Source organism: Nonlabens ulvanivorans (assembly GCF_000732625.1).
In the GTDB taxonomy this organism is placed as follows: Bacteria; Bacteroidota; Bacteroidia; order Flavobacteriales; family Flavobacteriaceae; genus Nonlabens; species Nonlabens ulvanivorans.
On sequence record NZ_JPJI01000004.1, the window covers coordinates 1 to 57671 of the forward strand.

55 protein-coding genes (1 of these 55 running past the window's edge) are annotated in these 57671 nt (G+C 34.7%); 30 read left to right on the forward strand and 25 right to left on the reverse strand.

The annotated features are described in order from the left end of the window. Positions 1-489: 489 nt before the first annotated feature. The 4 genes from IL45_RS00330 to lysA all read right to left on the reverse strand — a co-directional run bounded on the left by IL45_RS00330 (position 490) and on the right by lysA (position 5784). Positions 490-1980 carry an SIR2 family protein gene (locus IL45_RS00330; RefSeq protein ID WP_036578979.1) on the reverse strand — a complete coding sequence of 497 codons (1491 nt, stop codon included), beginning with the start codon at positions 1978-1980 and terminating at the stop codon, positions 490-492. Between the two features lie 192 nt (positions 1981-2172). Beyond that, the gene (locus IL45_RS00335; RefSeq protein WP_152550760.1) at positions 2173-3090 is read right to left on the reverse strand and encodes a hypothetical protein; all 918 of its coding nucleotides are present in this window, start codon (positions 3088-3090) and stop codon (positions 2173-2175) included. Between the two features lie 226 nt (positions 3091-3316). Beyond that, positions 3317-4150, reverse strand: coding sequence for a Shedu anti-phage system protein SduA domain-containing protein (locus tag IL45_RS00340; RefSeq protein WP_051788589.1), 834 nt, complete (start codon positions 4148-4150; stop codon positions 3317-3319). Positions 4151-4560: 410 nt separating this feature from the next. After that, complete coding sequence (lysA, locus tag IL45_RS00345) at positions 4561-5784, reverse strand: diaminopimelate decarboxylase (protein WP_036578985.1); 1224 nt, start codon at positions 5782-5784, stop codon at positions 4561-4563. A 402-nt stretch (positions 5785-6186) separates the two neighbouring features. Between lysA and sucC the strand changes: the two genes are divergently transcribed. Beyond that, positions 6187-7380 (forward strand): ADP-forming succinate--CoA ligase subunit beta, encoded by a 1194-nt coding sequence (sucC, locus tag IL45_RS00350; RefSeq protein WP_036578987.1) that lies wholly within the window; start codon positions 6187-6189, stop codon positions 7378-7380. Positions 7381-7510: 130 nt separating this feature from the next. Continuing rightward, positions 7511-8287, forward strand: a complete 777-nt coding sequence (locus IL45_RS00355) for a T9SS type A sorting domain-containing protein (protein ID WP_036578992.1) — start codon at positions 7511-7513, stop codon at positions 8285-8287. 65 nt (positions 8288-8352) lie between these two features. Here IL45_RS00355 and IL45_RS00360 read toward each other — a convergent pair whose 3' ends face one another. Beyond that, a complete protein-coding gene (locus tag IL45_RS00360) occupies positions 8353-8670 on the reverse strand; it encodes a hypothetical protein (protein WP_036578993.1) in 318 nt (105 codons plus the stop codon). Positions 8671-8741: 71 nt separating this feature from the next. Beyond that, entirely contained in the window at positions 8742-9809 is a 1068-nt protein-coding gene (gene aroB, locus IL45_RS00365; protein ID WP_036578994.1) for a 3-dehydroquinate synthase, read from the reverse strand. A gap of 86 nt (positions 9810-9895) precedes the next feature. On the opposite strand from aroB, the gene IL45_RS00370 reads away from it, so the two are divergent. Next, positions 9896-11062, forward strand: coding sequence for a proline dehydrogenase family protein (locus tag IL45_RS00370; RefSeq protein WP_036579125.1), 1167 nt, complete (start codon positions 9896-9898; stop codon positions 11060-11062). On the opposite strand, the gene IL45_RS00375 is transcribed toward IL45_RS00370, so the two are convergent. The 6 genes from IL45_RS00375 to porX all read right to left on the reverse strand — a co-directional run bounded on the left by IL45_RS00375 (position 11059) and on the right by porX (position 15526). Further along, positions 11059-11439 (reverse strand): hypothetical protein, encoded by a 381-nt coding sequence (locus IL45_RS00375; protein WP_036578995.1) that lies wholly within the window; start codon positions 11437-11439, stop codon positions 11059-11061. The two genes, IL45_RS00370 and IL45_RS00375, sit on opposite strands and share 4 nt — an antisense overlap. Positions 11440-11448: 9 nt before the next feature. Then, a complete protein-coding gene (locus tag IL45_RS00380) occupies positions 11449-12648 on the reverse strand; it encodes an alanine dehydrogenase (protein WP_036578996.1) in 1200 nt (399 codons plus the stop codon). Between the two features lie 32 nt (positions 12649-12680). Continuing rightward, positions 12681-13157, reverse strand: a complete 477-nt coding sequence (locus tag IL45_RS00385) for a hypothetical protein (protein WP_036578997.1) — start codon at positions 13155-13157, stop codon at positions 12681-12683. Between the two features lie 77 nt (positions 13158-13234). Continuing rightward, positions 13235-13402, reverse strand: a complete 168-nt coding sequence (locus IL45_RS15045; protein WP_160165375.1) for a hypothetical protein — start codon at positions 13400-13402, stop codon at positions 13235-13237. A 171-nt stretch (positions 13403-13573) separates the two neighbouring features. Beyond that, positions 13574-13975 (reverse strand): tRNA (adenosine(37)-N6)-threonylcarbamoyltransferase complex ATPase subunit type 1 TsaE, encoded by a 402-nt coding sequence (tsaE, locus tag IL45_RS00390; RefSeq protein ID WP_036578998.1) that lies wholly within the window; start codon positions 13973-13975, stop codon positions 13574-13576. After that, positions 13976-15526 carry a T9SS response regulator signal transducer PorX gene (porX, locus tag IL45_RS00395; protein ID WP_036579126.1) on the reverse strand — a complete coding sequence of 517 codons (1551 nt, stop codon included), beginning with the start codon at positions 15524-15526 and terminating at the stop codon, positions 13976-13978. Positions 15527-15559: 33 nt separating this feature from the next. Between porX and IL45_RS00400 the strand changes: the two genes are divergently transcribed. From IL45_RS00400 to IL45_RS00450, 11 genes are all read left to right on the forward strand, one after another. Next, a complete protein-coding gene (locus tag IL45_RS00400; protein ID WP_036578999.1) occupies positions 15560-16786 on the forward strand; it encodes an HD domain-containing protein in 1227 nt (408 codons plus the stop codon). 23 nt (positions 16787-16809) lie between these two features. Next, a complete protein-coding gene (lpxD, locus tag IL45_RS00405) occupies positions 16810-17829 on the forward strand; it encodes a UDP-3-O-(3-hydroxymyristoyl)glucosamine N-acyltransferase (RefSeq protein ID WP_036579000.1) in 1020 nt (339 codons plus the stop codon). After that, on the forward strand, positions 17830-19230 hold the full coding sequence (locus IL45_RS00410) for a bifunctional UDP-3-O-[3-hydroxymyristoyl] N-acetylglucosamine deacetylase/3-hydroxyacyl-ACP dehydratase (RefSeq protein ID WP_036579001.1): 1401 nt from the start codon (positions 17830-17832) through the stop codon (positions 19228-19230). Further along, a complete protein-coding gene (gene lpxA, locus IL45_RS00415; protein WP_036579003.1) occupies positions 19230-20015 on the forward strand; it encodes an acyl-ACP--UDP-N-acetylglucosamine O-acyltransferase in 786 nt (261 codons plus the stop codon). The genes IL45_RS00410 and lpxA overlap by 1 nt, the downstream gene beginning before the upstream one ends. Positions 20016-20021: 6 nt before the next feature. Then, positions 20022-20585 carry an elongation factor P gene (gene efp / locus IL45_RS00420; RefSeq protein WP_006794937.1) on the forward strand — a complete coding sequence of 188 codons (564 nt, stop codon included), beginning with the start codon at positions 20022-20024 and terminating at the stop codon, positions 20583-20585. A 3-nt stretch (positions 20586-20588) separates the two neighbouring features. Beyond that, positions 20589-21515: a UDP-3-O-(3-hydroxymyristoyl)glucosamine N-acyltransferase gene (locus IL45_RS00425; protein ID WP_036579007.1), complete on the forward strand. Its 927-nt coding sequence runs from the start codon at positions 20589-20591 to the stop codon at positions 21513-21515. Beyond that, a complete protein-coding gene (locus IL45_RS00430) occupies positions 21516-21890 on the forward strand; it encodes a nuclear transport factor 2 family protein (RefSeq protein WP_036579008.1) in 375 nt (124 codons plus the stop codon). Positions 21891-21922: 32 nt separating this feature from the next. Next, the gene (sucD, locus tag IL45_RS00435; protein ID WP_036579009.1) at positions 21923-22795 is read left to right on the forward strand and encodes a succinate--CoA ligase subunit alpha; all 873 of its coding nucleotides are present in this window, start codon (positions 21923-21925) and stop codon (positions 22793-22795) included. Positions 22796-22864: 69 nt separating this feature from the next. Further along, complete coding sequence (gene fabG / locus IL45_RS00440) at positions 22865-23611, forward strand: 3-oxoacyl-[acyl-carrier-protein] reductase (RefSeq protein WP_036579010.1); 747 nt, start codon at positions 22865-22867, stop codon at positions 23609-23611. 16 nt (positions 23612-23627) lie between these two features. Beyond that, positions 23628-25649 (forward strand): vWA domain-containing protein, encoded by a 2022-nt coding sequence (locus IL45_RS00445; RefSeq protein WP_036579011.1) that lies wholly within the window; start codon positions 23628-23630, stop codon positions 25647-25649. A 117-nt stretch (positions 25650-25766) separates the two neighbouring features. Further along, complete coding sequence (locus IL45_RS00450; RefSeq protein WP_036579012.1) at positions 25767-26582, forward strand: prohibitin family protein; 816 nt, start codon at positions 25767-25769, stop codon at positions 26580-26582. A gap of 80 nt (positions 26583-26662) precedes the next feature. Here IL45_RS00450 and IL45_RS14655 read toward each other — a convergent pair whose 3' ends face one another. Genes IL45_RS14655 through IL45_RS00470 form a run of 4 tightly spaced genes read right to left on the reverse strand, consistent with a single transcriptional unit; the run spans position 26663 to position 30979 of the window. Then, the gene (locus IL45_RS14655) at positions 26663-27214 is read right to left on the reverse strand and encodes a hypothetical protein (protein ID WP_146128691.1); all 552 of its coding nucleotides are present in this window, start codon (positions 27212-27214) and stop codon (positions 26663-26665) included. Positions 27215-27218: 4 nt separating this feature from the next. After that, positions 27219-28346: an OmpA family protein gene (locus IL45_RS00460; RefSeq protein WP_036579013.1), complete on the reverse strand. Its 1128-nt coding sequence runs from the start codon at positions 28344-28346 to the stop codon at positions 27219-27221. A 60-nt stretch (positions 28347-28406) separates the two neighbouring features. Further along, positions 28407-28817 (reverse strand): thiol-disulfide oxidoreductase DCC family protein, encoded by a 411-nt coding sequence (locus IL45_RS00465; RefSeq protein ID WP_036579014.1) that lies wholly within the window; start codon positions 28815-28817, stop codon positions 28407-28409. Beyond that, on the reverse strand, positions 28817-30979 hold the full coding sequence (locus IL45_RS00470; RefSeq protein WP_036579015.1) for an endonuclease MutS2: 2163 nt from the start codon (positions 30977-30979) through the stop codon (positions 28817-28819). The genes IL45_RS00465 and IL45_RS00470 overlap by 1 nt, the downstream gene beginning before the upstream one ends. 163 nt (positions 30980-31142) lie before the next feature. On the opposite strand from IL45_RS00470, the gene ung reads away from it, so the two are divergent. Further along, the gene (gene ung, locus IL45_RS00475; protein WP_036579018.1) at positions 31143-31808 is read left to right on the forward strand and encodes a uracil-DNA glycosylase; all 666 of its coding nucleotides are present in this window, start codon (positions 31143-31145) and stop codon (positions 31806-31808) included. A 14-nt stretch (positions 31809-31822) separates the two neighbouring features. On the opposite strand, the gene IL45_RS00480 is transcribed toward ung, so the two are convergent. Next, positions 31823-32695 carry a substrate-binding domain-containing protein gene (locus IL45_RS00480; RefSeq protein ID WP_036579021.1) on the reverse strand — a complete coding sequence of 291 codons (873 nt, stop codon included), beginning with the start codon at positions 32693-32695 and terminating at the stop codon, positions 31823-31825. A 183-nt stretch (positions 32696-32878) separates the two neighbouring features. Between IL45_RS00480 and IL45_RS00485 the strand changes: the two genes are divergently transcribed. Further along, positions 32879-33244, forward strand: coding sequence for a hypothetical protein (locus IL45_RS00485; protein WP_036579023.1), 366 nt, complete (start codon positions 32879-32881; stop codon positions 33242-33244). 21 nt (positions 33245-33265) lie between these two features. On the opposite strand, the gene ppk1 is transcribed toward IL45_RS00485, so the two are convergent. The 4 genes from ppk1 to IL45_RS00505 are packed head-to-tail and all read right to left on the reverse strand — an operon-like array spanning position 33266 to position 39393. Continuing rightward, positions 33266-35317 carry a polyphosphate kinase 1 gene (ppk1, locus tag IL45_RS00490; protein WP_036579024.1) on the reverse strand — a complete coding sequence of 684 codons (2052 nt, stop codon included), beginning with the start codon at positions 35315-35317 and terminating at the stop codon, positions 33266-33268. A gap of 46 nt (positions 35318-35363) precedes the next feature. Then, a complete protein-coding gene (locus IL45_RS00495; protein ID WP_036579025.1) occupies positions 35364-36233 on the reverse strand; it encodes a nucleoside phosphorylase in 870 nt (289 codons plus the stop codon). 2 nt (positions 36234-36235) lie between these two features. Further along, the gene (locus tag IL45_RS00500; RefSeq protein ID WP_036579026.1) at positions 36236-36631 is read right to left on the reverse strand and encodes a Rid family detoxifying hydrolase; all 396 of its coding nucleotides are present in this window, start codon (positions 36629-36631) and stop codon (positions 36236-36238) included. Between the two features lie 38 nt (positions 36632-36669). Then, the gene (locus IL45_RS00505; RefSeq protein WP_235183302.1) at positions 36670-39393 is read right to left on the reverse strand and encodes a putative LPS assembly protein LptD; all 2724 of its coding nucleotides are present in this window, start codon (positions 39391-39393) and stop codon (positions 36670-36672) included. A 152-nt stretch (positions 39394-39545) separates the two neighbouring features. Here IL45_RS00505 and IL45_RS00510 point away from each other — a divergent pair, with 152 nt between their 5' ends. From IL45_RS00510 to IL45_RS00560, 11 genes are all read left to right on the forward strand, one after another. Then, positions 39546-40649: an N-acetylmuramoyl-L-alanine amidase gene (locus IL45_RS00510; protein ID WP_036579029.1), complete on the forward strand. Its 1104-nt coding sequence runs from the start codon at positions 39546-39548 to the stop codon at positions 40647-40649. 74 nt (positions 40650-40723) lie between these two features. Then, complete coding sequence (locus IL45_RS00515; RefSeq protein WP_036579030.1) at positions 40724-41677, forward strand: MlaD family protein; 954 nt, start codon at positions 40724-40726, stop codon at positions 41675-41677. Positions 41678-41686: 9 nt separating this feature from the next. Next, positions 41687-43030, forward strand: coding sequence for a (Fe-S)-binding protein (locus IL45_RS00520; RefSeq protein WP_036579031.1), 1344 nt, complete (start codon positions 41687-41689; stop codon positions 43028-43030). A gap of 1 nt (position 43031) precedes the next feature. Next, positions 43032-43460 (forward strand): LNS2 domain-containing protein, encoded by a 429-nt coding sequence (locus tag IL45_RS00525; protein ID WP_036579032.1) that lies wholly within the window; start codon positions 43032-43034, stop codon positions 43458-43460. 57 nt (positions 43461-43517) lie between these two features. Then, positions 43518-44309: a (Fe-S)-binding protein gene (locus IL45_RS00530; protein ID WP_036579033.1), complete on the forward strand. Its 792-nt coding sequence runs from the start codon at positions 43518-43520 to the stop codon at positions 44307-44309. 1 nt (position 44310) lies between these two features. Continuing rightward, positions 44311-44520 carry a hypothetical protein gene (locus IL45_RS00535; RefSeq protein WP_036579034.1) on the forward strand — a complete coding sequence of 70 codons (210 nt, stop codon included), beginning with the start codon at positions 44311-44313 and terminating at the stop codon, positions 44518-44520. A 6-nt stretch (positions 44521-44526) separates the two neighbouring features. Further along, positions 44527-45153, forward strand: coding sequence for a hypothetical protein (locus tag IL45_RS00540; RefSeq protein WP_146128692.1), 627 nt, complete (start codon positions 44527-44529; stop codon positions 45151-45153). Positions 45154-45155: 2 nt separating this feature from the next. Further along, positions 45156-45638, forward strand: a complete 483-nt coding sequence (locus tag IL45_RS00545; RefSeq protein WP_036579039.1) for a hypothetical protein — start codon at positions 45156-45158, stop codon at positions 45636-45638. A 126-nt stretch (positions 45639-45764) separates the two neighbouring features. Further along, positions 45765-48701: a glycoside hydrolase family 3 N-terminal domain-containing protein gene (locus IL45_RS00550; RefSeq protein ID WP_036579040.1), complete on the forward strand. Its 2937-nt coding sequence runs from the start codon at positions 45765-45767 to the stop codon at positions 48699-48701. A gap of 30 nt (positions 48702-48731) precedes the next feature. Further along, positions 48732-49871, forward strand: coding sequence for an N-acetyl-alpha-D-glucosaminyl L-malate synthase BshA (gene bshA, locus IL45_RS00555; RefSeq protein ID WP_036579041.1), 1140 nt, complete (start codon positions 48732-48734; stop codon positions 49869-49871). A gap of 34 nt (positions 49872-49905) precedes the next feature. After that, positions 49906-50301 (forward strand): protease complex subunit PrcB family protein, encoded by a 396-nt coding sequence (locus IL45_RS00560; protein WP_170062962.1) that lies wholly within the window; start codon positions 49906-49908, stop codon positions 50299-50301. Between the two features lie 35 nt (positions 50302-50336). On the opposite strand, the gene IL45_RS00565 is transcribed toward IL45_RS00560, so the two are convergent. The 3 genes from IL45_RS00565 to prfB all read right to left on the reverse strand — a co-directional run bounded on the left by IL45_RS00565 (position 50337) and on the right by prfB (position 54618). After that, complete coding sequence (locus IL45_RS00565; protein WP_036579044.1) at positions 50337-50834, reverse strand: hypothetical protein; 498 nt, start codon at positions 50832-50834, stop codon at positions 50337-50339. A gap of 92 nt (positions 50835-50926) precedes the next feature. Next, the gene (locus IL45_RS00570; protein ID WP_193741962.1) at positions 50927-53371 is read right to left on the reverse strand and encodes an outer membrane beta-barrel family protein; all 2445 of its coding nucleotides are present in this window, start codon (positions 53369-53371) and stop codon (positions 50927-50929) included. 140 nt (positions 53372-53511) lie between these two features. Beyond that, positions 53512-54618 (reverse strand): peptide chain release factor 2, encoded by a 1107-nt coding sequence (prfB, locus tag IL45_RS00575; RefSeq protein WP_036579050.1) that lies wholly within the window; start codon positions 54616-54618, stop codon positions 53512-53514. A 150-nt stretch (positions 54619-54768) separates the two neighbouring features. On the opposite strand from prfB, the gene IL45_RS00580 reads away from it, so the two are divergent. Both IL45_RS00580 and IL45_RS00585 read left to right on the forward strand, forming a co-directional pair. Continuing rightward, positions 54769-55779, forward strand: coding sequence for a threonine aldolase family protein (locus IL45_RS00580; RefSeq protein ID WP_036579052.1), 1011 nt, complete (start codon positions 54769-54771; stop codon positions 55777-55779). Between the two features lie 162 nt (positions 55780-55941). Beyond that, positions 55942-57048: an OmpA family protein gene (locus tag IL45_RS00585; RefSeq protein WP_036579053.1), complete on the forward strand. Its 1107-nt coding sequence runs from the start codon at positions 55942-55944 to the stop codon at positions 57046-57048. Positions 57049-57176: 128 nt separating this feature from the next. Here the strand turns inward: IL45_RS00585 and IL45_RS00590 are convergent, their stop codons facing one another. Continuing rightward, complete coding sequence (locus IL45_RS00590; protein ID WP_036579054.1) at positions 57177-57500, reverse strand: YbaB/EbfC family nucleoid-associated protein; 324 nt, start codon at positions 57498-57500, stop codon at positions 57177-57179. Between the two features lie 104 nt (positions 57501-57604). Here IL45_RS00590 and IL45_RS00595 point away from each other — a divergent pair, with 104 nt between their 5' ends. Continuing rightward, on the forward strand, positions 57605-57671 hold the start of the coding sequence (locus tag IL45_RS00595; RefSeq protein WP_036579056.1) for a S9 family peptidase. 1991 nt of this gene lie beyond the right edge of the window; only the first 67 of its 2058 coding nucleotides appear in the window; it begins with the start codon at positions 57605-57607; its stop codon lies beyond the right edge, outside the window.

The following is a 57671-nucleotide window of genomic DNA, read 5'->3' on the forward strand; positions in this document are numbered from 1 at the left end:
TATAAGCCTTTAAAACGTCTCAATCGCCATTATACAACGTTCTTGTTTGTTTCCTAGCGGCTGGCGATAATTGGGTAAGTACAAGCTGACTATAGCTCAAGAGGTTTTACAGCTTTGCCATTATTGTCTCCGACGAGCGCAGCGAGAGGAAGACAGTTGAGTAGGTTGGGAGACTTGTGATTTATAATTACTAAAGCTGGTTGATCTTTTGCAGCGTTATTGCAGTTCTAAAGTTTCTAATCCGAAGAGTGTAATTATAAATTACAAAAGCGAAAACCTACGGCCGCAGGCAATGGACTAGAACGGTCTGATATAAGAATAGTAGGGCTGAAAATAGACAGTTACTATTCGGTTAAACACAAGCCGAATTTTTTAATTTTTCTTATTATCTTTTTTTCTCGACAAGCCAAATTTAAAAATTTGGCGATCTTGCAAATATGCCAATATCATTGGGTTAAGCACTCATTGCCCTATTATTTTTATACGTTGTTATGTAGCGTTTGTTCTCAATTTCTCTAATAATGATGGTACTTCTTTATGATCTTCATACCATATAACATTTAATCCAATTTTATTGAAGGTGTCTTCTTGAATTTTATGATGTAGTTTTGAAAATTCTTGATACTTTTTAGATTTACTAATTATCGTGGATTTAATTTCTCTTTCTAATAAAATATAATGCTTACATCCATCGTATTTTTCAGAATGAATACTGAATAGTCGTCTTAAGTTTGGGTCTATTCCAGATAAACCAATCAAAACGCACGTTTTTTCACGAAGTGCTTTGATTTGTACAATATTAGACCAAGAATATGGATCTGATTGCATTTGTAAATACCCATCTTCACTAAACACCAAAACAGATTGATCAAGATTAGTATAAAGTTTTTCATCCCTTGGAATGAACCCGTGAACGTGATAGATGGGTAACTTTGTCATTTCCTCTTGATCAGCTTCACGATACATACTTTTAAATTCTACGCCATTTTTTTTAAGGTGCTTTTCAAGTAGATCATCAAAATTATATGTAATAATTGACTCAATTCCTACTTTTCTTCTTCGTGGCTGAGCAAGTTTGGATATTGTTTCTAGCAATGGTTGATCTTTAATTGGCTTTACTGTTCTGTACAAAGCCTTTTTAATTTCATTCTTGAAATTTTCTCCTAAAGCACTTCTAATATAAGAAGCACTTACAATTGGAGCACCATTTTGTATGCTTACCAGTTCATCTGCTATTTCATCTTTCTCCGCAATAGTAAGCTTATCTGAAATTTTTTCATTTATTATCGAAAGATTCAGTTTTTTGAGAAGCTCGTTCCAACTTGGTACACCAGCATCCTTTGACGCACCTGCTCCTAACATTAGTATTATTTCATCGTTTTCGTAGGCTTTTTTTAATTTGACTAGCTTTTGATCTCTTTCTAGTATCCAGTCATCAGACGATTTTTTCGCATATTCAATAGTTTGATTAAAAACTTCTTTACCAATATTGCTAAGTATCTTGAGACTGAGGTCTTCGTTACTCTTAATTAGCTTTAATACTTCATTATTATCCCAAATAATTAAACTTAATCCTCTTCTTTTTGCAATTCCAATAGCTCGATCTTTATCATCTAAACTAATCTCATCAGCAAAAATTAAAAGAACTGATTTATATCCTGAATTTGTTTGAACTATTCTATTTAAAATTGTTGATAATAGTAATTTTGAAAATCTAGATTTGATTTCTACAAGAGTGTTGTCTGGAATATTCAAAAATCCATCTTCGATTATTGCATCCAATTCAATTTTACGAGCAATTTGATCTTTAGTGATAAATTCAAACTTAGGATATCTATGAAGTCTTTTCTTTCCTTCTTGTTTTGCGAGGTCGTCCAATAACCCTAATAGTAGTACTTCAAATTCTCTTCTATATTCTTTGTCGAATATATTTACGTAATTCCTAGATTTTTCATCATTTAGATGTGTAAAAAAGAACATATTTTTTTGATTGGTTTATTTAAATTTTAAACCATATGCTTGTTAAAATGCTACATAACGTGTTTGTATATGGTTTGTTGCGTCGTTTAAGCACCTAATTTAGCAAATAAAAACCGAATAGAAAGTCCGCGAGGATTTTCGTAAGTAGGCGAGTACTAGCAATGAATTATACACGGTGTTACCTGCTGGTTTTTATCTTATGATTGTATTTATATTAAAATTTTCAGCTTCTTGTTCATTCAGTATAAAGTGTCTGAACGTGCCAACACTAAATTGGCTTAAGTATTCAACAACTCCATTTTTGAATCTACGAATCTCATCAGCATTTCCTATGTCAGAACGATAGACCATTATTAAAATTAAAGTAGGACTTCTTTTACTTGAATTAAAAATGTGATTTCGCATTCTTACCAAAGCGCTAAAAGACTTTTTTACAATGTCCATATTTAATTTTGTTTGTAAATATTTAACCTCAATAATTATATCTGGATTTTTCCTTTTATTATTTGGTGTTAAAACAATATCAGCCTCAAATTTATCGTCAATTTTTACATTTGCTTTTGGCTCATAAGCAAATGAATTAAACTCAATTATTTTATCATAAAAGAGTTTTTCCATTCCGATTAAGTTAGTTTTTAGTTTTTCAATTTCTTCTTTGCTTTTTGCTTTTGGTTTCTCATCTTTTATTTTTTCACTCGAAGTGCTTTCTTGAATTTCTTCTTGTACTTCCATTTCCGCTTTTTCATCAATTTCTTCTGAATCCAATTGCTTTGTAGCTCGAAGTAACTCTAACTTAATTCCGTCTGTTTCATCAATGCCATCTTGTTTTTTCTTCCATTTTTTAAAACCTATGAAAATTAATAAACATCCAAATAAGAATAAACCAATAGAGATAAATGGAAGTGCTTTAATTACGATTAAATTCAAACTAATTCTATTGTCAACAAGGTCTTTCGATGATTGAATTAATCCATTATAGTCTGTTGAGGATATTACACCCAATTCCTGTTTCATAAATAACCAAGGAATTATGAATGAAGAGGCTATAAAAATTAGCCCTATAGATGTTAGGAATCTGTATAAATCTGAAAATTCAATTTTGTTTAGCATAATGTTTTTTCAACTTGCAGGTAACGGTCTTGTATATGGCTCGTAGCGTGTAAATTAGAAAATTATTTTCGAATTAAGCACAAGCCAGATTTTTAAATTTTACTATTTATCTTATTTATCGGAAATCGTCAAATTTAAAAATTTGGCGATTTCCCAAATATGTCTTAACTTCGATTAGGCAACTAATTAGCTATGAGCTATATACGTTGTTGTGCATAGTTATTTTCTAGTACGCACAGTCTCTCAATAACTTCTCACATTCATCAATTATATTGTCATAATGTAATATTATTATTCCATTTTTTCGGCTTTCTCTAGCAAGTCGATAAGTCTTTTCATTAAAATCATCTCTTTTTCCTGCTACTACAACATAATTCATTCTTGTATTGTCATATTCTAAAAATTCTCGAGGAATATTTTTTGAAGGATTTTTATGTTTGTCAAAGACATTTCTCAGAGTTCCAAAGTTTTTATCATTCCAATGCTTCCAATCTGCAATTTGTTCAATTCCTTTTCGAAAGGTTTGTCCAAAGCTTCCATTTCCGATAGTTATATTTTTAGATGGGTTTTCTAATTCCACAAAGACGAAGTGATATCCATTCGAATTTTTGCCAACAATTAGAAAATCAACCTGAAAATTTGGTGGTAATTGAAATTCAGGAAAAATATATCTATCGTGATGACCAAAAACAGTATAGTTTTTCAGAATAGAACCGATAATAAAGTGAGCTTCGTTATCTTTTATAAAGTTCAAAATATTCCTTTCTGTCGTATCTGCATTATTTAGCAATAATTTGAAATCAGCTAGTTTTTGTTCGTAGTCTTTTTTTCTAATTGCTAAGTCAGCTTCGTTTAGAAAATTATTTGGAAAATAAGATGCAACATTTAAAAGAAAAGGATGTTTTCCAACTAATTCTAAAAGTTCAAAAGGATTTTTCATTTCTTTTGAATTCTGTATCATTTTTTCAATCGATTCAGTTGCGTTTAATCTGTCATATTCTTTAGTTAACTTAATTTCATCTTCGTTTAACTTAAAAAAATCTCTTGAAAATATGCTCATTTATTGGTTTCGGTTTTTAATTATGCACAACGTTAGTACATACAAACCTAAGCAAAATCTTACAACATTATGGTACTCTATTTGACTTAAAGCAAACCTTTTAGCAGTGTCGATCATAACTCAAAAAAGGTAGTAAATGCAAACCTTTTCGTTTTAAACGTTTCATATCGGCTTTTTCAACACTCTAAAATTTCACGTTTCGTTTTGGTATAAAGTCATAAGTTGATTAGTGCAATAGGATGATGCTTTTTACACTTTCGCGCAAGCGGTATTTAAAAATATAATGTAGTGAGATGCTGCAGTGTGTGCATAGATTTATTTTCTATAGCTCATTTTTATCGCATAAAAAAAAGCCCAACCTTGCGGTTGGACTTCTCTATGATATAACTGCAATGGCAGTATTCCCGATTTTAAACCAGTTCTTCTAGTGCTAGTTCTACAGGTACCTGATGTTTTAAAATGTCTTCCATGGTCTCGCGTTCTCTGATTAAATGCGCCTCGCCGTTGTACCACAGCACCTCTGCCGGACGGTATCTACTGTTATAGTTACTGGTCATAGAGTAGCAGTAGGCACCAGCGTTTGCAAATGCGAGTATGTCACCTTCTGTGATCTCGCTGATCTGGCGGTTTTGTGCAAAGGTATCGGTCTCACAGATATAACCTACCACGCTGTAAAAACGATTGCGGCCAGTCTCATTAGAGATATTTTTAATACCGTGGTACGATCCATATAACATAGGACGTATCAGGTGATTAAATCCACTATCGATACCAGCAAAAACGGTAGACGTGGTTTGTTTTACGACATTCACTTTGGCAAGAAAATATCCTGCCTCACTTACTAGAAACTTTCCAGGTTCAAAGGCTAGTGTGATATCACGTCCATAATCTTTACAAAATTTATTGAAACGCTCGCTTAACTGCTCACCTAAATCCTCAATGTCTGTAGAAACGTCTCCTTCTTTATAAGGTACTTTAAATCCACTACCAAAATCGATAAACTCCAGGTCCTTAAACTTTGCTGCGGTCTCAAAAAGGATTTCTGTCGCATATAAAAACACGCCTATGTCTAGAATGTCACTACCCGTATGCATGTGCACACCGTTAACGGTCATTTTAGTATTTTCTACAATGCGCAGTAAATGCGGTATCTGGTGGATAGAGATCCCAAATTTTGAATCGATGTGTCCTACAGATATGTTTGCATTACCACCAGCCATAACGTGTGGATTAATACGCACACATACCGGTATGGTAGGATGCTTAGAGCCAAATTGTTCAAGGATCGATAAATTATCAATATTGATTTGCACGCCCATGGCAGCGACTTGTTCAATCTCTTCTAGCGACACACCATTAGGCGTGTAAATGATCTTGTGCGGCTCTACACCAGTAGCAAGACCCAACTGTACTTCTTGTAGACTCACGGTATCGAGTCCAGCGCCTAACTGTTTAAACAGCTTCAAGATGGATAAGTTTGATAATGCTTTAACGGCATAATGTATTCTCAGTGATTTCGCTTGCGCGAAAGCCGAGGTCAAACGTTCATACTGCGACACGATACGATGCGCGTCGTACACATAGACAGGACTACCGTGTTCCTGTGCAATGTTCAATAAATCTTGTGATTGCATGCTTAAAAATTAAGCCTACAAAATTACTAGGTTAGGACTAATATTTATTAATAAAATGATAAATCTTTCTTATGAGCTGGTATAATGATGGCGCCATCGGTTTATGGGTAGCATCCATTTATAGAAATAGGGATACAAATTACCTTTCTGTATCATAGAAAGGGCATGCCTGTAATGCAGCGTTAATTATCTGTCTATGGCTTTTAAACACAACGGTTGTTATAGAATGATGTTCATAAAATCAATTCTGATTCTGTATAAGTGGGAACTATAAATTCATCACTTAAAGTCTAAATTTTTGGCTTACTCATAACCTGTTCTTAAAAAATATATTTTTATTTCAAATTCAAGGTTCACTTTCTTATTTTTGCTGTACTTAAAATTGAACCTTAAAGAACATTTATGAATCTTCACGAATATCAAGGAAAAGAAATATTAGCTAGTTATGGTGTAACTATACAGCGAGGTAAAGTAGCAACTACTGCTGCAGAAGCTGTAGCGGCTGCAAAAGAATTAACTGAAGAAACTGGTACTGGATGGCACGTTATAAAAGCCCAAGTACACGCCGGTGGACGTGGTAAAGGTGGTGGAGTAAAACTTGCCAAAAATCTTGAACAAGTTGAAGAAATAGCTGGACAGATCATAGGTATGGACCTAGTAACACCACAGACTAGTGCTGAGGGAAAACGTGTTCACCAAGTTCTAGTGGCAGAAGATGTATATGAGCCAGGTGAAGTAGAGGTAGAAGAATTCTACATGTCTGTACTTCTAGACCGTGCACAAGGAAAAAACATGATCATGTATTCTACAGAAGGTGGAATGGATATCGAGACCGTTGCAGAGGAGACGCCACATTTAATCTTTACAGAGACGATAGACGCATCACATGGTTTACAAGGTTTTCAAGCAAGACGTATCGCGTTTAACTTAGGTTTAAGCGGTAAGGCATTTAAAGAAATGACAAAGTTTGTTGCTGCTTTATACAATGCATATGTAGGATCTGATTCTGCTTTATTTGAAATCAATCCAGTATTAAAAGCTAGTGATAACCGTATCATCGCAGTAGATTGTAAAATCACACTAGATGAAAACGCATTATTCCGTCACAAAGATCTTGAAGCAATGAGAGATACACGTGAGGAAAACGCTACTGAGGTAGAAGCAAAAGCGGTAGGATTAAACTATGTAGATCTAGATGGTAATGTAGGTTGTATGGTAAACGGTGCAGGACTTGCAATGGCAACGATGGACCTTATCAAACAAGCTGGTGGAGAACCTGCTAACTTCCTAGATGTAGGTGGTACTGCAGATGCAAAACGTGTTGAAGAAGCTTTTAAAATTATCCTTAAAGATAAAGGTGTGAAAGCAATTCTTGTAAACATCTTTGGTGGTATCGTACGTTGTGATCGTGTAGCACAAGGTATTATAGATGCAAAGAAAAGTATGGGTGATGCGATGAATGTACCATTGATTGTAAGACTACAAGGAACTAATGCAGAGATTGCAAAGGATCTTATCGACAACTCTGGAATGGATGTTCAAAGTGCTACAGAATTTCAAGAAGCTGCAGATAAAGTACAAGCGGTAATCGCTTAATACTGATTTAGAGAATAAATTCTCGATTAAATATATAAAACCACGTTGAAGTTTATCAACGTGGTTTTTTTATGTGTTGAAAGTTTTAAATCAAATCAGTTTATTAAATTTGAGTATAAACCAACACATTATGAAACACTTATACTCTTTTTTAATTTTTGCCATTTTTACGATAACAGCCCAAGCTCAATATATCGAGTTTGATTTTGATAATGCAACCATTAATGGGAATACGGTGACACAAGATGTTACTGTTAATGGGATAGGATACCGTTTAACAGCTGTACATGGTTCTAATAGTACAGCAGCGTTATTTGATGATGGAACAGGTGATTTGTCTTTAAGAGGTACCGGTGGCTCTAGACCAGAACAAAACTGGACCATTTCATTAATAAAAGCTGGATCTGCAGAGAATTTTGATTTTGTAAGTGTGGACTATTTTAATAATAGTGGTTCAACACATACCTTTATTGTAGGTGATAGTAATAATAATGCCATATCTGCACAGACTAACATTCCGCCTAGCGATGCAGGAACGATACTAGTAGCCACACCAGCAAATGCGACTAACTTACCATCGTGTTTGATCTTTGGTTTGACATTTTTTGCGACTACAGACACTTATTTTGATAACTTAAGTATCAGACCGGTTTCTTTATTATCTAATGAAGATGAAACACTAGAAAGTGTGCAGTATTTTCAAAACAGTCAACAAAACTTAGTTTTATCACATCGCGAGTTAGAAGGAGCAACGATAGAAATCATGAATCTTAACGGACAGCTGTTAACCAGTACAACGGCAGATGCGATAGATTATGTAGTGGATGTTGCAAATCTAGCGAGTGGATTGTATGTCGCGCGTGTGACCATGGATGATCAGGTAGAAACGATTAAATTTATAAGATAGCCCTTAATTATAATTATAATAAAAAAGCCTCTTTTCATAAGAGGCTTTTTTATTAATTAAAAGGTCTAATCTTCTTTGGATTCATCAGACTCTTCATCTTTAGGTTGTTCTAGATCCATGTCTGGTAAAGCATCTGGATCATTCATTTCCTTCTCATCATAGTCGTCTTCATCAAAGGCTTCCATTTGCATCGATAAGCGCTTAGATATCTTAACGAGGTACTTGGTGTCTTCGGTTTTTACTTCTACCGCTTCAATTAATTCATTTTTATGGTTTTTAAATGATATGATATCATCGTCACCATAACCATCTGGATATCTTTCTACTAAAAGTGATAACACATCTGGTGTAAGTTTCTTATAATCTACAATTACATTTTTCATAATAACATTTAGAGATAAACTAAAGTATATAAAAAACTGAAATCACCCAATGGGTTTGTGTAAACTGTAGATTATTTTTTTAGCTCTTTAAAAGCTGTTATAATGTCTTCATTAGCAACGACTTGATTGGTCACAAAAGAGCCTATGCTTTCTAGTAAGACAAATTTAATCTCGCCGTTACTATTCTTTTTATCGTATTTCATAAGGTCAATCATCTCCATCACTTCATCATCAGTAAATGAAAATGTGAAATTTAAAGAAGTGTACCAGTCTTTAATCTCTTGATAAGCATCCATCGATAAACTAGCATATTGAACACTTAAAAAAGATTCAACAACGATACCTGCTGCGATAGCTTCACCATGTAGAACAGCTTCACGTTCCTCATGATCCATTAAAAAAGATTCTATAGCGTGACCTGCTGTATGTCCATAGTTAAGAGCCTTGCGTGCTCCTTTCTCAAATGGGTCCATGGTAACAATATCACTTTTAATAATCGCACTTTGATAGATTAGGGAATTAAAGGTTTCATTTAAATAGTCAGTCACCTTAAGCATGTCTTTCCAGTACACACGATCACTAATTAAACCATGTTTAAACATTTCAATACTACCATTAACTAAATGTTGCTGTGGTAATGTTTTTAAAAATGCAGGATCTATTATGGTCATGATAGGTGGATTGATCACACCTATTTGATTTTTAAGATGGCCTAGGTCTACACCATTTTTACCACCTATAGCAGCATCTACCATACCTAATAAACTAGTAGGAATGTGTATAAACGGAATACCTCTCTTAATAGTAGAAGCTATAAAACCACCTAGATCAGTAATCACGCCACCACCTAGATTAATCATCAAGCTGTTGCGGTCACATCCCAATTCAACTAGTGCACTCCATACACCAGCACAGGTATCGATGTTTTTGAATTCCTCGCCATGATCGATTTCTATCACTTCTATAATTGCCGTTGTTTCAATCTGTGGCATTAAGTAAGGATAGCAGTTTTCCATCGTCTTATCGTCTACAAGAATAAAAATAGTAGATGGTTTATTTTCTTTAATCCATTTGTTGATGGCCTCAAAGCCTTGGTTTTCAAAGTAAATGGTAAAGTCTTTAATAGTAATAGGGTTCATGTTTTGTAAGCTTTCGCGGAAGCGTTAAAAGTACAATCTATGTAGCTATTATTTAACTCCTTTGCTACTATATTTGCGACATGAATATGGAAAATCCTTTTAACAACACAGAGATTGCTTTTTCATTAAAGAGTAATCGAGAGCTACGCAAAGCTCATTTTCTATTTAAGATGATGGGTTACCCGTCATTGATCAATTTTGGGTCTGCTGTGATGATGAAATCGTTGCAGTGGAGACTGCCAGTTAAAGGGTTGATTAAACACACCGTTTTTGAACATTTTTGCGGTGGTACCACAGAAGAAGAGTGCAAGTCTGTAGTGGATAATATGTACTTAAAAGGTGTGAGTAGTATCCTAGACTACTCTGTAGAAGGAAAAGAAGATGAGGCAGATTTTAATGCTGTGGTGGATAAGAAATTGAAACTTATTAAACATGCTGCTCATTCTGATGCCTTACCATTTGAAGTAGTGAAACCTACTGGTATCGGTAGATTTTATATCTGGCAAAAAGTTACCGAGAAAAAAGAACTGACTGCTGCAGAACAAGCAGAATGGCAACGTATTAAAGATAGAGTATTGCTACTATCTCAAACGGCATATGATAATGATATCGCTTTACTTTTTGATGGTGAAGAAAGCTGGATGCAGGATGCGGCAGATGAATTGATACGTGACATGATGTTACAATTCAATAAAGAAAAAGCCATTATTTATAACACATTGCAATGTTATAGGCATGACAGACTGGATTACATTAAAGAGCTTTATAATGACGCTATAGAAAATAACTTTATAGTAGGAGTAAAGATTGTGCGCGGTGCATATATGGAAAAAGAGCGCGCTCGTGCTGAAGAGATGAATTATGAGTCACCTATCTGTGCTAATAAAATGGCGACGGATGAGATGTTTAATAGCGCCATGTATTTTATTCTAGATCATCTAGACGTCATTAAGTTATGTATAGGAACGCATAATGAGTCTAGTACATTGCAAGCAATGGAAATTCTTACAAAGAAAGGTATTGCTGCAAATAATAAAGATGTATGGTTTGGACAGCTATATGGTATGAGTGATAATCTTACTTTTAACCTAGCGCAAATGAATTATAATACGTTTAAGATTTTGCCCTTTGGTCCTATAAGAGATGTGATGCCTTATTTAATACGTAGAGCTCAAGAAAACACCTCTGTCGCTGGACAAACTGGACGTGAATTGATATTGATCAGGCAAGAAATGAAAAGGCGTGGTCTTTAATCGTTATCGTTATAAATAATTTTTTCTACCGTTGCATAGCGTTCACAATTCTTTACCCATAAAGTAGTATTAGCTAATTCTTCACGACCAGAAATGTGGTAAAATTTACATGGTGTTGCGTCTCGATCTGATTTTGAAAAATTGACATCTCCATACTTTAAGATCAGTTGAATACTTAAGGTATCGATATCATTTTGAGCTAGATTTTCTCTTAATTCTGGAGAAAGTCTAATGGATTTCTTACCGATGTCTGCAAGTACTCTAGATTCTGGAAACCAGGTACATTGTGTTCTTTTACCAGTAAGAAAGAAAACTAAAAATATTAAACCTATGGAAACGCCACCTAGGTAAAAACTCAATCGTTGAATAAATTTCATTGCTGCTCTTTAAAAGATGAGCAAATTTACGTCGCTATAAGGTAAGTTATACCATGAACCTACAGATTTGTTTGTGATGATACCATGATACATATAGATACCACATTTAAGACCTTTATCCATTCTTATGGCATGTTCAATTCCGCCATCTTCAGCAATGTTTAATAAATAAGGCGTAAAAATGTTACTTAAAGAAATAGATGCGGTTTTTGAGTAACGCGACGGTATGTTAGGAACACAATAGTGAGTAACTCCATATTTTTCAAAAGTAGGTTTATCATGTGTGGTGACTTCACTCGTTTCAAAACAACCACCCATATCGATACTTATGTCCATAATTACAGATCCTTGCTTCATATTTTCTACCATCGTCTTAGTCACTACTACAGGAGCTCTATTGCTTCCAGATAAAGCACCTACCACAACATCACATCTTCTCAAGGCTTTAAGTAGATATTTGGGTTGTAGGGTAGAGGTATATAACTGCTGACTTACCTTATCTTGAAGGTTGCGCAATTTTGTAATAGAGTTGTCAAAGACTTTCACATTTGCACCTAATCCTAAGGCCGTACGAGCCGCAAATTCACCTACAACTCCAGCACCCATAATGACAACATCGACAGGTGGAACGCCAGTGATGTTACCAAACAATTGTCCGGTACGATTTGCGCCACTGCTTAATAATTCACTTGCAATAAGAATGGAAGCAATTCCTGAAATTTCGCTTAATGCGCTGACTGCAGGATAATTACCACTGTCATCTTGAATAAATTCAAAAGCAAGTGCGGTTACTTTTTTTGCAGCTAATTTTTCAAAATAAATTTTGTTCCTTGTTTTTATCTGTAGTGCAGATATTAAAACGCTTTGTGGTTTAATAAGCTCTATCTCTTCTAATGATGGTGGAGCAACTTTTAATATAGTAGGACAAGAGAATACTTTACTGCGGTCGGAAGTAAGTTCTGCTCCAGCCTCATTATATTGAGAGTCTGTAAAGTTAGATCCGTTTCCAGCTCCTTTCTCCATTAAGATACGATGGCCATGTGCTGTAAGTGCAGCCACAGCATCTGGAGTTAAAACAATACGTTTTTCTTGATGTTGTGTTTCTTTAGGAATCCCTAAAAGTAATTCTTGCTTAGAGCGTTGTATCTCTAGGCGTTCCTCTTGTGGTAAGAGTTGATCTTTAGTAAATGGAGATAATTGTTGACTCATAAGAACTAGTATAATCCCTAAAATTAGTCAATTTAACTGAAGAATCGATCACTAGGTTTTTTAATACCATCTTCAATTTCAGAGATGTCTATTCCATGAATTTTATCAAATACTTTAATACGAGCTAGATAACTAGCAGAAAGCGACCCGATAACTACTGGAATAATAAAATAGATTTCATGATGGTCTATATATTCTAAGTTTGGTAAGAACACCGATATTAATTGGAAAAAATACATAGAAAAAGGTATAATGATAACATGATACCACCAATGTTTGCAGGTTAAAAACCATAAAAAGAATAGAAGAGCTGGAAGTAGTTTTATCATTATTAACCAAGTAGTTACATAAGGATCTCCACCAAAACTTTCATTAACAGCTTTCAAAGCTTCTATTTCCCATAAGCTTTCAGGAACAGCCTCGTAACTATAAAATAAATAAGGTATAACAGCTAGGATGACAGCAACTACGGTACCGTATATCAGTGAACTTGAACTATTATTTGGCATTTATTTATTTAATCTATTATGTAACAAAAAAAATCTTCGTTTTCACGAAGATTTTTAAAGATAATAAAAACAATGGATTAACCTAATAGTCCGTTTGCTTTTGCAACTGCTAATTTCTTAGCTAGTGTTTTTTTCTCAATTTTCTTCGATGTTGGCGCTTGTGGCGCAAATTGTACTGCAGCTCCTGCTATCGATACACTGAATATCGCTAACAAAGCCATTGCTTTGAGGGACTTGTTGTTCATAATAATTTGGTTTAAGTAAATAAGTGATACTAATGTATAGTGTTTATTCCTGTAAACCAATAAAAAAATAAAGAAAAAGATTAAGGAATTCGATAATCGGGCAAAACGTCAGTTATGTTAAAATGATTAACAATGTTTTTAACAACTGTTAAAATTACATTTATTTAGCAATTATGGAAGTATTACTTTTCTTTGATTCACGCTTAAATTCTCAATCGTTATTGTTGTAAAGCTCTCTAAATAAGGCGTTAACAGTTCTGGCCATTCTACAAATAAATAGGCTTCAGAATCAAGATATTCTTCTATTCCGATGTTTAAAAGCTCTTCTTTATCTTGTAATCTATAAAGATCAAAGTGATAAACGGTTACTTTATCGGATTTATACTCGTTAACTATAGAAAAAGTAGGAGAAGAGGTTACTTCATTTATTCCCAATTGTTTACACATCGCATTTATAAGCGTTGTTTTACCAGCACCCATAGGTGCATTGAATAAAATCACCTTCTCTGTGGTATGTGCTAATATTTGACGCGCTACTTGTTCAATATCGTCTATATGATATGTAATATTCATCTATCTCGGATTAAAAACGGCAAATGGTATGAGCATTTCTTCTAGAGAAACACCACCATGTTGATAGGTGTTTCTGTAATAGCTTACATAATGGTTGTAATTATTAGGATAAGCAAAAAATAAATCACCTTTTGCAAATATGAAGCTACTGCTCATATTGATTTTAGGTAGTTTTATAGTGCTTGGGTCTTTGGCCGCTAAAACATCTTTATCCTCATAACTTAAACTACGACCTGTTTTGTATCTTAAATTAAGGCTAGTATCTCTATCGCCTACAACTTTACTTGGGTTGGTCACGTTAATGGTTCCGTGATCAGTGGTTAATATTAATTTGAAACCTAAATCTTGTGCTCGTTGAATAATCTCTAATAAAGGAGAGTTTTTAAACCAGCTCAACGTTAATGAACGATAAGATTTATCATTACTCGCTAGATCTTTGATGACCTTCATTTCAGTTTTGGAATGAGAAAGCATATCCACAAAATTGTAAACGACAACAGTTAAATCATTATCCTTTTGAGATTTAAAATTTTCTGCAAGTTTTCTTCCTTGTTGTTCACTTGTTATTTTATGATATTGATGTGTTAATCCTAAGCCCAATCTTTTAAGTTGTGCAGTAAGAAAAGCATCTTCATGCATATTTTTTCCTCCTTCATCTGTGTCATTTAACCATAAGTCAGGATGCCTTTTGGCCATATCTTCTGGCATCAGACCAGAGAACAATGCATTTCTAGCATACTGTGTTGCTGTAGGTAGTATAGAGCAGTACGTTTCTTCGGTTTCTTTTTTATAATGACCATTTATAATGTTTTCAAACACTTTAAATTGATCATAACGTAAATTGTCTACAACCACTAATAGAACAGGTTTGTCTTTCTTTAAATGTGGTGCAATTCTTTTCTTAAACAAATTATGAGACATAATAGGTGCCTCGTCGTCCTCGTCAAACCACTCAGGATAGTTGCGATCTATAAATTTGCAAAACTGATTATTAGCTTCATTTTTTTGAGTCGTTAAAATTTCAAGCATTCCGCTATCATCAATATCTTCTAGCTCTAATTCCCAATAAATCAACTTTTGATATAATTGAACCCATTCTTCATATGAATTAATCATCGATAGGTCCATAGAGATTTTTCTAAATTCTCTTTGATAGTCAGAAGTAGTTTTATTAGATACTAATCTCGAGTGATCTAGATTCTTTTTTAAAGAAAGTAAAATCTGATTAGGGTTTACAGGTTTAATTAAGTAATCAGCGATTTTAGAACCTATCGCTTCTTCCATAATATACTCTTCTTCACTCTTAGTAATCATGATTACAGGTAGTTGAGCCTGTTTTTCTTTAATTTCATGTAATGTTTCAAGACCCGTAAGGCCAGGCATATTTTCATCTAGTAATACGATATCATAATTGACTTCTTCAATGGCTTCTAAAGCTTCTGTACCACTTACTCGAGTATCGATACTGTACCCTTTATTTTCTAAAAATATAATGTGTGGCTTTAATAAATCCACTTCATCATCTACCCAAAGGATTTTTATGTCTGTCATATCAGTATCTTTGTAATTAAATCGCTGTTCCTTTTGAATCAACAGAACAAACTTAAAATATTAAACGATCCCATTTATGGTTTTATTACCATTCCTAATGAGGACTTATTTACAATAATAGAACATCCTTTTTTTCAAAGGTTGCGTCGCATCACTCAAATGGGATTGAGCTACCTGGTTTATCCAGGTGCACATCACACTCGATTTCATCATGCATTAGGTTGCTTGCACTTAATGCAAAAAGCTGTCCAAGTACTTCGTTCTAAAGATGTTGAAATATCTATAGAAGAAGAAGATGCTCTTTATAAGGCAATATTATTACATGATATTGGACATGGTCCATTCTCACATGCTATGGAACACAGCTTTGTAAATAATGTTAGTCACGAAGATATTTCTATCCTTTTTATGGAGGCTCTTAATAAAGAGTTTAACGGTAGTTTAACGCTAGCCATTAAAATATTTAAGGGAGAATATCATCGTCCCTTTATGATGCAGCTTATATCTAGCCAGCTTGACATGGATCGATTAGACTATTTAAAGAGAGATAGTTTTTACACAGGTGTCGCAGAAGGTAATATTAATAGTCAGCGTTTAATTGCGATGCTTAATGTAAAAGAAGATGAATTAGTTGTTGAACAAAAAGGGATATATTCTGTCGAGCATTTTTTAAGCAGTCGTAGATTGATGTACTGGCAGGTCTACCTTCATAAAACAGGAATAGGAGCAGAGCATTTATTACAATCCGTTTTTGTACGTATTAAAGAGTTGATTAAATCTGGTGAAACAATGGAAATCCCAGCAGATTTATTCTTTTTTCTTAAAAATGAGGTCTCTTTAAGCGATTTTGATCTCGATACTTTAAGCAGATTCTCAAGATTAGATGATACCGATTTGATAAGCACCTTGAAATTTGGTTCTCAACACAACGATTTTGTGCTTAAAGAATTATGTCAAATGATTCTTAACCGACAATTGCTCAAAATCAAGTTTACAAAACAGCCTGTTACCGCTTCAAAACTTGATAAGAAAATCAAAACTTTAAAGACCGTATATGACCTTTCTGACCACGAGGCAAGATATTTTGTTTTCTCAGGTGCTGTTCATAATCTCGCTTACGCGAAAGCAAAACCTATAAAAATCCTTTTCAAAAATGGGAAATTAGTAGAGCTCATAAAGGCTGGCGAGGAAGCAAGCTTTAAAGCACTCACTAAACAAGTGACTAAATATTACTACTGCTATCCTAAGATTCAGGATTAACTAAAATTACTATTTTTGCGATAATGAAATTTACCGTACAACAAATTGCAGATATACTAGAAGGAACTATTGTAGGTGACTCTGAAACACAAGTTTCTAAGCTCTCTAAAATAGAAGAAGGTGAGGCTGGTAGTATCAGCTTTTTATCAAATACTAAGTATACTCCATTTATATATACCACAAAGGCAAGCGCAGTCATCGTAAACGCTGATTTTGTTCCAGATCAAAGTGTATCTACAACGTTAATTCAAGTAGAAGACTCTTATAGTGCTTTTACTAAATTGCTTGAATACTATCAAATGATCAAGCTTAATAAAAGTGGCATAGAACAACCTAGTTTTATACATGAATCAGTGGTTAAAGGCGACGGTTTTTACCTAGCCGCATTTGCATATGTTTCTCAAAATGTCAAACTAGGTGATAACGTGAAAATATTTTCACAAGTTCATATTTCAGATAATGTTACCATAGGAGATAACTGTGTCATACATGCTGGCGCAAAAATTATGTCGGACACGATAATAGGTAATAATGTAACTATTCATGCGGGAGCTGTTGTAGGAGCAGATGGGTTTGGTTTTTCACCTAATCCGGATGGGACGTATAATAAAATCCCTCAAACAGGTATCGTTATTATAGAAGACAATGTTGATATAGGAGCGTTAACCACTATAGATAGAGCAACCTTGGGTGCTACCATTATTAAAAAAGGAGCTAAACTTGATAATCAGATACAAATCGGGCATAATGTAGAAATAGGTGAAAACACCGTTATTGCTGCTCAGACAGGTGTTGCTGGTTCATCAAAAGTAGGCAGAAACTGTCGTATAGGTGGTCAAGTAGGTATCGCAGGACATATAACTATAGGTGATAATGTTGGAATACAAGCACAAAGTGGTGTAGGTAAAAACATTAAAAATGATATGGTGATACAAGGTTCTCCAGCATTTGATTATGGTGATTGGAGCCGATCTTATGTATATTTTAAAAATTTAAAAAAGCTAGACAGCAGGATTGCTGATCTTGAGAAAAAGAATTCATAGATGACAACTACAGATTTTAAACAAACGACTATATCTAAAGATATTTCCTTAACAGGTGTAGGATTGCACACAGGAAACAATGTTACTTTAGTCTTTAAACCGGCACCAGCAAATCATGGCTATAAATTTCAGCGTGTTGATTTAGAAGGTCAACCAGTAATTGAAGCAGATGCTAACTATGTAACAGATACCAAACGCGGTACCACGTTAGATAAAAATGGTGTTCACATTAATACTTGTGAGCATGTCCTAGCAGCCCTAGTAGGTTTAGAAATAGATAATTGTCTTATTGAAATAGATAATAGTGAACCACCTATCATGGATGGGTCATCAAAATTCTTTATCGAGGCTTTAGAGAAAGCAGGTATTGATGATTTAGATGCAAACCGTAAAGAATATGTCGTTAAAGACGTTATATCTTATCGTGATGAAGAGACTGGTAGTGAAATTATTCTTATGCCTTCAGACTCTTACCAAGTAACAACGATGGTAGATTTTGGAACTAAGGTTTTAGGAACTCAAAATGCTACCTTAGAAAAATTATCTGACTTTAAATCGGAAATATCAGATTCTAGAACTTTTAGTTTCTTACATGAAATTGAAATGTTATTAGAACATGGGTTAATAAAAGGTGGAGATTTAAATAACGCTATAGTTTATGTAGATAAAGAGTTGTCTACTAAAACGATGGAAAACCTTAAGAAGGCTTTTAATAAAGATAATGTCTCTGTAAAGCCTAATGGGATTCTAGATAATCTAACATTACACTATCCTAATGAAGCTGCACGTCACAAATTACTAGATGTAATTGGTGATCTAGCCTTAGTCGGCACTAGAATCAGAGGTAAAGTTATTGCAAATAAGCCTGGGCATTATGTAAATACTCAATTTGCAAAAAAACTATCTAAACTTATCAAGTTAGAAGCTCGTAATAATGTGCCTAAAGTAGATTTTAATAAAGAGCCTTTAATGGATGTGGTGAAAATTATGGAAGTTTTACCGCACAGGCCACCATTTCTTTTAATTGATAAGATTTTTGAACTATCAGATAGTCATGTCATAGGATTAAAAAATGTGACGATGAATGAGCAGTTCTTCAATGGTCACTTTCCAGGTGCTCCTGTGATGCCTGGTGTTCTTATCGTAGAAGCAATGGCGCAAACTGGTGGTATACTAGTCTTAAGTACGGTACCAGATCCAGAAAATTATTTAACATTCTTCATGAAGATGGATAATGTAAAGTTCAAGCGTAAAGTTTCTCCAGGAGACACGCTTATATTTAAATGTGATTTAATAACTCCTATTAGAAGAGGTATATGTCACATGCAAGCTTATGCTTATGCAAACGGTGTACTATGTGCCGAGGCTGAGTTAATGGCACAAATCTCAAAAGTAAAATAATGAATCAACCATTAGCATACGTACATCCAGGAGCAAAAATAGCCAAGAATGTAGTTATAGAACCCTTTACAACAATTCACAATGACGTCATTATAGGTGAAGGGACATGGATAGGATCAAATGTTACTATCATGGAAGGTGCTCGCATCGGTAAGAACGTAAGTATTTTTCCAGGAGCGGTAATAAGCGCCATTCCACAAGATAAAAAGTTTGAGGATGAAGACACCACCACAGTAATAGGTGATAACACAACGATTAGAGAATGTGTAACTATCAATCGAGGAACGTCTGATCGAATGAAAACCGTAATAGGTAAGAATTGCTGGATTATGGCTTACTGTCATATCGCACATGATTGCGTAGTTGGAGATAACTGTATTTTTTCAAACAACAGTACTCTTGCAGGACACATAACCGTAGGAGATCACGTTGTACTAGCTGGTATGGCTGCTGTTCAACAGTTTTGTCAGATAGGTAGTCATGCGTTTGTAACCGGTGGATCATTGGTAAGAAAAGATGTGCCACCATTTGTAAAAGCAGGACGTGAACCATTAAGTTATGTAGGTATCAATTCTGTAGGTTTAAGAAGAAGAGGTTTTGAATTAGAGAAAATCAGAGAAATTCAAGATATTTACCGCATTCTTTATCAAAAAAATTATAACGTATCTCAAGCTGTTCAAATAATAGAAGCAGAAATGAGTGCGACTAATGAAAGAGATGAAATAATAGAATTTATAAAAAACTCAAAGCGAGGTATCATGAGAGGATACGTAGCTAGTAATTAATAAGATATGGCAAGTACAAGCGACATTAGAAAAGGATTGTGTATTAGATACAATCACGATATTTATAAAATAGTTGAATTTTTACACGTTAAACCAGGTAAAGGACCAGCATTTGTAAGAACAAAATTAAAAAGTGTTACTAATGGTAAAGTGATTGATAATACTTTTTCTGCAGGACATAAAATTGAAGATATTAGAGTAGAAACTCAATCATTTCAATTTTTATATCAAGATCCTGAAGGTTATCATTTCATGAATACCGATACTTATGAGCAAATTCAATTACAAGAATCAGTATTAGATGCTCCAGGTCTATTAAAAGAAGGTGAAGTAGTAAAAATTCAAATTAATACTGAAGATGATTCTCCACTTTCTGTAGATATGCCACAATATGTAGTTTTAGAAGTTACAGCAACAGAACCTGGCCTTAAAGGTAATACAGCTACAAACGCTACTAAGCCAGCAACAGTAGAAACAGGTGCAGAGGTTAATGTACCTCTTTTCATCAATGAAGGAGATAAAATACGTATTGATACAGATAAAGGTGCTTATCACGAGCGCATGAAGTAATACATGAAGTTCTCACAAACACATCGTTTAAAGGATATCGCTGCACTCATAGATTGTGAGTATGTAGGTGATGATCAATTTCCGGTTACTGGTATGAATGAGATTCATGTAGTGACACCAGGAGATATTGTGTTTGTGGATCATCCCAAATATTATGATAAGGCCTTGCAAAGTGATGCGACTATTGTTTTAATTAATAAAAAAGTAGAAGCACCTTCTGGTAAAGCTCTTTTAATATCAGATGATCCTTTCAGAGACTTTAATAAACTAACACAACACTTTGCTCCGTTTCACGCTTTCGCGGAAGCGAATACCAAAGCGCCTATAGTAGGTGAAGGATCCATAATACAACCTAATGTCTTTTTAGGTAATGATGTTGTCATCGGAACAAATTGTGTCATACACAGTAATGTTTCAATTAATGATCGATGTATCGTTGGTGATAATGTCACTATTCATTCGGGAACTGTGTTAGGGGCAGACGCTTTCTACTACAAACGTAGACCAGAAGGTTATGATAAATTACTAAGTAATGGACGCGTTGTCATTGATAACGATGTAGAGATTGGTAGTTTATGTACGATTGATCGTGGTGTGAGTGGTGATACAACGATAGGTAGCGGTAGTAAATTAGATAATCAAGTCCATATAGGACATGACACAGTAATTGGTCAACATGTTCTTATCGCTAGTCAAACTGGTATTTCAGGCTGTGTAATCATTGAAGATGAGGTGAAGATTTGGGGTCAAGTAGGGATACGTAGTGATATAAGACTAGGAAAGGGATGTGAAATAATGGCACAAAGTGGTGTCTCAAAAGATGTTAAACCAGGTGATGTATTATTCGGTTCACCAGCCTCAAATGCTAAAGAAAAGTTTAGAGAGCTGGCAGCTATAAGAATGTTACCTAACTTTATCAAAAATAAATAAATGTCAGCAGCAGCTAAAAAAATTATAAGATCATTCTTAGAATCAGATATGTTTATCAATCCTGATCTATTTAAAGATTTCATACATCCAGATTTTAGAACACACTGGCATGCTAGTTCTGGTTATAGAGAATACAATTATAATGAATATTATAGACTGACTGAGTCAACTGCGTCGTCATATGAAAGTATGAGAACAGAAATCACGCACATGATCAGTGAAAAGGATGAAGTAGCAGCACGATTTACTGTGTTTGTAAAAACCGTAGAAAATCCTCGAGAAGAAATTCCTATAGGGTATTTTATTTCTATCTTTAAAGTCTCAGAAAATAAAATCATAGAGATTCATCAAACGAGTCACCCAAGCGAAAAGTAAAAAAAAATAAAACTCAACTTAAATATATATAAATGAGCGTTTTAGTAAACAAAGATTCTAATATTATAGTACAAGGTTTCACTGGTAGTGAAGGAACATTCCACGCTGGCCAGATGATTGAATATGGTACAAACGTAGTAGGTGGAGTAACACCAGGTAAAGGTGGACAGACTCACTTAGATAAGCCTGTTTTCAACACTGTTTCTGAAGCGGTTGAGAAAGTTGGAGCAAACGTAACTATCATTTTTGTGCCACCAGCATTTGCTGCAGATGCAATTATGGAAGCTGCAGACGCAGGAATTGAAGTAATTATCACAATTACTGAAGGGATTCCAGTAGCTGATATGGTAAAGGCTGCAGACTATATTAAAGATAAAAACTGTCGATTAGTAGGTCCTAACTGTCCAGGTGTTATCACTCCAGGAGAAGCAAAAGTAGGTATCATGCCAGGTTTTGTATTTAAAAAAGGAAAAGTAGGTATTGTTTCAAAATCAGGAACACTTACTTATGAAGCATCTGACCAAGTTGTAAAACAAGGTTATGGAATATCAACAGCTATCGGAATAGGTGGAGATCCTATCATAGGAACTACAACAAAAGAAGCTGTAGAATTATTTATGAACGATCCAGAAACTGAAGCTATCGTTATGATAGGAGAGATAGGTGGCCAATTAGAGGCTGATGCAGCACAATGGATTAAAGCAACTGGTAACAAGAAACCGGTCATAGGCTTTATAGCAGGAGAAACTGCTCCAGCTGGTCGTACTATGGGGCACGCAGGTGCTATTGTAGGTGGATCTGAAGATACTGCACAAGCTAAAAAAGCGATCATGAGAGAATGTGGAATTCACGTTGTAGATTCTCCAGCAGAAATAGGTAAAAAAGTAGCTGAAGTAATAGGCTAATTTTTAAATCATATGGTCTAGACTTTTCTTTTATGAAGAGAAGTCTAGACTTTTTTAATTGAACCAACTATGAAATTACTTGAAGGTAAAACGGCTCTTATTACAGGAGCTAGTAGAGGTATAGGTAAAGGAATTGCACAAGTCTATGCACAGCACGGAGCAAATGTTGCATTTACATACAGCAGCTCTGAAGCACCTGCCTTAGAATTAGAAAAAGAACTCATCGCACTAGGCGTTAAAGCCAAAGCTTATAAAAGTAATGCTGCTAGTTTTCAAGAATCACAAGACCTAGTTGTACAGGTTGTTGAAGATTTTGGGACTGTTGATATATTAATCAATAATGCAGGTATTACAAAGGATAATCTTTTAATGCGTATTAGTGAAGAAGACTTTGATCAGGTAATAGAAGTGAATCTAAAGTCTGTGTTTAATATGACTAAAGCTGTTCAACGTACGATGTTGAAAAAGCGCTCAGGTAGTATTATAAACATGAGTAGTGTCGTAGGAGTAAAAGGTAATGCTGGACAGACTAACTATGCCGCTAGTAAAGCAGGAATTATAGGTTTCTCAAAATCTGTAGCGTTAGAACTAGGATCTAGAAATATTAGATGTAACTCTATTGCTCCAGGATTTATTGAGACAGAAATGACTGGTAAATTAAATGAAGATGTCGTTCAAGGATGGAGAGATGCTATTCCATTAAAACGTGGTGGCTCTCCAGTAGATGTTGCAAATGCGTGTGTATTTTTAGGTAGTGATCTTTCAACTTATGTGACTGGTCAGACTCTTAACGTGGATGGTGGTATGCTTACCTAGTAAATAGATTGATTATATGACAATATTTTGGATTATTCTTGCGGCTATTGTTGCAGCCCTTGTAGCCTTATTCCAGTATGGTTATATATTTTCTAATAAAAAAAATAATAAAAGAAAACCGTGGTTTGCCTTATTAAGGTTTCTCACGGTTTTTACTATTTTAATTCTTTTTTTAGACCTTAAGTTTGATAAAACAACTTATCAAACTATTAAACCATTATTATTATTAGAACTTGATAATTCTAGTTCTATAGTCCAATTAAAAGCTGATGAAGAATTAAAAGCAGATTACAATTCTTTAATCAATCATCCATCTATAAAGGAAAATTTTGAAGTTCAAGAATTTCTATTTTCTGATGTTATTAAACCATTAGATAGTTTAAAATTCGCTGGTGTTGAAACTAATATCTTTAACGCTATTGAACAGCCACAAAAATTATTCAAGGATCGTAATAAAGCCATTATAATCCTTACCGACGGTAATCAAACTAGTGGTAATAGTTATAGCTATGCTTCTATTGATGCAAAATCTGCTGTTTTCCCTGTGATTTATGGGGATACTACAAATTATCCTGATCTTAAGATCACTCAGCTCAATGTTAATCGGTACTCTTATTTAAATAATGAATTTCCTGTAGAAATTTTCACAACTTATAGTGGATCAGATGCTATCACTACTCAGTTTAAAATAACGAGTGGAAATATGACTTTGCATCAAGAACAAATACGTTTCTCTAAAGACAACCCTTCTCAGATTGTTAACCTTAATCTAACGAGTAAAAAAGTAGGTACCCAATCTTTAAAGGCATCGCTCACACCACTAACGTTAGAGAAAAACATAAGCAATAATAATCGCAATTTTGCTGTAGAAGTAATTGATCAACAGACTAAAGTATTGATTTTAAGTAACGTCTTACATCCAGATATTGCAGCCCTCAAAAAAGCGATAGCTTCAAACCAGCAGCGTGACGTTAGTATTCAAAATACAGACGATAATCCAGATTTAAATGACTATAACATGGTCATTTTTTATAGTCCTGATAACGCTTTCGCGAAAGCGTATAACCAAGCCAAACAGCTTAATAAAAATACATGGACTATTACAGGACCTAGTACGGATTATGAATTTTTAAATAGTCAGATGACCGCTTATAGTATTGAAGTGGATGAAGAAGTCGATGAGGTACAACCCATTTTAAATACATCGTACACAACTTTTAATTTAGAAGACTACAGTTATGACGATTATCCGCCGGTACAAGTTCCCTTTGGAGCAGTAAAGATGAATACAGCACCTGATGTTTTAATTTACAAATCTATAGGTGATGTAGAGACACAACAGCCGTTGTGGTTTACTTATGAAGAAAATGAGACAAGACACGCAGTGTTTCTTGCTGAAGGATTCTGGAGATGGCGAGCACAAAGCTATCTGGACGAAAAAGATTTTAAAAATTGGGATGAGTTAGTAGGTAGTCAGATACAATACCTTGCTTCAAATAAAAGGCGTAATCGATTAGAACTTGATTACAAGACTTTTTATTATCAAAACCAAAAAATCATTATTAATGCTCAATACTTAGATAAGAATTATGAGTTTGAAGATAATGGTATACTCAATATAACATTAATTCATAAAAAATCTAACAATCGTACGGTAAGACCTTTTATTTTAGATGGGAATAGCTATACAGTGGATTTAAGTGGATTAGAAGCTGGTGATTATAAATTCACCGTTAAGGTAGAAAATGATCAATTGAGTCAAAGCGGTGCGTTAAGTATTTTAGAATTTGACGTAGAAAAACAATTTATCAGCGCACATGATCAAGGTATGAAAAAATTAGTGGGCATTGATGGAGTTTATTATCAAGGTCAGATAGAAGATGTTATTACTCAATTATTAAATAATCCTCTTTTAAAACCTGTGGAACGTTCTAGTACGAGCTATGCTAGTTTAGTAGATTGGCAGTATTTACTAGGTTTCATTCTTTTGTTATTAGGTCTAGAATGGTTCTTAAGAAAATACAGTGGTCTTATATAAAAAGGTATTAAACACCTACAATTCTAGATTTTAGTTATACAGCTTTTTAACTAGACATTGCCATCAATTCATTTGTTGTGTTGTATTTTAACACTTCAAAACTAAATTTAGATTATAATGGAAAAATTACCCAAGGCAGGATTAGTTGCCATCATAGCAGTTGTTTTATTAATCATTGTTATTCTTAAAAGTTCTGTGGTAATAGGAGCAGGACAAGCAGGTGTTTTATTTAAGACTTTAGGAAATGGTGTAGATCTTGAAAATACATATGGAGAAGGTTTTCACATCATCGCGCCGTGGAATGATATGATTATATATCCAACTAGACAGCAATCAGTGTCTGATAAAATGCAGGTTCTATCAGTAAATGGACTGGAAGTAAAAGTAGATGCTACTGTATGGTTTCAGCCTGAATATGATAAATTACCATTTTTACATCAAGAAAAAGGTACTCAATATGAGTCTGAAATTCTTGCTCCAGCTATTAGTGCAGCAGCGCGTAGTGTTGTCGGTCGTTATACACCAGAGCAATTATATTCTAGTAAAAGAGATGTCATCCAACAAGAGATTCTTGAAGAAGTGCAAAAAGAGCTTAAAACTCAATATGTCATTGTGAATAGAGTTTTAGTAAAGGATGTTACTTTGCCTATTAAAATTAAAGAAGCTATCGAGCGTAAGTTAAAGCAAGAGCAGGAATCATTAGAATATGAATTCCGATTAACTAAGGCAACTAAGGAAGCAGAACGTCAAAAAATTGATGCCGAAGGTAAAGCGGTTGCAAACCGTATTTTAAGTGCCTCACTTACAGATAAGATTTTAACTGAAAAAGGTATAGAGGCAACACTGATGCTTTCTCAATCTCCTAATTCAAAAGTTATCGTAATAGGTGGTAGCGAGAGCGGTGGTTTACCTATTATACTGGGAAATCAATAAGTAAATAAGCAAGTAAAATAAAAAAAGCGCAAATCGTCAGATTTGCGCTTTTCTATTTTATGACTTTTAAAGTTTGAGAATTATTTCTCTTTATTTTTAAGCTTTAATAGTGCAGCAGCTTGACCTTTCCAATCATCTCTATGTATACGTCCTGGAAAAAACTCAATAAGTGTGGTTATTGCTTCGGTATCCTGATCGCGTAGTTTTGAGAGTTGTTCATAACTGTTTATCCCTATACTTTTAAGTTTTTCTTCTACGAAAGGACCGATTCCAACAATCTTTTGGAAATCATCGGAACGTGAAGGATTGCCTTTACCTATGAATTCTAGGTCTAGAACACTTTCAACAATCTCAGTTTTAGCATCATCAGACAATTTACCAGTTCGATCTCTAGTCTTCATAGCACGCACTTGACCAGGTTCACTTAAATCTGATATTTCGACACGTTTTTCTACACGGTCTAACTTGCGTTCTACTTCTCGCACTTGTGCAACAACCTGTTTAACTTTATCATTAACAACTTGTTTTTCATCCTTTTGATTACCAAAAAGATATCCAATTAAAAACGCACCTAGTAACATCAAAAAGAGAACTAAGTATATACCCCATTGGGAATTTAAAAATGACTCCATATCTCTATTTTACGATAACTACTATACTGCGATTATTGCCAGTGGCACCAGAAGATTCTTCTCCTTTTGATATAGAAACAATACGATTAGACGTAATTCCATTTTGTATCATTAGACGTCTTGCTGTGTTAACATTATCCTTTCCTATGTTAAAGTTGTCTGTTGCATTACCTACAGTATCCGTATATGCATATACATAAACTTTTTTACTAGGATTTTCACTTAAATAGTTCTCTATATCTTTTATATAGGCTGTAAAAGCTCTATTGCCATAAAAGAAATCACCTTGATATCCTTTAGTAAATCTCTGATAAGCATATGGTCCTGATCCTGCGGTAACAGATGGTTTTGCTGCCGTTACTATAGTAGATTTTGTAGAATTACTGATTGAAGAATTCTCATTTATGTTTAGTACTTGAATATCTATTCCACCTTGTGCAATACCTGATTTAAATGGGATATCTTTTATGGCACTTTTAAGTGTAATTTGATTGTCGTTCACACCTATGTTAGTTAATAGTCTCTTTACATATTGTGCTCTTCTCATTCCCATATCTGCATCTTCTGTAGATGAGGCATAACCATTGATTATAATTTGAGCTTTAGGATTAGTATTGATAATTTCCTTCAATTCATTACCATATGCTCTACAAGGATATGGTATTTTGACTTTAGGGTTGTTTTTATAAATAGTGGTAAAGGTGGTACAATTAGTTAATTGATTTCCATGTTGATCGGTGATTATAAAAGTATTGGCTTCATAAACTGTTGTTTCTTTATTGTTTAAAGCCATGTTTGATTCATCATTCAAATCATGCTGTACCGTATCTGTATCTATAATATTGTTTTCTATTGGGATAAGAGAATCTTCACTGGTCAAAATAGAATTAGTCATGGCTTTTGCAGCAGCTATTGAATCTAATTGTTGATCTAGGGTAGTATTGGTTGAAGGAGTGGAATCGATTTCAATTGCGATTAATTCATCGATAATCGGTTCTTCTTCAATAATATTATGGTCTACTAAGTTCGTATCATCAACAGATAGTCGACCTATAAAAAAATAGCCGAAAACAGCTAAGCATAAGCCTGCGTAGACTATAAAGGCTAATGTGCCTGTAAAAAAGTTCTTCACTAAATTAAATTTAACGCTAAATATAAGAAACCTAGACCTTTGATAAACAAATGATTCATTCTACTTATGTAGGAATTTATCACGTAACTCTTCCGTAGGGATCATACAGCTCTCTTGCTTTCCAAACCATTTATATCTATTTCTGGCTATATAATCATAGATAGCATTAGAGATAAACTTTGGAATTATGATTAAAATATAAAGTAGAGGCCACAATCCACTCAATTTCTGAGCAATGTGCAAGGCAGCACTTGCTTTAACATAAGCACGTTCACCACGTATTAAAACTATACTATCGACCTCTTCAGGATCGATATTATGTTTTTTTAAATATAGGACACCTATATCGCTTTCTAAAGCAGCAAACCTGAAATGATTTTTACGGTCTCTTTTAATAATAAAAGTTACGGCGCCATTGCATAAGTTGCAAACACCATCAAAGAGAATCACATCATTTTGCTTATTCTTCATTATACCTTTTCTAATTGTTCTACAGAAACAATGGTAGTAAACATGCCATAATTAACTGTAGCCTTTCCTTTTTCAATCTGATCTATTGTTCCTACAGATTTTGAGTCCAGTAAGCGTACGCGATCATTCTTTTTAAGTGTTACCTTAGGTTTAGGAGCAACAACAGGCTTTGGGTTTTTCTTTTTCTGTTCCCTAATTTTTGCAACCTTTTGGATAACCTCATTTTCTAGTTGCTTCTTTTTACCTTGTTCTTGCTTGTGCTTTTTTGCCTCAGTTTTTTTAGGTGCTGGCTGGCGTTTTACGTTTTCAGTGATGACCATCTTCATAAGCTCATCAACTAATAATTTTTTCTTTTTGTTATTTGAAAAATCCTTAGCCAGTCCGTCAAATTTCTTCCCTAACTGTATATAGCGTTGATAGCTATCATACATTTCTTGGAAGTCCAGTAATTTTTGCTGCACACGATCTTGAGTATCGTCTAACTTATTAACTTTTTGAGTGGCTTTAATCTCACGTTCTCTAAGAGCCTCATTGTTTTTACGCAAATTAGAGCGCTCTTTTTGTAATGCAGCGATAGATTTATCAAATCTTATTTTACCGCGCTCTACTTTCTTTTTTGCTTTATTGATAAGCGAGTAGGGTATACCATTCTTTTGCGCTACTTCAAATGTAAATGAACTACCAGCTTCCCCTAGTTGTAATTTATAAATAGGCTCTAGTGATTGCGCATCAAAAAGCATATTTGCATTAGTCATCTCTGGCAATTCATTTGCCAGCATCTTTAAGTTCGTATAATGTGTGGTGATGATACCAAAACTTTTACGGCTATAGAGTTCTTCTAGCATACTTTCTGCCAGTGCGCCACCTAGTTCTGGATCTGATCCTGTACCAAATTCGTCAATAAGAAACAGCGTTTTATCATCGGCCTTTTTAAGAAAACCTCGCATATTTTTCAAACGATAGCTATAAGTACTCAAGTGATTATCGATACTTTGATTATCACCTATATCAGTAAGAACATGCTTAAATATGCTCATTCTACTTTTCTCATGAACTGGAATTAAAAATCCAGCTTGTATCATCAATTGTAATAAACCTATTGTTTTAAGAGTAATGGATTTTCCACCAGCATTAGGTCCTGATATCACAATGATGCGATTGTCTGCTTTAAGACCTATGGTTTGTGGATAGGTTTTTTCATTTCGCGCTCTATTAGATACTAGCAATAACGGGTGATAAGCATCAACTAATTCTAGTTCTCGATGTTCTACCATAATAGGTAAAAGAGCATTGATGGATTGTGCATATCGAGACTTTGCCGCGATAATGTCTGTGTGAGTTAAATAATCTCTATAAATCTTAAATTCTTCTAGAAACGGACGTAATGTCTCTGTTAGAGCTTTAAGAATACGGTGGATTTCTTCTGCCTCTTCAATTTCTAGTTCAGCAAGCTTTCGCGAAAGCGTTAACACACGTTCTGGTTCGATATAAGAAATGCTTCCCGTTTTAGAACTTCCCATTACCTTACCTTTTACTTTACGGCGGTACATGGCTTTAACGGCTAAAACGCGACGGTTTTCAATCACCGTTTCACGGATTTCATCGAGATAATCCATTTGAGAGTAATGACTGAGTGCTGCGCCAAAGCTACCATTGAGCTGGCCTTTAACACTATTCATTTCTCTTCTTAAGTTTTTAAGATCAGGTGATGCGTCATCTTTAACCTCACCAAAACGATCTAGAACAGCGTCTACTGCTTGTGGGACATATTCATTCTTTTCTATCTTCTCCAGTCTAGAAAATAGTTTAGGAAATAAAAGCTGCTGCTTTTTAAAGAAGGTAAGATGTTCATTTACAGTACGTGGCAGTACTGCTAGTTTACGAATACTGTCTTTTTCTAATGTCGAATTTTCTATACCTAGTAATTGCAATTCCTTCTCTATAGGGTCAAACCCATGATTAGGTATGCGGTACTCACTAGCATACGATTGTAAATACTCATTTGTATGTTGTAAAGAGTCTTTAACCGCATTGCGATAGGTAAGTGGCTCAAGTAAAAGCATGTTTTTCTTACCATCTGTTGTGGTGCAAAAAGAAGATGCCTGATCCAACACTACGTTGAATTCTAAATCTTGAATGGTTTTATTGGAAATTTTACTCATAATTGTTATACAAAAATACACTAGCACAGTGTAGTAGTCGCAGGTTTTAGAATTAATTATAAGTAAGTTTTATAATTATAACTTAAGGATCTATTTTGATCTGCGATTTACAAATTGTTTTGTATGCCTTTATTACAACAGCTATTTTTTTAAATTTGAAACTATGGAAGTATCAATAGAAAGCAGCTGGCAAAAAGTACTACAAGATGAATTTAATAGTGATTACTTTAAAGAATTATCTGAGTTTGTAAAAGCAGAGTATTCAAATCAAATCGTTTATCCACCAGCTAGTAAAATCTTTGCGTCTTTTGATGCGGCACCTTTAGATCAAGTTAAAGTGGTCATCATAGGTCAGGATCCTTATCATGGTGACGGACAGGCAAACGGTTTGTGTTTTTCAGTTGCTGATGGAATCGCACATCCTCCATCACTAAAGAATATATTTAAAGTGATAGAATCTGATCTTTCCTTACCTATTCCTGAAAGCGGAAATCTAGAACGATGGGCAAAGCAAGGTGTACTATTATTAAACGCAGTTCTTACAGTACGAAAATCTGATGCTGGATCTCATGCAAAAAAAGGTTGGGAACGTTTTACAGATGCCGTTATTAAAACTATTTCTCAAGAAAGAGAAGATGTTATATTTCTTCTTTGGGGTGGATTTGCAAAAGGAAAAGCAAAGCTTATCGATAAGAAAAAACATCACATCCTTACTAGCGGTCATCCATCACCATTAAGTGCAAATCGTGGATACTGGTTTGGGAATAAACATTTTTCTCAGGTGAATGAGATACTTCTAAAGATGGGTAAAGAGACTATCCAATGGTAAATGAAGTCATTTAATTATTCTTCTTCATCCGTTTTGGGAATATCATAGATCAGCTCATCTAAAGCGACTTTTCTATCGATAATACCTACAGCACTAAATTCCTCATTAATTTTATCGACTGTAGAGTTCCATAATTGGTCATCACTAAATTCTGTGCGTAACAACCATTGTTGTACATCACCAACCTGTAAATCATAATGCGATGCTATAGTCCGGTCTATGGAAGGTATTTGCTTAAAATCTGCTGTATAACGATTTATGATTGCTAGCATTTTTCCTAGGACTTCTTCTTTTTCTGAAATACAATCTTGCGTTGCAGCAATAACAAAACTAGGCCATGGTGTAGCGATGGTCTCTAACCTTTTAAATATACCTTGATCGACTATAGGTTGTGTCATGTAACGTTCCCATAAGAAAAGTTGTGCTTTGTTTTGAGAGAGAGCATCAACAGCACCATCTAATGTGTTTACTAATTCAAAGCTTAGGTCTTCAATATCCCAACCATGTCTTTTGGCCAATAAATAGCTCATCAAATGAGAACCACTACCATATCTACTAATTGCAAACTTACCGTCTTCTAGTTGTTGTGTCTTTTCTGCTTCAATAGTTCCTGGCGCATGAACGCCCCATAATAGAGGAGATGCTACATACACTTGTAAAATACGAGTTGGGTTTCCTGCAATAATATCTTTAACGATTCCGTCTGTAAGAATACACGCCACATCCAGTTCTTGAGTGCGCAGTAATTTACTCATGCGTCCAGTACCTTCTGGAACATCTTGCCACTGTAAATCAATTCCTTCTTTTTCAAAGGCTCCATCTTCTATAGCAAAATGCCATGGTAGATTAAAATGCTCTGGTACGCCGCCTATCTTTATTGTAGTCATAATGAGTAAAAGTCTAACAAAGATAGATTACTTCATCCTAATGTTTACTTAATAATTTGTTGGTACTTGTAATAAATAATCACATAATGTGAATAAATAGGTGCCTTGTTCTGTTCGTGTTTCGGTAAGTATGGTATGTTTGTTGAAGGTAATTACTTATAAATACTTTGAAAAATTAATCTTATGAAATCAATATTTATACTATTGACCATATGTTTTATCACTATTTCATGCACACCAGACGATAATTTTGAAACCTTAAGTGGAGAAGCTAATGTCACATTAAATATAGATGAGGAGTTTAAAACCTTACTTAATGGAGCTGCTTACCATGAGATATATGAAATTACACGACAAGCAAATATTTATAATACGAGTGAAATAACACTTGATAATAGTACAGGAACAGACCTATATTTTTATACGTTTAAACCAGCGATGTCGTATGAAGGATCACAGTCGGTGATTATCGTAACAAAGGAATTATCAGAAAACTCATCCAACGTGAGAAGAGTTTTAACGACCACCTATAATTTTACGATCCGATAACCATCAGCTTGTCAATCCTATCTAATGATGTTTTTTTAAAAGATAAGAGTATATTTCAAATTGTGATCTAATCTCTTTTTCTTGATTATGAACCATTGTATTATCCTCATTTATAGTATGAACACGCGCTTTTACGTTGTCTGATAATTGAATGTTTAAAATATCGTCTAGTTCATTAAAGATATCTTCATCATAAATAGGTGTCAGAACTTCAATTCTTCTATCTAGGTTGCGCGTCATCCAGTCCGCACTACCTGTATAAATAAGAGGAGCTCCATTATTATGAAATTTATAAATACGACCATGTTCTAAAAATTGGTCTACAATACTGGTCATGTATATGTGTTCGCTTATTTTATCTAGACCTGGGATAAGTCTGGAAAATCCTCTAACAATTAACCTAATAGGTACACCAGATTGACTTGCTTTATAGAGTAGTTTGATCATCTTCTCATCCTCGAGCTGATTCATTTTTGCGGTGATACCACACGGTTTTCCTGCAATGGCAGCATCTATTTCATTTCTTATAAGTTCTTCAAAGGTAGAGCGAGTGGTAAAAGGTGATATCAATAGATTTTTTGCTCTAGGAATAATCATATCTCCTTGTAGCACTTTAAAAACTCTATGTAACTCTTTGGTAATTTTATTGTGAGCTGTAAATAGTCCGTGATCACAGTAAAACTTTGAAGTCTGTGCATTAAAATTACCAGTACCTATATATGCATATCGTTGTACTTTACCTTTCTCTTCTCGCAGGATTAGTAACACCTTACTATGTACCTTGATTTTAGGATAACTATAAATGACTTGAGCACCTTTTTCTTCAAAGATGCGTCCCCATTTAATATTGTTCTCTTCGTCAAATCTAGCTTTAGCTTCAATAAAAACAGTTAGTTTTTTACCATTTTCTAATGCCAGAAGTAGAGCATCTGTTAAGGCAGAATGATCTGCAACACGATATAAGGATATCTTAATTTCTAAAACATCTTGATCTGTTGCAGCCTGGTTGATTAAATTTTGCACATAGTCAAAGGACATATATGGAAAATGTACTAGTTGATCTTTTTCTTTAATAACTTTAAAATAATCCTTAGTTCCATGTAAAGACCTATGCTTAATAGGATCCAGTTTTTTAGCTTTCAAGGATTTGTTATTTGTTAAATCCGGAAATTTAATGAAATCATCAAAGTTGTGATAATTACCACCGGCAACCATGTCTATTTTTCCTAAACCAAGACTTTTCCTTAAGTTTTTACGAACTTCTTTAGGAAGAGTACTGTCATATAGTAATCTAGTAGGTTGACCATTTAATCGCTGACTTAACGACTCATAAATTTGATCTGCTAGCGTTTGATCTACATCCACCTCTTGTTCTAGATACAACTCTGCATCGCGTGATAATTTGATTGCATAAGCTCTTAAAACATCTTGTTTTTGAAACAATGTTTGTAACTGAGACTTTACAATATCATCTATAAAAGCAATCACATGCGTGCCGTCTTTTACCTTTAATGGGATAAATCTTTTTAACTTATCTGACGGTATATTTACGATGCCATAGTGATGTTCTGACATAAAAGTGACTAGAAAATACAGCTCGCTATTTTCAAGAAACACGCCTGAATCGGTAGTAGCTTTAATCGTTATTGGTTCTATTAACTCTTCTATGTGTTCTTTAAAATAACTCTGTGCTTCTTCATTATAATTCTCTATGAGCTCTTCATAAGATAGCAATTGAATACCATTTTCCTTTAATTCTGGTACAATAGACTCATAAAAGATAGCGCCCAATTCTTCTTGCTGCTCATTTACTTTTAATAATATCTCTTTGAGAATTTTATTGGGTCTTAGGGCAAGCTTCTTTCGCAGTTTCTTTTTTACCTTTTTAATCTGGCGCAACTGAGAAACACGCACTCTAAAAAACTCATCAAGATTTGAAGAAAATATACTGATAAATTTTAATCGCTCGTATAGTGGATTTGAAGAATCATTTGCTTCTTGAAGTACACGGTCGTTAAAGCTTAACCAGTTAAGGTCTCTATGTCTTATGGGATATTTAGTTTGTTTTTTCACATTTGAAAAATACAAACTCTGTTAAAGGATTTGCGTAAAAGCCTTGTTAATTATCAACGATTTGTTGTAAGGTAAATGTTATCAATTTTTCTACAATCGACTTAGGGTTTTTAGAAAATTCTCCAGTCGCTCTATTGGCTAGAATAGCATTTAAAGATACGGCACGATGTCCTAACAGACTGGACATAGCATAGATTCCCGCAGTTTCCATCTCGAGATTTGTTAATTTTTCTCCATCATAGTTAAATGATTCAATACTCGAATTTAAATGAAGATGAGCAGGCTTCAATCGCAACTGTCTACTTTGCGGACCATAAAATCCTACGTTAGTAATCGTATTTCCTATTAATACTTCATCGCTTTTAAAAATTTCAGCAAGTTGTAGATCGCAATTCACAGTATAAGGTCTTGCTGCTAGTTCTGATAGGTATAATTGTTCTGCCACCGCTTTCGCGAAAGCGGAATCACCACCATCATTGTCATACCAGTGAAATAAAGTATCAAAACCAATTCCTCGCTGTGATAATAGGAAAGAATCCACTGGAATATCAGATTGTACAGCTCCAGAAGTTCCAACTCGAATAATATCTAATTGTGTCAATTGCGATTTAATGGTGCGTGTTTCAAAATCAATATTAACTAACGCGTCTAGTTCATTAAACACAATATCTATGTTATCAGTACCAATACCAGTGGATACGACACTAATACGTTTACCTTTTAAAGTACCTGTATGCGTGTGAAACTCGCGTTTCCCTACACGGTGCTCAATGGTGTCAAAGTGTTTTGAAACTTCACCTACACGATCAGGATCACCTACCGTTATAATGGTGTGTGCTAGTTGATGCGGCTGTAAGTTGAGATGATAGATGCTTCCATCATCGTTTAATATAAGTTCTGATGCTTCTAGAGACATAATTAAAAAGTCATTGCGATTACTGAAATTTCAACGTTTACATACTTAGGTAGATTAGCTACTTCTACCGTTTCTCTGGCAGGTGCAGTAGCTTCATTAAAATAACTGCCGTATACTTCATTAACTATCGCAAAATTGCTCATATCACTCAAAAAAATGGATGTCTTTATCACATTTTCAAAGGTCATATCAACTTGTTTTAATAAACTTTCTAGGTGTTTCATCACTAGATGAGTTTCTTCTTTAAGGTCATCTATTTTTAATTCTCCAGTTGCTGGATCGATAGCGATCTGTCCACTAGTATATAAAGTTTTTTGATGTGGTGTGTCTACGAGTACAGCTTGATTATAAGGTCCTATAGGACTAGGAGCAAGGTCTGTGTATATGATTTTTTTCATTAGATAAATATAGTTAAAAATAGGAGTAGAGGCGCGTTCTAGAACTGCGGATCTGGTTGCTTACGTTGATCCCACTTAATGTCACTTAATGCACCAGATTTAATACCGATAAAGAAGAACCAGCTGTTTTGCGGTCCTATAGGAGTCCAGTTAAAACTTAATCTCCAGCTTTCTAGGTCTCGGTTAAAACGCAATGTGGTAAAGGATACACCTTTATTTGCAAAATCATATCCTGTATTACCACCGACACTCCATCGTGGAGATAGTTCTATATCACCAGATACCATTAAAGACTGATTGTTGATTTCATTTTGTCTTTGCGCATTATTATAGGTCATCGTGTAAGCAAAGTTCAAATTCCATGGTATTTTGAAACGATATCTAGTTTTGTCTATATCAACGTTTTCTTTTTCAGGTTCTCGTTGATCATAGGTAGTACCGTCGGCATAGTCTATGGATGCTCCAAAGAGATCATCTTCACGTCCACCATTTTGTAAATTTCTATTTTGTAAAGGATCGTCTGGTTTGTCATCCTTTTTATCGGTCTGTTTTTCAAAGTCTGTATTACTCAATCTAAAATTAAATCGAGCACCGGCACGCGTTAAACGGAATAAACTACCACCATTATTGATGTTGAATCGATCGATGCGTTGATTTGTATTATCTAATGCATATGGATCTAAATTTGCATCCAGATTTAAATCAATATTTTTATAAATAGGGATAACACCTCTCAATTGTAAAGGACTCCAGTTTAAAGAATCTCCTGCGAGATTGTAGGATGTGTTAACGTTAAATGATTTGATTAAAGATATCTTTTTGAGTTCGGTTTTAGTAGAATCTCTGTCTCTTACCTTTGCCTCAAGTGTATTTTGAAGACCTATACCTAAACTACTAGAATATACCCTACCAGGCGCATTATAAAGCGTACCTTCAAAACGACTATAGAAACGTTCTTCTTCAGACACGTCTAGCCCTTGCTCATCCAATAATCGATCATAATACTGTTCAAAACTAGGATTTGCACTATAGGTTACACTAGGTCTCATCACGTGTCTTATGGCCTGTATCTTAGACTCTTTATCAGTCGATTTCCAGTTACCATAAACTGTAGTTCCTATACTAGCACCATAGTTATAAGTACGATATGCGTCAAAACCGCTTACCGTATCACGTACTGTATTAAATCCTCCAGATCCGTTGTCTTCGAGAAACTGTCTATAGGTTTCAAAAACCCATGATTCATCATAACTCGCATTTAAACCAACAGAGAAGTAATTTGCTATTTTAAAATTTGTAGAAATAGGAATCGTGTGACGTAAACCACTTATGGCACCATCAAACATTTTACTGGTTAAAAAATCATCATCAGTAGTAGCAATACGATTTTCTCCTCTCAAATTGTATTGAAGGTTAATGTTATGGATTAACCCTTTTTTTGCACCTTCCTTAGGTGCAAATGGGAAAACTCTAGACACACTAGCCTGTAAAGTTGGTAAGGTCAGGTTGACTACATCTGTATTGGTGTTCTGGTTATGAGAAACTGTGGTGGTAACATTTACTTGAGGTTCACCAGGAAAAGTTTTTGAATATGAAATAGAGGAACTCAAGTTGTTTACCAGTGTGGCACTTTGATTAACTTGATTAAATGATTGTCTAAAAAATTGACTACTTCCTAGGTTTACACTAGCGCTGAAACGGCTATTAGGATTACTTTTTGCGTCCTGACTGTGTTGCCAGTTGATGTTATAACGATTGGTTTGCTGGAAGTCAGAAAAGCCTCGTTCACTTTGAATTTGATTTTCATATAAAAAACGGAAACTACCATTAAATGCATACCGTTTTCTATAGCTACTCTCGATTCTAGAACCCCAACTACCATTTGTAAAATAATCACCTAATACAGTAAGGTCAACATAATCATTGATGGCAAAATAATAACCACCATTTTGTAAAAAGTATCCTTGATTATTGTTGTTACCAAAAGAAGGAATAATTACACCACTTTTACGATCTGTAGTCATCGGGAAATATGCAAAGGGTAATCCTATAGGTGTAGGAACATCTGCTATATACATATTGACCAGTCCAGTAACGATCTTCTCTCCTGGAACAAATTTTATTTTACGGGCAAGAAAGTAATAATCAGGATTATTCGGGTCCTTAGAAGTCGTGAAAATGGCTCTTTTCATATAGTAAACAGAGTCATTCACTCGCTTTGTTACTTCGGCTTTAACATTAAACTCGCCTTGTGCTGTAATAGAGTTATAAGTAAGAGCCTTGCGTGTGTCTTTATTAAAGATAATAGAGTCTGGTTTAACGACATTTTGTCCTTGAGTAAATATCGGTTTTTGAACATAAACACCTGCTGTGTCAATTACACCGTAGGCAAAAATATCACCGGTATTCATATTCATAATAATCTTACCAGCCTCTAGAGTAATGTCACCGTATATAATTTTTGCCTCATTATAGAGCGTGATGGTATTGTTAATACGGTCAATTTCTTTATAATCTGTTGCACTAGAGATAAGCTTGTGCTCTAGGATAGGTTTACGCTTAGTAGAATCTTTAGGTTTATTAAGTTGTAAAGTGTCTAAATCTATTTCTATAGTTTCTGCAACAGGTTGTTGTGGTTTTTTATCCTCATTCTCAACTGGTTTTTCAGCAGGAATTGGGGTACTGTTATTAGGCAGCTCTTGAGCATGACAGATCAGGCTCGCTGTTAAAAAAACTATTGATAAAATAATGTACCTCTTCAAATAATGCAATCTTCAGTAAACTATATTCGTTAATAGAAATGGTCTGGTTTTTGAAACCTCAAAACTACGTATAATTTTTATGCGTTTTATTGTAATTACGCTTTCGCGAAAGCGTAGTTATCAAAAGCACCTTAACACCTATGAACACTATAATGAAAACGTATATACTTTTAATTATTGCATTAATCACTTTTCCTGTTGTAATTCAGGCAAATACGCCTTTAGATTCTACCATTGTAAGTAGTAAAAAGTTCACTATAGTACTAGATGCTGGTCATGGTGGAAATGATCCAGGAAAGAAAGTAGGAAGCGTAAATGAAAAGGATATCGCTCTCAAAGTGGTTAAGAAAATAGGCGCTTTACTAAATAAAAACCCTGATATTAAAGTTGTTTATACACGTACTACAGATAAGTTTTTAGAATTACATGAACGTGCATCTATTGCAAATAAGGCAAAAGCCGATCTTTTTGTGTCTGTACATTGTAATGCTGCGGCAAATAAAAGTGCCAAAGGAAACGAAACATGGGTGCTAGGCCTGCATCGCAGTGATGATAATCTAGAAGTAGTTCAAAGAGAGAACTCTGTAATTCTATTAGAAGATAATTATGAAGAGAAGTATGCAGGATTTGATCCTAATGACCCTTCGTCATTTGCAGCAAGCCTTTTAACACAAGAAGATTTTTTAGATAACAGTATAGAAATGGCTGCAAATGTGCAGACCAAATTTGAAGAAGCTTTAAAAAGAAAAAATCGTGGTGTAAAACAAGCTGGATTTGCAGTGTTACGATTATCCTACATGCCTAGTGTTTTAATTGAAACTGGGTTTATAACAAATACCGAAGAGCGTAATTTCTTAAATAGTAATGCGGGACAAGATAAAGTAGCACAGTCTATTTTTAAGGCTATTCTTAATTATCAAAAAAATAGGGACATCAATAACTTTGAGGTAGAGCCTGTTGATATTGAAGAAGGTAACGGGTCTCAAATTATTGCTCCTAAGGAAAGCGTTGAAAAGGCATCTATCGTTTACATGGTTCAAATTGCTGCAAGTTCTAATGAAGTAGCTGCAAAATCTTATAATTTTAAAAAGCTTCCTGAAATCTCTAGAGAGAAATCAGGCGGTATTTATCGATATTATACTGGTAAATTAAGCAATCTTGAAGCTGCAGTCGAGCTTAAAAAACGCGCCAATAACGCAGGATATGATGGCGCTTTTATAGTCGTTGTAGAGAATGGTGTGACCAGACGTTTATAATGTATTGCTAAATATGTTGAGAATAGGCTACAAAATAGGTAGCTTTATTTAAATTTGTCAAAAACACCGTATCTGTGAAATTATCCAAAGAAGTTAAAGTAGGTATTCTTACCGTAGTAGCGATAGCGCTGTTTATTTTTGGTTACTCGTATTTGAAAGGTAGTAATCTTTTAGAGGATAATAGAGTCTATTATGCTGTATACGATAATGTTGAAGGACTTACTAAGTCTGCTCCTGTAACTATTAATGGTTTAAGAGTAGGTAATATAGACGATATTAAATTTTTAGATGATAGTGGTAGGCTTATTGTAAAATTTCATGTGAATGGAGAATTCTCTTTTTCATCTGAAAGTACAGCTAGTGTTTACAGTACTAGTCTTATAGGAGGGAAAGCTCTGGCTATCGTTCCTAATTTTGAATCTACCGCCATTGTCGCAAAATCTGGAGACACCTTAAAGTCTAAACTAGATAAAGGTTTACAAGGTGAAGTTATGGATCAATTTATTCCTTTAAAAGATAAGATTGAACATATGGTAGTAAGTGCAGATAGTGTGCTAGTTGCGGTTAATAAAACTCTTAATCCTGATGCTAGAGCTGCGATTACTTCCTCATTAGAAGAGCTTAATAAGACACTTGTAGAATTTAAGGCTTTATCTCGCAATGCAAATACATTGTTAGCAGATAATAAAGAAAGTCTAGGGAGAACTATTAAGAACCTAGATGTCACAACAGAGAATTTTGCTAAAATATCTGATACTCTTGCACAAGTAGAAATAGCTGGTACAGTAAAACAGTTAGAGGAAACGATAGGGAAATTTAATACTGTACTTGATAAAGTAAGTAATGGAGAAGGCTCGTTAGGGAAGTTAATGACCGACGACAAACTTTATACAAATTTGGAAAGAGCAACAGAACAAGCAGCAGACTTGTTGCAGGATATGAAGCTTAATCCTAAACGTTATGTCCATTTCTCTGTCTTTGGAAAGAGACCAGGACCATACGAAGAACCAGAAGACCCAACTAAATAATTTTTATACATGGAATACATTCCACAAATCATTTTTGCCCTTTTATTAATCGCTGGTGTAGGTTACTTTACAAGTAACATTCGCAAGATGATACGCAATATCAAGCTAGGTAGAGAAGTTGATCGCTCAGATAACAAAAAAGAACGATGGGCCCAAATGGCACGTATCGCTTTAGGGCAATCCAAAATGGTACGCAGGCCTATTGCTGGTTTCTTACATGTTGTTGTATATGTAGGTTTTGTGATTATCAATATAGAAGTCCTAGAAATTATTATTGATGGACTTTTTGGTACACACCGCATATTTGCACCTTACCTAGGTGGTGTTTATGATTTTCTGATCGGTACGTTTGAAATACTAGCTTTATTAGTATTAGTAACTGTTGTCGTTTTTTGGATAAGAAGAAATGCAATGAACATCAAACGATTCACTATGGGTGAGTTAAAAGGATGGCCTAAAAATGATGCCAACTACATTCTATATTTTGAAGTTGTATTAATGAGTTTATTTTTAATAATGAACGCAACAGATTTTATCCTTCAAACTAGAGGCGTGGAAGGTTATGCTCATGCAGGCGAGATATTTGGATCGTTTCCAGTTTCTCAATTTGTAGCAGTGTTTTTTGAAAACATGGCTGATACTACTCTTATCGTTATAGAAAGAGCGGCATGGTGGATTCACATCGTTGGGATTCTTATTTTTTTAAACTATTTATATTGGTCTAAGCATTTACACATCATGCTTGCTTTCCCTAATGTTTATTTTGCAAAATTAACTCCTAAAGGAAAGTTTACAAATATGGAAGCTGTGACTGCTGAGGTGAAACTGATGATGGATCCAGATGCTGATCCATTTGCTGCGCCAGATCCTGCCGCGATGGATGAAGATCCAGCCTCATTAGGAGCTAGCGATATTTTTGACCTTGATCAAGTCCAGCTATTAAACGCATACACTTGTACAGAATGTGGTCGTTGTACCTCAGAATGTCCGGCAAATATTACTGGTAAAAAATTAAGTCCACGTGCCATAATGATGAAGACACGTGATCGACTAGAGGAAGTAGGATCTGTTATTAATAAAGAAGGTGAATGGAAAGATGATGGGAAAAAGCTATTAAATGATCATATCACAACAGAAGAGTTATGGGCATGTACAACATGTAATGCTTGTGTTGAAGCTTGTCCTATTGGTATTGATCCATTAAGTATCATCATGGATATGAGAAGATATCTAGTACTAGAAAATAGTGCTGCACCTACAGATTTAAATAATGCTTTAACAAATATTGAAAATAACGGTGCACCATGGCCATATAACCAAATGGATCGATTAAACTGGGCAGACGAATTATAGTATGAAAGAAAAAAACGAATACCTAGAAGCAAAAAATGATGATGGTTCTTTAGCGAGTCCTGTATTACCAGAAGGCGTTAAGAATTATTTAATCGATATTGATGGAACTATTACTGATGATGTGCCTAATGAAGAACCTGAACGCATGGCAACTTGCGCTCCTTTTCCAGACGCATTAAAAACGCTTAATGAGTGGTTTGATGCAGGTCACGTGATTTGTTTTTTCACCTCTAGAACAGAAGAACATAGAGAGGTAACAGAAGTATGGTTAAAAAAGCATGGTTTTAAATACCATAGTTTATTGATGGGTAAACCTAGAGGTGGTAACTATCATTGGATCGATAATCATATGGTACGTGCGACTAGATATAAAGGTAAATTTACGCATCTAGTAGAGCAAGAAGTAACAATAGAAGTGTTTAAAAAATAGAAAGATGATGATTTTGCTTTTGCGAAAGCATAGTAAAGATATCTCAACATAACAATTATGAGTGAATTGATAAAAGTACCTACAGCAGCAGAGTTTATAGCTCAAGGAAAAACTCCAGAAGTTTTATTTTGGGTAGGATGTAGTGGAAGTTTTGATGACCGTTCAAAGAAGATTACAAAAGCGTTTGTAAAGTTATTGAATAAAGCTGGTGTTGAATTTGCCGTTTTAGGAGCAGAAGAAAGCTGTACAGGTGATCCAGCAAAAAGAGCTGGAAATGAATTCCTATTTCAAATGCAGGCCATGATGAACATTGAGGTTCTTAATGGTTATGAAATTAAAAAAATAGTGACGGCATGTCCTCATTGCTTTAATACACTTAAAAATGAATATCCTGAATTAGGTGGTAATTATGAAGTTATCCACCATACCTCATTCTTAAAAGATCTTATAGCAAACGGTAAATTAACTATATCTGGCGGGAAATTTAAAGGCAAAAAAATCACTTATCACGATCCGTGTTATTTAGGACGTGCAAACGAGATTTATGAAGCACCAAGAGAACTTATAGAAAAATTAGACGCAGCACTAGTAGAAATGAAGCGCAGTAAGCGCAACGGTTTGTGTTGTGGAGCTGGTGGAGCCCAAATGTTTAAAGAACCAGAACCAGGTAATAAAGATATTAATATTGAGCGCACAGATGAAGCACTAGATACAGGTGCAGATATTATAGCAGCTGCCTGCCCTTTCTGTAACACAATGATGAGCGATGGAATCAAAGCGGCAGAGAAAGAAGGTAATGTGGAGGTTTTAGACATTGCAGAGATGATTGCAAGTGCCGAAGATCTTTAAAATGAACAATAACGAGCCCGATAAAATTCCATGGAAAAATCGAATAGTTCTAGGCTTATTTTCTGGTTTAGTCTATGCAGGAATCATGGCGGCATTTGATTATGCCAGTGATTTACCTTTTCATGAAGTAAAGTTCGTTTTTAGTACATTAATTTTTGGAACATTTATGGCCATTGCTACTCGGTGGATGGTGAAAAAAAAGAAAAAGTAAAACCTGATGAAATTTAAAATTACACTCGTACTATTTTTGGTTACTTTAGTTTCTAATGCACAAAAGTTAGAAGAAGAAGTGCTAGATAAATTATCTAACAGTATATGTTCACATCTAAAAGAACAAGGTGATATAGATAACTTAACCAGTGTTGAAGCCTTGAAGGTCTTCACAGAGAGTATGTTTAAAGCATATGCTACTGATCCAGAGTATTATAAAGAAAATGGATTGGACTTTACTGCTGGTGATGAGGTGCTCGAGGCATATGGAGAACAATTAGGGATGCATATGGTAGTTAATTGCCCGTCATCTATATCATTATTCCTGTCCATGGCAGGTGATGAAGATTTTGAAGAAATGGGTTATACCTCAGAAAGTGTTCCAATGACTTTTACCTTGACAGGTAAGGTTGTAGATTTTTCTAATGAACAATTTTATACCATTAATATAAAAGATGAGACCGGAAGAGTACGTAAGTTCCTCTGGTTAGAATATGTAGAAAATGATCACTTGTTAGAAATAGCAATGAAAAAAAAGAAGAAGTACACCTTTACTTATGTAGAAAAAAACATGTATGATCTTAGGATACAGGAATATAGAAACATGTTAGTACTCACTAAAATAGAAGAATAACTATGCACGCAAATTTTAAAGATTTACCAGAAGAAGCTAGAGTGTGGATCTATCAAGCAAATAGACCATTTACAACAGATGAGCTTAATGAATTAAAGCCTCAAATGGATAACTTTTTACAGCAATGGACAGCTCATGGTAAGGATTTAAAAGCTGGTGTAGAGTATCCATATAATAGGTTTATTGTAATAGGATTAGATCAAACTACAGCTGGGGCAACTGGTTGTTCTATAGATGCTAGTGTACGTTTTATACAATCGATAGAAAAATCTTTTAGGATTGATCTTATGGATAAAATGAATGTCACTTTTAAAAATGGTCAATATGTGGCGCATAAAGAATTAAGCGACTTTAAAAAAATGGCCAAAGCAAAGTCTGTTTCTCCTAACACAATCGTTTTTAACAACCTTGTGACTAATGTAGGTGAGTACCGTGAGCATTGGGAAGTTCCTGCAAGTGAGAGCTGGCATTCACGCTTTTTCTAGTTGATAAGCTAGTTTAAAAGTCCGCTATTATTTTCTCTTTATTAACTTAAGATGAAGCGTTAAGTCTTTATCTTGTTGCTTTAGGAACGGTTCTTGAAACCTTTTCCTTAAATGCTATTGTACATTATGAATAGGACACTTTTACAAAGTTTGATTTTGATATTCGCTTTCGCGAAAGCGTATACCTCACAAGCTCAATTCTCTTCTCATGACCCTTTAATTACCAATGATTCTATTGCCCAAATAAAATGGGTTGATAGTGTTTATAACAGTTTGAATCAACGTGAAAAAGTTGGTCAATTGTTTATGGTTGATCTTTTTTCAAATAAAGGAAAAGCCCATGTTGCTGCGGTTAGAAAATTAGTTAAAGAACAAAAAATAGGAGGAATTATTTTTTCTAAAGGTGGACCTCTTCAACAAGCTCATTTAACAAATGAGCTACAAGCCAAGTCTAAAACACCAATGCTTATTGCAATGGATGCAGAATGGGGCTTGAGTATGCGATTAGACAGTACATATGCTTTTCCGTGGAATATGACACTAGGAGCAACACCTAGCACACGATCTAGTTATGATGTAGGTAGACGTATAGGGCAACATTGCAAGAGATTAGGAGTACATATCAATTTTGCACCGGATGTTGATATAAATACAAATCCAGATAACCCGATTATAGGTAATCGTAGCTTTGGTGAGGATATGTATAACGTGACAGATAAATCACAAGCATTTATGAAAGGTATGCAGAGTACAGGAACTTTGGCCTGTGCTAAGCATTTTCCTGGACATGGAGATACAGATCAAGATAGCCATAAAACATTGCCTACTGTGGATTTCAGTGCAGAGCGTATCGATAGTGTAGAGCTGTATCCATATCGTAAACTTTTTAAAGAAGGAATGGCCAGCGTTATGGTTGCGCATTTAAATATACCTAGTTTAGAACCTAGACCAGGTTACCCAACCAGTATAAGTGAGAAAGTAGTTACAGATTTATTAAAAAATAGAATGGGTTTTAAAGGTCTTATTTTTACAGATGCTTTAAATATGAAAGGAGCGTCTAATTTTAGTGAGCCTGGACAGATAGATTTACAAGCTTTTAAGGCAGGTAATGATGTGCTGCTTATTTCTGAAAATGTCCCTAAGGCAATTGATAAAATTATTGCATCATGGAATAGTGGAGAAATTACTGATAAGCGCATAGAGCATTCAGTTAAAAAGATTTTAAAGGCTAAATATGTATCTGGTTTACACAAATATCGTCCTATAAGTACTTTTAATCTTATTAATGATTTAAATACAGAGAGTGATGACGTAGTGTATGAAAGAGCTATTTCTGAAGCGGTAACTGTCTTGCGTAATAAAGATTCCATTTTACCACTAAAAAATCTAGAACTTAAAAAAATTGCATATGTTGAATTAGGCGATGATAGTGGAGCTATTTTTCTTAAGGAATTAAATAAATACTCAAAAGTTACACAAGTAAAAGCAACTCAACTAAATGAGTTACTTAGAAAACTAGAATCCTACAATACAGTTATTGTTGGTTTGCATCGCAGCAATGAAAGCCCTTGGAAAGGTTATCAATTGAAATCCACACAATTGACATGGTTGTATGAAATAGCAAGAACGCATGAAGTTATTTTTGATGCATTTGTTAGACCTTATATGCTTGCACAGCTCAATACCATTGAAAATTTTGAGGGTATCTTAATGAGTTATCAAAACAGTGAATGGAGTCAGAAGGTTAGTGCTCAAATTATCTTTGGAGCTAGACCAGCGGTAGGAAGATTGCCTGTGACCGCAGGTAGCCAGTTTCAAGTAGGTGATGGTGTAGATACACCTTACCTGCGTCGTCTAGCTTATGGCAATACGCCTAGCAGTGTAGGCTTAGATACTTATAAACTTTCTAAGATTGATAGTATTGCAAACCATACCGTTAATAGTTTAGGTGCTCCAGGTATGCAGATATTAGTTGCCCGTCGTGGTAAAGTTGTTTATCAGAAAAATTTTGGATTTCATACTTATTCCAAAGAGCTTGCTGTTAAGGATGAAGATGTTTATGATATAGCCTCGTTAACTAAAATTATGGGGACCTTACCACTAGTCATGGAGCTTGAAGAAAATGGTGTTATAGATTTAGAAGATTCAATTGGTACTTTAATTCCTGCGCTATCTACTACAAATAAAAAGGACATTACAATTAAATCTATGCTGTCACATTATGCAAGATTACAGGCATGGATTCCTTTTTATAGATATACTTTAGATAGTATAACATCTAGACCGATGTCACAATATTATAGTAGTTCAAAGTCATCAGTTTATAATGTAGAGGTAGCACAGAATTTATTTACAAATAGAATTATACAGGATACTATATTCAATAGAATTGCAAATAGTGAACTGAGAAGCCGTCAGGAGTATAAATATAGTGACCTGCCATACTACTTGCTTAAAAAATATATGGAGGATAGGTCTAAAAAAACTTTACATGAATTAACTACTAATCATTTTTATAAAAGAATGGGAATGAATTATATGGGTTATTTACCATTACAACGTTTTTCTAAAGATGAAATAGTGCCTACTGAAAATGATATGGCATATCGAGGTCAGTTAATACATGGTTTTGTACATGACCAAGGCGCAGCAATGCAAGGTGGGATAGGTGGTCACGCTGGATTATTCTCTAATGCAAATGATGTTGCAAAAATGATGCAAATGTATTTGCAAAATGGTAGCTATGGAGATGTTACTTATTTTAAACCAGAAACAATATCTAAATTTAATACCTGCTATTATTGTGATCAAGAAGTGAGACGTGGTGTAGGGTTTGATAAACCACAATTAGATGAAGTTGGTCCTACCTGTGGTTGTGTTAGTATGACTAGCTTTGGTCATAGTGGTTTTACAGGAGCCTATACTTGGGCAGATCCAGACTCGGAAATAGTATATGTGTTTTTGTCAAATCGTATTTTCCCTAGTGCAGAGAATAGATTTCTTCTATCTGAAAATATAAGAACTAATATCCAGCAAATCATTTATGATGCAATAATTGATTAGTTTTAGTAACCAATTATAAAATAAATTTAAATGAAAATTGCAATAGTATGTTATCCTACCTATGGTGGTAGTGGAGTAGTGGCAACCATGTTAGGGACTGCTCTTGCTCAACGAGGACATGAGATTCATTTTGTGACTTATAAACAACCAGTAAGACTAGAACTACTTGCAAAAAATATTTTCTTTCATGAAGTTAATGTAGAAGAATATCCATTATTCCATTATCAACCATACGATCTTGCTTTATCTAGTAAACTCGTTAATGTCGTGCAAGAATATGATATAGAGTTATTGCACGTGCATTATGCCATTCCACATGCATATGCCGGTTATATGGCGCAACAAATGTTGAAGGATTTAGGTATAAAATTACCTATGGTGACTACCTTGCATGGAACAGATATTACATTGGTAGGTAACCATCCTGTCTATAAACCTAGTGTAACCTTTAGTATCAACAACAGTGATGTGGTCACGTCAGTTTCTGACAGTCTTAAAAGAGATACTTTAGATTTATTTGACATAACAAAGCATATTGATGTAGTACCTAACTTCATTGATATGTCTAATTATAAAACAGAGTTTACAGATTGCGACCGAACAGTGATGGCTTTTCCAGAAGAGCGTATTATCACTCATGTAAGTAATATGAGACCTGTAAAACGTATCATGGATGTGGTAAAGATCTTTGAGAAGATTCAAGAAAAAATTCCTGCTATTTTAATTATGGTAGGAGATGGACCAGAACGTTTTGAAGCAGAGGAATATGCCAAATCTAAGAAGTTGCAATTGCAAATTAAATGGGTAGGAAATAGTACTGAGATAGATCGTATTTTATGTTTTACAGATTTATTTTTACTGCCATCTGAGAAAGAAAGTTTTGGGCTAGCGGCTCTAGAAGCAATGGCAAATAAAACTCCTGTTATATCATCAAACACTGGTGGTTTACCAGAGGTTAACGAAGATGGAGTCACAGGTTTTACGAGCAATGTAGGCGATATTGATGAAATGGCACAAAAGGCTATTCATATTTTAGAAGAAGATGAGAGACTATTAAAGTTTAAAAACAACGCTTTCGCGAAAGCAAAAGAATTTGACATTCAGTTAATAATACCACAATATGAAAAATTATATAAAAACGTTCTCTCTGTTGTTTCTAGCAATAAGTAGTTTAACTTTAACTACAGGCTGTGGAGGCAAAAAAATGGATACACCAGAAAAAACATTTGGGCTTACTTCTTACTACGATGTCATGCTAGAAGGCAACAATAGTAATCATGAAAATCAAGAGGCTATTATAGTAGAATCTGAAGAAGCCATGCAAGAGATGATGGCGCAAATCAATAGTACTCGCAAACCAGGTTTAAAAATACCTAGCGTTAATTTTAAAAAAGAGGCCTTAATCTTTGCTTATGGAGGTCAGAAATCAACAGGTGGATTCTCTGTCGAAGTTACTGAGGTGCGCAATGAGAAGAGTTTATTACATTTTAACTTTGAGCTCATTAAAGCAGATGGTGACATGGCCACTATGAGTATAACAACACCATTCAAGATTATAAAGGTGGAACGTGATGATAAAAAAATAACGGCTTCTTTTTAAGAAGCCGTTATCGGTTATTGTTATTTAGATATTTCTTAGAACTGATATCTCAAACCTAATGCGATGTCTAGATCATTACCATCTCTAAAATCTCCAAAATAAAATTCTGGCCTTACATCGAGCGATATCAATAAAGGAATATCAAAATTGTATTCTATCCCAACTTGCGCTGCTCCAAAAAGAAATGTTTCAGAATCATCGTCAAAATTACCTCTTCCCGGAAAATCGTCATCTAGACTTACTGTTCCTAAACCACCACCAGCACCTGCATACCAGTTAAAGCCACCTTCAATATTCCAAATCCACTGGTATAAACCTGTTGCTTTAAATCCGTCAAAGTTGTCTCCATCTTCATAACCTAGGTCGATTTCAAGTCTATTGTTATCACTTAAGGCTCTTTGGTAAGATATTTCAGTACCAAAACCATCACCATCACCAGCTCTTATACCTATTGCGTTTTCAGATACTGTTTGAGCATTTGTCATAAATGCTGTGCTAAATGCAATTCCTAGAATCAAAAGTGTTTTTTTCATAATTATTTATTTTGATTCAAATTTACAATGGTTGCTTTGTTGAATGTTTTATATTTTGTTAATTATTATGAGAATACCTTAAAATTTTAAGATTACCCTTCGAATTCAAAATCATCACCATCACCACCACCATTACTACGACTGTTTTTCTTCTTTTGATTAAATCTATATACAAAACTTAAGTTCACTTGTCTTTCTCTCCATTGAAACTCGCTATCTGTTATAAAATCGTCGGTTATTGTAGTGCTTTGTCTCTTACGACTATTAAATAAATCGCTAACGTTTAAGGATATAGTCGCGTCATCACCCATGATATCTTTACTAGCTGCAAGATTCATAGTGAAAATTCCGTCATTAGTACTTTGTGCGTTCTCTGATGCGCCTCGATAATTTAATCTAGTTTGTAAATCGATACCAGAAGGAATACTAAATTTTTGATTTAATCTAGCAAAGTAAGAAGTATTCTCATTATCAAAATTAGTCCCGTTAAAATCACCATCTGTAGTTGCATGGAATAAATTGAAGTCAGTATTTATAGTCCACCATTTAAAAGGTCTATAGGTAAGTGTTAGTTCATACCCTATACGTTCTTGCGTAGATAGGTTTACTGGTGTACGTCTGATGATAGGGTCTCCATTATCTGTTATCTCACCTGTATCTTCTTGTATGAATTCCCAGTTATCATCACTACGGTTGTAATATATAGAAGTGCTTAAGGTTACTTTTTTCCATCTTCTTAAATATCCTAAATCTAAAGAGTTTGTAAAAGTAGGATCTAAATCTACATTACCTTGAAACACATTAGATTCACTAGATCTACTAGGGAAAGGGTTTAAGAAACGACCACGTGGTCTTCTTACACGTCTATTGTATCCTAAAGTAATATTTTCACCATCTTGGATTTCATAACCTAAGTTAAGAGTAGGGAAGAGGCTGCTATAATCTTTCTTCTCTTCAGTATCAACTGTTTCTTGTCTTATGGTTACGTTGGTTTGCTCAAACCTTAAACCAGCAAGGAATGAGAATTTACCATATTCTTTACCGTATTGACCATAAACAGCATTTACTAATTCTTCATAATCAAAGGTATTATTAAGACCAGCATCTGGCACAAGAGGACCAGTAGGGAAAGTTAATTGTTCTTCTAAGTAAAAGGAGTTACTAATATCGCGGTAATTTCCTCTATAACCAGCCTCAAATTGAGTATCTTCTCCTATAGGTAATACATAGTCAAATTGTGCCGTGGCATTTTGCTCATCTTCCTCACTTAGTGTTCTCTCCACATCATTAATCGTATTTGTGGTTGTTTCAGTCTCTAAGATATTTGCATTTTGATCTTCCACTGACGTTGAGTATTGAATACTAGCTGTAATCTTCTGGCCGTTATCATCAAGATCATTTTTGTAATCTAATGAATACTGTATTCGCGTATCATCTTCTGATTCTGCTTCAGTACGAGAGGTAGCTTCATTTAGGTTACCATTTGCGTCTAAACGGTCAATAATGTTAGTGTTTAAATCATCGTCATTACCTAAACGATAAACAATGTTTGCTACAATACTAGATTGATCATTAATAAAATACTCTGCACCTAAACTGGTAAAAAAGTTTCGACCTAATCGATCAAATACGCGCTCTTCATTCACAAAACTGTTTTGAGCTGTAGGTGATAAATATTCTGTGCTTGTGGTACTATTACCTGGTGTTTCTCTGTATCTAAAACCTGTATTTGTAAATAAGTTCCATTTCTCACTACGTAAGTTACCATTAAATGATAATCCTAACTGTGGATTATAACCGGTGTCTAATTGCATAGAACCATTAAAGCCTAAAAGCTTATTTTTTCTAAGAATAATATTCAATATACCTGCTGTACCTTCTGCATCATAACGTGCGCTTGGAGAAGTAATTACCTCTATCTTCTCAATTGCGTCAGATGGAATTTGTCTTAAAGCTTCGGCTCCATTAAAACCAACGAGCGCACTAGGTCTTCCGTCGATTAAAATAGTTACATTGTCATTTCCTCTTAGGGCTACATTACCTTCTACATCTACAGATACTGATGGTACATTGTCTAATACGTCACTGGCGCTACCACCGCGTACAGTTAAATCTTTACCTATATTATATATTTTTTTATCTAATCGTATATCAACAGTCGTTTTCTCTGCAATAACAATTGCTGCATCTAATTCTGCAACATCAATTTCAAGTTCTATTGTACCATAATCCTTATCGGCAGTTAGAACTTCTGCTTTTTTAATTAAGGTCTTAAATGTGATGTATTCCCACTTCACATCATAAGTTCCAGGAGTTACTTGAATATTGTATTTTCCATCGATGTCAGTTATTCCACCTTGAGGAGTTGATCCTGGTTCAGTGCTTAGTAAAGATACGGTTGCAAATTCTAGAGGGCTTTTAGTAGACTGATCAACTAGAGTACCAGAAATGGTTATCATACCATCGGAATCTGGTTTTTGTGCTATCGCAAGAATAGGAAGGATTAAAATTGCGAGAAATAAGTATTGTAGTTTCATTGTAGTTAATTTAGTTTCTACTAGGACTACAAATCTATCAGACGGTTTAAGCCGTCATTACTAAAGTTAAGTTAACTTAATGTTGGTTTTTTTTACAAATTTAAATTGACTATTTACACTTAACTACCATGTGACTAGGCTTATAACTCATCGGACGGTTTTTCTTGACCACTTTCCATTAAGAAGGCTTTAAGAAACGCATCGATATCACCGTTCATAACGGCATCAACATTACCGGTTTCGTGACCAGTTCTCACATCTTTAACTAACTTATAAGGATGCATTACATAATTACGTATTTGCGAGCCCCATTCTATCTTCATCTTTCCAGATTCTATCTCATCTCTCGCGGCATTACGTTTTTGTAGCTCAATTTCAAAAAGTTGAGATTTCAACATTTGCATTGCTTTTTCACGATTTTCTAATTGAGATCTGGTTTCCGAATTATGAATAACGATACCAGATGGATGGTGCGTCAGTATTGCTTTAGTCTCTACTTTGTTAACGTTTTGTCCACCAGCACCACTTGATCTTGCAAAATCCCATTTAATATCTGCTGGATTGATATCTATTTCTATAGTATCATCTGCAAGAGGATAAACGTAAACAGAGGCAAATGAAGTGTGACGTTTTGCATTAGAATCAAATGGAGATATACGTACTAATCGATGTACACCGTTTTCTCCTTTTAACCACCCAAAACTATAATCGCCCTCAATTTCTAAGGTTACCGTTTTAATACCTGCAACATCACCAGCTTGAAAATTGAGCTCTTTTACTTTATAATTATTTTTTTGCGCCCACATCATGTACATTCTCATCAACATCTCTGCCCAGTCGCAGGATTCTGTTCCACCAGCGCCAGCAGTTATTTGTAAAACAGCACTCATGTCATCACCTTCATTAGAAAGCATATTTTTAAACTCTAACTTTTCTGTGATGTCAATCGCGGCATTATATTTAACCATGACTTCTTCTTCAGTAGCGTCACCTTCTTTAAAGAATTCATAAAGAACTTCTGCATCTTCGGCTAGAGTTGTGGCAGTGTCATAATCTGTAGTCCATTGTTTCTTATTACGCAATTCTTTCATGATCAGTTCTGCGGCCTTTGCGTCATTCCAGAAGTCAGGAGAAAAAGTCTTCTCTTCAAGATTAGTAATCTCGATTTCCTTAGCATCTATTTGTAGATAATCTTTTAAAGCGATAACACGTTCTTGTAACGTTTTGAGCTGATCTGTTGTGATCATATATGGACTATGTTTAATTACAAAAATAGGATTATTATCTGTCTTCTCAGCTATAGCAATAGGTCTATAATATATGAGAACTTACTAGGATGATATGTATGGCAGTTGTTATTTTTATCTCGCTTTCGCGGAAGCGTAATTAATACAGACATGAAAATAGATTTAAGGAGTGATACAGTAACAAAACCTACTGCTGCCATGATGCAGGCTATAATAAATGCTAATGTGGGCGATGACGTTTATAAGGAAGATCCAACAGTGAACCTGCTAGAGCAACGTATTGCAGAAATGTTTGGTATGGAAACAGCTTTATACTTTCCTACAGGTAGTATGGCAAATCAGGCAGCTATAAAGCTACATACGCAACCTGGTGAGCAATTGATATGTGATAAGTATGCTCATGTTTATAATTATGAAGGTGGTGGTGTTTCATTTAATAGCGGTGTTTCTTGTAAATTGGTTGATGGTCATCGCGGTATGATTACCGCCCAGCAGGTAGAGGATCATATTAATCCGCCAGATTTTTATCATAGTCCTTTAACGACATTAGTATGTTTAGAAAACACTACAAATAAAGGTGGAGGCGCTTGTTATTCCCTAGATACTTTTAGAGAGATAAAAGCAGTAACAGATAAACATCAACTGGGACTACATCTAGATGGTGCACGTTTATGGAATGCACTGGTTGCCACCAATCAAGATCCTAAGTCGTATGGTGAGATCTTTGACACGATATCTGTATGCTTATCTAAAGGAATGGGAGCACCTATGGGAACTGTTTTAATAGGGGAAAATGAAATAATGAAAAATGCCATAAGAGTACGTAAGGTTCTAGGTGGTGGAATGAGACAAGTAGGGTTTATGGCAGCGGCAGGATTACATGCATTAGATCATCATTTCCCACTATTAAAAGAAGATCATAATAGGGCAAAGCAGCTAGCGATTGCTTTATCTGAAATGAGTGCTGTTACCAAGGTGGAACCTGTAGAAACCAACATTGTTATTTTTAATGTGAATAATGAAGATGCCTTCACAAAATACCTTGATAAGCATCAAATTATTTATAGTGATATGGGGCATGGAAAATTAAGATTAGTTACCCATTATGATTACACTGCAGAAATGCATGAACAAATGTTGGCTGTTTTAAGAAAATTTTAATATATTTATAGTTGTAGAGTCCTGTTTTTATGTAGTTGGTCGATGATAGTGGTCATTTTAACAAACTGTTGTCATTTAGTAGAGAAAATATTCTAGTAAAACTTCTTATTGACTGACCTTTGCAACTCAAATTAATTATTAAAACAAATTAACACCTCAAAAATGAAAAGACTAATACTTTCTTTAGTAGCTGTAGCTACTGCGACTGTAGGTTTTGCACAAGACTTACCTTCTAATCCAGAGCCAGGAAAATGTTACGTTCGTTGTACTACACCAGATGTGTATGAAAATGAAACTGTATCAATACAATCTACACCTTCTTATAAGAAGTTAAGTGTTGTACCTGCAACTTATGAAACTGTAACTGAAAGAGTTCTTGTAAAAGAAGCTTCTAAGCAATTACGTGTTATACCTGCAACTTATAAGACTGAAACTCGTACTTATGTAAAGAAACAAGCAGGATCTACTATTACTATTTCTCCAGCTTCTTTTGGTAAGTCAACTGAAACTATTGAAATTAAGCCGGCTTATGCACAATGGGAAATGAGTTCTGTACCACCAGCAGAGTGTACTTCTTCTAACCCAGATGACTGTCGTTACTGGTGTTATAAAGGTTACCCAGCTGAGTATACTACAGTTTCTGTAACTACTCTTGCAAATGACGCTAGCTTTAACAGAGTACCTGTAGCTGAGCAATCAGGTACTTATACTGTACGTGTAGTTGATCAACCAGCACGTGTTGAAGAAATTGATATCCCTGCAGAATATGCTAACATCACTCGTACTATCCTTAAGTCTGATGCTGCTACTACAGAGTCTGTAGTTCCTTCAACTCAACAAACTATTACTCGTGAGAAGTTAGTTTCTAAAGGTGGTCTTACTGTATGGTCTGAGGTTGATTGTGCTCTTGTTGAAGAGAACAACCTTCAAATCAACTGGGCAACTGGAAGTTCTACATTAACTTCAGCTGATAAAGCTGAGATCGATGCAAAGTTACTTTCTGTTCTTAACAACACTCCAGGTTCTAAAGTAGAAGTTGCTTCACATACAGATTCTAGAGGTTCTAAGACTTCTAACCAAGCTTTATCTGAAAGACGTGCACAGTCTGTTGCTAACTACTTAATCTCTAAAGGTATCAACAACTCTCGTATCGTTGCAAATGGTTATGGTGAAAACCGTCTTAAAAACCGTTGTGCTGATGGAGTTTCTTGTACTGAGCGTGAGCACAAAGCAAACCGTCGTACTACATTCCGTTTAATCAACAACTAATCATTGATTAGTAGTCGATAGACTATCAAGTATAAAAAAATCCCGTCTAGTAAACTAGACGGGATTTTTGCTTTTACAATGTTTTATAATTCCGCGGCGATGTTACATCGTTTATATTGTGATTAATATTATTTAAACATGTCCATACCAGGGATATTAGGCATTCCGTCCTTTGCAACCGCTGCTACTTCATTTTCATAAATGCCTTCTGCTTTATCTAAAGCTTTATTAAGTATTAAAATCAGATAATCTTCTAACTGTTCTTTATCTTCTAATAACGCATCATCAATATGAATACTTTTAATGATACGACTTGCTGTAACGGTTACATTTAGTAAATCATCAGATGATTTTTCATCGACAAGAACGGTATCCATTCTTTTCTTTGTCTCTTCAACTTTTTGCTGGGTTTCTTTAAGTTTCCCCATCATACCCATCATATCTCCAAACATAATTTATAAGTTTTAATTGTTTGCAACAAAATTATAACATCCGTTAAACCTCACCTAAATAAGAGGTCTGTTTTATATATTGCAACGTTTTTTAATAAGCACGAATGAAAGAGCATCAAGCACCGATTGCAAAAAAAATACCTCACGTACACGAGGCTCATGGACATCAAC

What these genes read in the sequence shown, in the direction of transcription:
- IL45_RS00330 (WP_036578979.1), bottom strand. Translation starts at nt 1,980, where the DNA reads ATGTTCTTTTTTACACATCTAAATGATGAAAAATCTAGGAATTACGTA.
- IL45_RS00335 (WP_152550760.1), bottom strand. Translation starts at nt 3,090, where the DNA reads ATGCTAAACAAAATTGAATTTTCAGATTTATACAGATTCCTAACATCT.
- IL45_RS00340 (WP_051788589.1), bottom strand. Translation starts at nt 4,150, where the DNA reads ATGAGCATATTTTCAAGAGATTTTTTTAAGTTAAACGAAGATGAAATT.
- lysA (WP_036578985.1), bottom strand. Translation starts at nt 5,784, where the DNA reads ATGCAATCACAAGATTTATTGAACATTGCACAGGAACACGGTAGTCCT.
- sucC (WP_036578987.1), top strand. Translation starts at nt 6,187, where the DNA reads ATGAATCTTCACGAATATCAAGGAAAAGAAATATTAGCTAGTTATGGT.
- IL45_RS00355 (WP_036578992.1), top strand. Translation starts at nt 7,511, where the DNA reads ATGAAACACTTATACTCTTTTTTAATTTTTGCCATTTTTACGATAACA.
- IL45_RS00360 (WP_036578993.1), bottom strand. Translation starts at nt 8,670, where the DNA reads ATGAAAAATGTAATTGTAGATTATAAGAAACTTACACCAGATGTGTTA.
- aroB (WP_036578994.1), bottom strand. Translation starts at nt 9,809, where the DNA reads ATGAACCCTATTACTATTAAAGACTTTACCATTTACTTTGAAAACCAA.
- IL45_RS00370 (WP_036579125.1), top strand. Translation starts at nt 9,896, where the DNA reads ATGGAAAATCCTTTTAACAACACAGAGATTGCTTTTTCATTAAAGAGT.
- IL45_RS00375 (WP_036578995.1), bottom strand. Translation starts at nt 11,439, where the DNA reads ATGAAATTTATTCAACGATTGAGTTTTTACCTAGGTGGCGTTTCCATA.
- IL45_RS00380 (WP_036578996.1), bottom strand. Translation starts at nt 12,648, where the DNA reads ATGAGTCAACAATTATCTCCATTTACTAAAGATCAACTCTTACCACAA.
- IL45_RS00385 (WP_036578997.1), bottom strand. Translation starts at nt 13,157, where the DNA reads ATGCCAAATAATAGTTCAAGTTCACTGATATACGGTACCGTAGTTGCT.
- IL45_RS15045 (WP_160165375.1), bottom strand. Translation starts at nt 13,402, where the DNA reads ATGAACAACAAGTCCCTCAAAGCAATGGCTTTGTTAGCGATATTCAGT.
- tsaE (WP_036578998.1), bottom strand. Translation starts at nt 13,975, where the DNA reads ATGAATATTACATATCATATAGACGATATTGAACAAGTAGCGCGTCAA.
- porX (WP_036579126.1), bottom strand. Translation starts at nt 15,526, where the DNA reads ATGACAGACATAAAAATCCTTTGGGTAGATGATGAAGTGGATTTATTA.
- lpxD (WP_036579000.1), top strand. Translation starts at nt 16,810, where the DNA reads ATGAAATTTACCGTACAACAAATTGCAGATATACTAGAAGGAACTATT.
- IL45_RS00410 (WP_036579001.1), top strand. Translation starts at nt 17,830, where the DNA reads ATGACAACTACAGATTTTAAACAAACGACTATATCTAAAGATATTTCC.
- lpxA (WP_036579003.1), top strand. Translation starts at nt 19,230, where the DNA reads ATGAATCAACCATTAGCATACGTACATCCAGGAGCAAAAATAGCCAAG.
- efp (WP_006794937.1), top strand. Translation starts at nt 20,022, where the DNA reads ATGGCAAGTACAAGCGACATTAGAAAAGGATTGTGTATTAGATACAAT.
- IL45_RS00425 (WP_036579007.1), top strand. Translation starts at nt 20,589, where the DNA reads ATGAAGTTCTCACAAACACATCGTTTAAAGGATATCGCTGCACTCATA.
- IL45_RS00430 (WP_036579008.1), top strand. Translation starts at nt 21,516, where the DNA reads ATGTCAGCAGCAGCTAAAAAAATTATAAGATCATTCTTAGAATCAGAT.
- sucD (WP_036579009.1), top strand. Translation starts at nt 21,923, where the DNA reads ATGAGCGTTTTAGTAAACAAAGATTCTAATATTATAGTACAAGGTTTC.
- fabG (WP_036579010.1), top strand. Translation starts at nt 22,865, where the DNA reads ATGAAATTACTTGAAGGTAAAACGGCTCTTATTACAGGAGCTAGTAGA.
- IL45_RS00445 (WP_036579011.1), top strand. Translation starts at nt 23,628, where the DNA reads ATGACAATATTTTGGATTATTCTTGCGGCTATTGTTGCAGCCCTTGTA.
- IL45_RS00450 (WP_036579012.1), top strand. Translation starts at nt 25,767, where the DNA reads ATGGAAAAATTACCCAAGGCAGGATTAGTTGCCATCATAGCAGTTGTT.
- IL45_RS14655 (WP_146128691.1), bottom strand. Translation starts at nt 27,214, where the DNA reads ATGGAGTCATTTTTAAATTCCCAATGGGGTATATACTTAGTTCTCTTT.
- IL45_RS00465 (WP_036579014.1), bottom strand. Translation starts at nt 28,817, where the DNA reads ATGAAGAATAAGCAAAATGATGTGATTCTCTTTGATGGTGTTTGCAAC.
- IL45_RS00470 (WP_036579015.1), bottom strand. Translation starts at nt 30,979, where the DNA reads ATGAGTAAAATTTCCAATAAAACCATTCAAGATTTAGAATTCAACGTA.
- ung (WP_036579018.1), top strand. Translation starts at nt 31,143, where the DNA reads ATGGAAGTATCAATAGAAAGCAGCTGGCAAAAAGTACTACAAGATGAA.
- IL45_RS00480 (WP_036579021.1), bottom strand. Translation starts at nt 32,695, where the DNA reads ATGACTACAATAAAGATAGGCGGCGTACCAGAGCATTTTAATCTACCA.
- IL45_RS00485 (WP_036579023.1), top strand. Translation starts at nt 32,879, where the DNA reads ATGAAATCAATATTTATACTATTGACCATATGTTTTATCACTATTTCA.
- IL45_RS00495 (WP_036579025.1), bottom strand. Translation starts at nt 36,233, where the DNA reads ATGTCTCTAGAAGCATCAGAACTTATATTAAACGATGATGGAAGCATC.
- IL45_RS00500 (WP_036579026.1), bottom strand. Translation starts at nt 36,631, where the DNA reads ATGAAAAAAATCATATACACAGACCTTGCTCCTAGTCCTATAGGACCT.
- IL45_RS00510 (WP_036579029.1), top strand. Translation starts at nt 39,546, where the DNA reads ATGAAAACGTATATACTTTTAATTATTGCATTAATCACTTTTCCTGTT.
- IL45_RS00520 (WP_036579031.1), top strand. Translation starts at nt 41,687, where the DNA reads ATGGAATACATTCCACAAATCATTTTTGCCCTTTTATTAATCGCTGGT.
- IL45_RS00525 (WP_036579032.1), top strand. Translation starts at nt 43,032, where the DNA reads ATGAAAGAAAAAAACGAATACCTAGAAGCAAAAAATGATGATGGTTCT.
- IL45_RS00530 (WP_036579033.1), top strand. Translation starts at nt 43,518, where the DNA reads ATGAGTGAATTGATAAAAGTACCTACAGCAGCAGAGTTTATAGCTCAA.
- IL45_RS00535 (WP_036579034.1), top strand. Translation starts at nt 44,311, where the DNA reads ATGAACAATAACGAGCCCGATAAAATTCCATGGAAAAATCGAATAGTT.
- IL45_RS00540 (WP_146128692.1), top strand. Translation starts at nt 44,527, where the DNA reads ATGAAATTTAAAATTACACTCGTACTATTTTTGGTTACTTTAGTTTCT.
- IL45_RS00545 (WP_036579039.1), top strand. Translation starts at nt 45,156, where the DNA reads ATGCACGCAAATTTTAAAGATTTACCAGAAGAAGCTAGAGTGTGGATC.
- IL45_RS00550 (WP_036579040.1), top strand. Translation starts at nt 45,765, where the DNA reads ATGAATAGGACACTTTTACAAAGTTTGATTTTGATATTCGCTTTCGCG.
- bshA (WP_036579041.1), top strand. Translation starts at nt 48,732, where the DNA reads ATGAAAATTGCAATAGTATGTTATCCTACCTATGGTGGTAGTGGAGTA.
- IL45_RS00560 (WP_170062962.1), top strand. Translation starts at nt 49,906, where the DNA reads ATGGATACACCAGAAAAAACATTTGGGCTTACTTCTTACTACGATGTC.
- IL45_RS00565 (WP_036579044.1), bottom strand. Translation starts at nt 50,834, where the DNA reads ATGAAAAAAACACTTTTGATTCTAGGAATTGCATTTAGCACAGCATTT.
- IL45_RS00570 (WP_193741962.1), bottom strand. Translation starts at nt 53,371, where the DNA reads ATGAAACTACAATACTTATTTCTCGCAATTTTAATCCTTCCTATTCTT.
- prfB (WP_036579050.1), bottom strand. Translation starts at nt 54,618, where the DNA reads ATGATCACAACAGATCAGCTCAAAACGTTACAAGAACGTGTTATCGCT.
- IL45_RS00580 (WP_036579052.1), top strand. Translation starts at nt 54,769, where the DNA reads ATGAAAATAGATTTAAGGAGTGATACAGTAACAAAACCTACTGCTGCC.
- IL45_RS00585 (WP_036579053.1), top strand. Translation starts at nt 55,942, where the DNA reads ATGAAAAGACTAATACTTTCTTTAGTAGCTGTAGCTACTGCGACTGTA.
- IL45_RS00590 (WP_036579054.1), bottom strand. Translation starts at nt 57,500, where the DNA reads ATGTTTGGAGATATGATGGGTATGATGGGGAAACTTAAAGAAACCCAG.